Source organism: Aeromonas sp. 600886 (assembly GCF_049174935.1).
GTDB lineage: Bacteria > Pseudomonadota > Gammaproteobacteria > Enterobacterales > Aeromonadaceae > Aeromonas > Aeromonas veronii_A.
The window spans coordinates 1-56,400 of the sequence record NZ_JAAKUB010000007.1; the positions used below are offsets into that span (position 1 = coordinate 1).

Consider the following 56,400-nt stretch of genomic DNA (forward strand, 5'->3'; position numbering starts at 1 on the left):
GCGTAGTCTGTCCGGTCGGGTTGCGTTGCGTTAGGTCTCTGCACGTAGCAGTGGGAGGCGATCAGTGGAATATGGGGGTTACGTTGATCGTGGCGAGCCATGAGAACCAGCCTTTCGATAGCACGAGTCATCCCCAAACAGGGCGACGACATCAGTCGAGTTCATTAATAGCCATCTCCATCTGGCGTTGACCTATCATGGCGATAATAAGTGCCAACAGATCAGTGAGTTGGACGAATATTACCCGAAATGTTGAGCGGTGGCATCATTCAGAGCCCTCTGGCCGCGCTTCTTTTGGCTGGCATCCCGTTTTTGTAAATGCCTCTGCCCCCTTAATCGTTCATGTCTGTAAAGTGTCGTCCTTGTCATAGTCAACCCACTGATCTTGTGAGACTATTTCCCTTTATTTTCCGATTGGAACGCATTGTGTCCCTCGACTACTACCAGCGCCACGCCACCGAAATGGCGGCCCGTTACCAACAAGTATCTTCGCGCACTGTTCATTGCGACTGGCTCACTCTGCTGGAGCCTTGGCTCGTGGCGGCGCCGCGCCGGTTGCTCGATGTAGGGGCTGGCAGTGGTCGGGATGCCGCGTTTTTGGCCGGGCTCCATCAGGGCCACAGTGTGGTCGCTGTCGAACCCAGTCAGGCACTCGCTTCGCTGGGACAGTGCCGTACCCGGGATGTTGCAGTGGATTGGGTCAATGACGCTATGCCGGCTCTCTCTCGCGTGACCGGTACTTTTGATCTGATTTTGCTCAGTGCTGTCTGGATGCATCTACCCCCGGAGTCTCGTCCCTTGGCGCTGGCACGTCTTCATGAGCTGCTCTCACCAGATGGTTATCTGGTACTGAGTCTTCGTCTGGTTATCTCGGAGCAGGAGATGCGGGAGCGAGCCATGTATCCGGTAGCTGTCGATGAGGTGGAGCGGCTTGCATTGGCGGAGGGGATGACACTGCTCCATGTGTCAGAACCACAGGAGGATGCCTTGGCGCGTAGCGGCTTGAGTTGGCAGAGTCTGATCCTTGGGGGTGAACATGCACGCCTCCCCTGAGCAACAACTCGCTTTTATTGCCTATCTGCAACGCATCTTTACCGAAGGCGATTTTGTGGCCACTTACAAGTGCGCCTTGCTCCACGGGATTGCAGATATCGCGATTGAGCGCAGTACCGAGACCCATGATCTGACCGCGGCGCGCACTATTACGCTGGACGAACTGGCCACCAAGTTTGTGGAGCTTTATTGGCAGCACAGTCTGCCCTACTCGGCGACGGGAGAAACGGCTACCTTGCTCAAACAGAGCAGCGGTCGTCAGGCCATCATGCTAACGGAGTTGTCCCGGCTGCGTGCAGAGGGGGTCCGCTCGGTAACTGCACTGCGTCGGCACGACGCCTGGCGGCCTCTTCTTGCCCGAGTTCGGCGCATCCTTGTTGAGGGGCCCTTGTGGCGTCTGCAGATCCTGGGTGGGCGAGAGGAGTGCCACCTCTATCCTCATCAAAGGGGCGCGGATCATATCTGCCTGAACCCCGGAATTCTCTACTGTCTCCACCGCTTTTACGATCTGGTGGTCTCCCTCTCCCGACAGCATTGGTTGCAGCTTATCTGCGACATCAAGGGGAATCAGCCACTGATTGGCCCAAGTGTAGGGCTGGAGAATTTTCTATTTGGTTCAAGCCGTCAGGCGCTGGTACGGGTGGGGGAGGTTTTGAGGGACTTGCAGGGGGGAACCTGTTTTTACTGTAACAAGGCGATACACGGGAGTGGTGAGGTAGACCATTTCATCCCCTGGCGTCGTTATCCAATCGATTTGGGCCATAACTTCGTACTGGCACACGCCAACTGTAACCGGAGCAAACGGGATTTTCTCGCCGCTCCCGAGCACAGGGATGCCTGGTACGAGCAGAATATCCTGACCCATGGGGCGTACCTCACGGACGAGCTGTCCCCTCTGGTGAGCATCGACGCCGAGCGTTCTACCGCAATCGCCACTTGGGCCTATCAGCAAGCACTCCGTGAGCATGCTCGGTTGTGGCGTGGTATTGACCTGTTTGTGGACGTGACAGCCCCCAGTGTGAATATTCCCCTGCGCTTTCTGTGAGACGTTGAGGCTTTCACGCTAGATAAACTCGATAAAAAAGGGCCACCTCTTGCGAGAGGGCCCTTTCCAAACGTTTGGTGGAGCTGGGGGGATTTGAACCCCCGTCCAAAATTACTACATCCTCGGCACTACATGCTTAGTCACTCTTTACATTCGCCAACCCGCTGCGGAGAGACACGCCACGAATTGACTAGCTCGATTGGTTTTAATGCTTCCGCCCCGAGCAGGACTTCCACACGATCCTGTGAAGGATGACCTTCCGATTCCCTAGGACACAGGCAAGCTAGGGTAGAAGGGCTCTATGCAGGTTATTAAGCTGCTAGTGCGTAGTTTTCGTCGTTTGCGACTATTTTTTTGCGGTTTATTAACGAGGCCTACCGCACCTCGGCATGCACCTTGGGTTTCGTGAATCTTGTCGAATCCAGAATCAGCCCCAAGTTGTTAATTGCGATTGTACGCAAAAATGCTGTCATAGCAAGGCGTTGATACCCATTCCCTCTGGCAGCCAGTCTGTTTGCCGATTTATTGTACGCAGCTGAACCTGAAGAGCCAGCTGCGCTGGGGGAAGGTGAACTGACGTCCTGATCCTGCCAGTAGCAGGTTAGCCGCGATGCTTGTTCTTCATGATGCGGGCTTTTTCCCGATCCCACTCGCGGGCCTTGGTATCTTCGCGCTTGTCGTGCTCTTTCTTGCCCTTCACCAGGCCGATCTCGACCTTGACCCAGCACTGTTTCCAGTAGAGGGCGAGGGGAACTATGGTGTAGCCCTGACGGGCAATCAGGCTTTCGAGCTTGTCGAGTTCACGACGGCTCAGCAGCAGTTTGCGGGTGCGGGTCGGGTCACATACCACGTGGCTGGAGGCCGCTTGCAGTGGCAGGAAGCTGGAGCCGAACAGATAGGCCTCGCCATCGCGGAAGATGACATAGGCTTCGCTGATGTTGGCCTTGCCCGCCCGCAGGGATTTGACTTCCCACCCTTGCAGGGACAGACCCGCTTCGATCTTCTCTTCGATGAAGTATTCGTGGCGCGCGGTTCTGTTGAGTGCAATGGTGCTGGACCCGGCTTTGTTTTTACTGTTTTTTTTGCTCATGACGGGCGATTTCCGGCAATGACTAGGAGGCTCGTATTATACGTAGGCAGGGGCGGCTGTAAAACGCGCAGCAGGTCAAGTGGTGGCTTTCTGAGCGGTTTGGCTGAGGTTTTACCTCCACAACCCCAAACATGGTGATAAAATCGCGCCGATTGGATGAGGAAAAGCCATGCCCCGAATTACGCGCAGTGCCCTGGTGATGTTCAGTGCAGAACAGATGTTCAAGTTGGTTAACGATGTGGATGCCTATCCGCAGTTTTTGCCCGGCTGTGTTGGCAGCCGTGTCCACGAGGCTGGCGATGACTACATGATGGCGTCGGTCGATGTGGCCAAGGCGGGGATTGCCAAGACCTTTACCACCCGCAATCAGCTGGATGTGAACCGCCAGATCAGGATGGAGCTGGTGGATGGCCCGTTCCGCAAGCTGGCGGGCTGGTGGACCTTTACCCCGCTCGATGTCGACGCCTGCAAGGTGGAGTTTGATCTCGATTTCGAGTTTACCTCCAAGCTTATCGAGGTGGCATTTGGTCAAGTATTCCGCGATCTGGTGAGCTCCATGGTCTCCGCCTTCTCCAACCGGGCGAAGGAGGTCTACGGTGTCTGACCAGCTCAATATCGAGGTTGTCTATGCCTTGCCGCAGCAGCAGACGGTGATTGCCCTGCGGGTGGCGCCCGAGACTTGCGTGCTGGCGGCCATCGAGCAGTCCGGCATCGTGCAAAAGCACCCCGAGATTGACTTGTCGGTCAACAAGTTCGGTATCTACAGCCGCCCGGTGAAAGGGAGCGAGCCGCTGCACGACGGCGATCGCATCGAGATCTACCGTCCACTCATCGCCGATCCCCGCGAGATGCGCAAAAAGCGGGCCGAGAAGGCCAAAGAGGAGGGGCGAGCCGATAGCGTGACCGGTGGTCGCCCCGATGTGCATCGCAAACTCCGCGAGTAGCGCTCAGGTTTTTCTTGCAGAAAAAAGGCGCCGAGGCGCCTTTTTTTGATCCCGTTAGCCGGTGAGCTGGCCGAGGGGATATCAAGAGAGGGCTGCTTCTGCCACACCCAGCCGTGCGCGTGCCCAGGCGGCCAGCAGCTCGACCCCGCTTTGCATCACCCGCTCATCGAAATCGAATTCGTTGTGATGGTGCGGCGCCGCCAGATCGGCCCCCAGGATGAGGTAAGCCGCTTCGCCCCCCTGCTTTTGCACCCGCTCCATCAGAAAACCGGCATCTTCGCTGGCGCCAAAGCGGCGAGTCTGGATGGTGGCGAGCCCTTGCTTGCGGGCCAGCGCCGCCAGCTCGGCCTGCAGTGCCGGGCTGTTGTCGAGGGCAATAGCCTCGCCCTGTTTGATGATGCGGTAGGTGACGCCGTGGGCGAGGGCAGTCCCTTCGACGATGCGCTGTACCTGACTGAACATATAGTCGTTGAGCGTGCTGTCGGCGCCGCGGGTCTCACCGCGCAGCTCGGCGTGATCGGGGATGACGTTGCGGCCGCTGCCAGCGTGGAGCTGGCCGACGTTGATACGGGTCATGCCGTCGCGGTGGCGGGGAATGCCGAGCATGGCGGTGGTGGCCATGCAGGCGGCTGCCAGCGCATTGCTGCCAGCGTTGGGTTCGAGCCCTGCGTGGGCGGCGGAGCCCATAAAGTGGACGTCGAACTTGGTGGAGCAGAGGAACTCGGTGGGGTTGATCACCAGCTCGCCGCTGCCAGCGTGAATACCGATATGGAGCGAGAGCAGGGCATCCACGTCATCGAGTGCCCCCCCGGCGGCCAGCGCCTTGCCACCGCGACACCCCTCTTCGGCGGGCTGGAAGAAGAGCTTGATGCGGCCGCACAGCTGCTCCTTCATCGCCATCAGGCTGCTGGCCAGCCCCATGCCGATGGCGGTGTGGCCATCGTGGGCGCAGGCGTGCATCCACCCCTTGTTGTGGGAGGCAAAACCCTCCTGCTGCGGCTGGTGCTGTTCGGCATCGGACTCTTCCACCTCCACCGCGTCGATATCGAAGCGAAAGGCCAGGGTCGGGCCGGGACGACCGGTATCCAGCTCCCCCATCAGCCCGGTGACATCGCCGATCCGCTCCAGCCAGTCGGGATGGGCTCCCTGACGGCGGGCACGAGCCTTCTCGGCCGCCACATCCACATCACGCCCCATCATCAGATTGCTGGCCAGCAGTTTGTCGCCGAGCACAATGCGATAACCGAGCTCGCTCAGGTGGTGGGCAATCAGGCTGGTGGTGCGAAACTCTTTCCAGGCGGCTTCCGGCAGGCGGTGCAGGTCGCGGCGCCACAGGATCAGGTGCTCAAGGGTCATCTTGGCTTCCTTGGTGATTCGATTTGTCGGCTATTGTGCCTTTTTTCCCGGCTGACCACACGGGGGCTGCAGCTGGTCGGGGGAGCTGTGAGTGCAAGTGGTGGCTGTTCGGGCCGTGAATAGTGGTGAGCGCCCATAAAAAACGCCTCCACAAGGGAGGCGTTGTCGATAGCTGGTTATCAGGCCGCGTGATGGTAAGCGGAGGCTTCAAACAGCTTCTTGTTGGCCACCAGATCGATGGGGTCAAAATCATCGACGTTGATGGTGCGCAGGCGACTTACCTCGGCGCGGCGCAGCAGCTCGGCTTCGCTCTGGGTCAGTACGCCAGCGGCCAGACCCATGTCGGCCACCTTGTCCAGCGCCATGAAGGGACGCTTGATACCATCGCTCTTGCAGACTTTCTCGAACAGCGGCTCGGCGGCCAGCACGTCATCGAGCGCTTGCTCCAGCAGACCGAAGGGGTTGCCCTCTTCGCGAGTCAGGTATTGGCCCTTGGCCAGGCGGCTGCGGGTCTCGCTCGGGGTTTGCAGCAGACGGGCAACCTGTTGGTCCAGCTTGTCGCACGGACGGTTCAGGTCACGACCCAGCGGCAGCACCACGGCGCGCAGGGCAAGGCCAATCCAGCGGTTCGGGAAGTTGCGCAGCAGCTCGTCGATCGCCTCTTGTGCCTTGAACATGGCATCTTGCAGTGCCCAGTGTAGCAGCGGCAGGTCGGCCTGCTGGCGTCCCTCATCCTGATAGCGCTTGAGGGCGCTGGAGGCCAGATAGAGCTGGCTCAGCACGTCGCCAAGACGGGCGGAGACCCGCTCCTTGCGTTTGAGCTCGCCACCCAGGGTGCCCATCGCCATGTCTGACAGGAACGCCAGGTTGGCCGAGAGGCGGGAGAGCTGCTGGTAGTAGCCCTTGGTCTGATCCTTGTACGGTGCCGCGGCAAAGCGGGCGCCGGTGATACCGAGCCAGAAGCTGCGTACCAGGTTGCTGATGGCAAAGCCGACGTGGCTGAATACCGCCTTGTCAAAATCCTTCAGCGCCTGCTCCTTGTCGGGGTGGCTGGCGGCCAGCATCTCCGGCAGTACATACGGGTGGCAGCGGATAGCGCCCTGACCGTAGATGATCATGCTGCGGGTCAGGATGTTGGCCCCTTCCACCGTAACGGCGATGGGGGCACCCTGATAGCCACGGGCCAGATAGTTGTTGGGGCCCATGCAGATGGCCTTGCCGCCGTGGATGTCCATGGCATCGATGATGCACTTTTGGGCACGGTCGGTGAGGTGGTATTTGACGATGGCGGAGATGACCGAGGGCTTCTCGCCAAGGTCGATACCGGTCACCGTCAGGTTGGCTGCGGCGCCCATGATGTAGGCGTTGCCACCGATGCGGGCCAGCGGCTCTTCAATCCCTTCCATCTTGCCGATGGGCAGCTTGAACTGGCGACGGATGCGGCTATAGGCGCCGCTCGCCAGGGCCAGCATCTTGACGCCACCTGTGCTGTTGGAGGGCAATGTGATGCCGCGACCGACCGACAGGCACTCGACCAGCATGCGCCAGCCCTGACCGGCCATGGCCGGGCCACCGATGATGAAATCGAGCGGGACGAACACATCCTTGCCCTGGGTCGGACCGTTCTGGAACGGCACGTTGAGCGGAAAGTGGCGACGGCCAATGCCGACACCCTTGATGTGAGTGGGGATCAGCGCGCAGGTGATGCCGAGCTCTTCCTCTTCGCCCAGCAGGTGTTCCGGATCACGCAGTTTGAAGGCCAGACCCAAGACGGTGGCGATAGGGGCGAGCGTGATATAGCGCTTGTTCCAGGTGAGGCGCATACCGAGCACCTCTTTACCTTCCCACTCGCCCTTGCAGACGATACCGAAGTCGGGGATGGAACCGGCATCAGAACCCGCTTCCGGGCTGGTCAGGGCGAAGCAGGGGATCTCTTTACCTACCGCCAGGCGGGGCAGGTAGTAATCTTTCTGCTCGTCAGTGCCATAGTGTTGCAGCAGTTCGCCCGGGCCCAGCGAGTTGGGTACGCCAACGGTGGAGGCGAGCACGGCGCTGGCACCGCACAGCTTTTGCAGGACACAGGACTGGGCGTAGGCCGAGAACTCCAGACCGCCATATTTCTTCTTGATGATCATGGCGAAGAACTTGTTGTCCTTCAGGTATTGCCACACCTCGGGGGAGAGATCCGCGCGCTCGTGGGTCACTTCCCAGTCGCTCACCATGCGGCACACTTCCTCGACCGGACCATCCATAAAGGCCTGCTCTTCGGCAGAGAGGGTGCTGACCGGGATGGCGTGCAGCTTTTTCCAGTTCGGGTTGCCCGCGAACAGATCGGCTTCCCACCAGGTGGTGCCCGCTTCGATAGCCTCTTTCTCGGTGCGGGACATATCCGGCATGATCGATTTGTAGATCTTGAACAGCGGCTTGGTTATTTGATTGCGGCGAAATTCAACCAGATTGAGCGGGATGGCGATCACCGCGAACAGCGCCCATACCAGCAAGGGCACATGACCATAGATGGCTCCAAGCACCAGGGCGGCGCCGGTGACCAGGGTGGAGATGAACAGGGATGCCCGGCGATAGGCCAGGGCTCCGATAACCAGGATCACCCCGAGCAGAGTGAGGGTCGTCGTCATTGCTTGCTCCTTGCGTGGTTAGGTTGCCAACGTGGCGTAACTGATCCAGAGGTCTGACCTGTTGGATATGGCCCCTGTTGTAATTCATACGCACAAAGTTATCAAGCTGTTTACATCTTCATTACCTTCTCTCTGTGATCCCCATAACGCTCACGCGCCGCCAGCGCTGTGGCTCGCAGGGGGGCGACTGTGCGATTCGCTTGTGCGAGAATAGCCGGGATCTACACGCACACTAAAAACAGTGGAAGAGACATCATGTACCAAGAATTGATCCGCAATGAACTGACCGAAGCTGCCAGCGTGCTGCAGGCCTTCCTGGCTAATGAGCAGAACCTGAAAAACATCGAAGCGGCCGCCAAACTGCTGGCCGACTCTTTCAAAGAAGAGGGCAAGGTGCTCTCTTGTGGCAACGGTGGCTCCCACTGTGACGCCATGCACTTCGCCGAAGAGCTGACCGGTCGTTACCGCGAGAACCGCCCGGGTTATGCCGGTATCGCCATCTCCGATCCGAGCCACCTCTCCTGCGTCTCCAACGACTTTGGCTATGACTATGTCTTCTCCCGCTACGTAGAAGCGGTCGGCCGCCGTGGCGACGTGTTGCTTGGCATCTCTACCAGCGGCAACTCCGGCAATATCCTGAAAGCCATCGAGGCGGCCCGCGCCAAAGGGATGAAAGTGATCGCCTTGACCGGCAAGGATGGCGGCAAGATGGCAGGTCTGGCGGATGTCGAGATCCGCGTGCCGCACTTTGGCTATGCCGACCGTATTCAGGAAGTGCACATCAAGGTGATCCACATCCTGATCCAGCTGGTCGAAAAAGAGATGGCCAAGTAATCAGGCTGTCACTACCAGACAAGGGCAACGCCGGTAGCATGGTTCGCCATCGGCCGGTTGTTGCCAGTCACAGGGGAAGGGATTGCGCCTTCCCCTGCTGTCTGTCGAACCAGCGTGCTGGTCGAACATGACACAAGCCAAATCATGAAAGGAGTCTGCCGGATATGTGCGAACTGCTCGGCATGAGTGCCAATGTGCCGACCGATATCTGCTTCAGCTTTACCGGGTTGATGCTGCGCGGCGGCAAGACCGGGCCCCACAAGGATGGCTGGGGGATCACCTTCTACGAGGGGAAGGGCTTTCGCACCTTCAAGGATCCCGAGCCCAGCGCCCAATCTCCCATCGCCAGACTGGTACAGGCGCTGCCCATCAAGAGCTGCGCCGTGGTCAGCCACATCCGGCAGGCCAACCGTGGCTGCGTGTCGCTGGAAAATACCCACCCCTTTACCCGTGAGCTTTGGGGTCGTTACTGGACCTTCGCCCACAACGGTCAGCTCACCGGCTACAAGAAGCTGCCCACCGGCCGCCACCGTCCGGTAGGGGATACCGACAGCGAACACGCCTTCTGCTGGCTGCTCGACCGGTTGGAGCAGAAGTACCCCAAGCGTCCTGCAAACTTTCCCGCCATGTTTCGCTATATGGCCACCTTGTGTGATGAGCTCAGAGCATTCGGGGTGTTCAACATGCTGCTCTCGGACGGGGAGTATGTGATGAGCTACTGCAGCAACAACCTGCACTGGCTGACTCGCTGCGCGCCATTTGGCGAGGCGAGTTTGCTGGATGAGGAGGTGGTGATCGATTTCCAGAGCGAGACCACACCCAACGATGTGGTGACGCTGGTCACGACGCGGCCGCTGACCGGCAATGAGAACTGGATCAAGATGGCCCCCGGCGAATTCAATCTGTTTCGCATGGGGGAGCGGGTGGCGACCAATCAGGTCGTGCTTGAGCGAGATAAAAAAATACCAGGGTAGATACCTACCCTGGTTCTTCGCAGCAGCCATAAAAGGCAAAAGGGATGAGAGGTGTTGCTGAGCATCATCACTCTGACGGCATTGAGTGTTGATCAATTGTTAATTTGTGGCAATCAAGTTGTTGTCTTGACGGGCGTTTCAGCATCGCTATTTCGATACTGATCACATTTTTTGCCACTTTATTCCCTGAGCCATCCAATCTGGTGCTTCATCACTGCCTGGTCGTGAGCCACGACATCGAAAACTATCTATAGTATGGTCTGTTTGAATACCGTTCTGGAGGAGCCTCGCATGGAGTGGGTGGATCGCAAGGTGTTGCAGCAGCTGGCAGAGGATATCGGTCCGGATATGCTGCCCGTGGTCATCGCAGTCTTTATTGAAGAGGTGGGCGAGCAGCTGAGTCAGCTCAGACCCCTCTATGAACAGGGAGAGTGGGAGGCGCTGGCTCGGGTGGCGCACAGCATGAAATCATCCTGTGGCAGCTATGGCGCCATGCCGAGTTATCAGCAGGTGATGGCACTTGAGATGGCCAGCAAGCAGGCGGATGTGGCCGAGGCAGAGCGCCAGTTGCAACTGCTGGAGGCCTCCTTGCCTCAGGTGCTCGCGTTTCTTGCCGATTATCAGTAACGGCGCCATGCAGGGATGCCGGGGCACCGTGACCGTTGCCTAACGCTGGTTGAGCAGTTGCTGGATGATCCGGTCCAGCGCCAGTTTCAACTTCAACCGATCGTGCCGATGGGGCAGCTCAAGCTCGCCCAGCTCGGCTTCGATCACTCGCCCTTGCCAGTCCCCCGCATCACCCGCGCCCTGGGGAGCAAGGATTGCATCCAGCCGACCCTGACCGACCCGGGATTCCAGCCAGCGACACTGACTCATCAGATCCAGCTGACTGGCAGGGCCGTTTTCCGCCACCAGATTGCAGACGAAAACCAGCATGGCGCTGCTCTCGTTGATGGCCTGGGCGATCTCGGCCAGCAGCAGTGGTGGCATGATGGAGGTGAGAAAACTGCCCGGCCCCAGAATGATCATGTCCGCCTGCTGCAATGCCAGCACCGCTTCCCGGGTCGCCTGCACTTCCGGCATCAGGCCGAGGGAGAGGGGAGGGGTTGCCAGTTGATCGATGGATACCTCTCCCAGGATCTGGGTGCCACACTCCATATGGGCGCAGAGATCGGTGGGAAATTCAGACATGGGTAGCAATTGTGACTCGATTTTGAGCATGTCACTGATCAGCTTGATAGCATCAAGAGGACGGACACAGAGATTATCGAGCGCCAGCAGCATCAGGTTGCCAAGGTTGTGGCCCGCCAGCTCGCCTTTGCCGGCGAAGCGGTACTCGAACAACAGGCTGCCGATGCTGGGATCGGTCACCAGCTGGTTCAGGCAGTTGCGCAGATCGCCCCAGGCGATGCACTCCTGACTCTTGCGCAGGCGTCCGGTCGAGCCGCCATCATCTGTGGTGGTGACGATGCCGGTGAGCCGTTGACCGAGAAACGAGAGGGACGAAAGCACTCGTCCCATGCCATGGCCACCACCGATGGCAACGACCCGATCGAAGTCATTGATGTTTTTTTGCCACATATGGGCGTCCTGTTATTGGTCTCATTTGACCGCTATGTTAGCAAGCGAAGCGAGATAATTGTTTGATAAAGGTATGATTTTTGCTTGAGGCTGCCATTCGATAAAACAAGGAGATGGTGTTGAAATTTCTGACCGTTCACTCCCTCGCCCAGAATTCATCGCTGGCGGCCCAAGATATCTGCGCGCAGCTGCGCCACCATGCCGATCAGGCCCCCTCCCTGCTGTTACTCTATTTTACCCACGCCCATGACGGGGCGATACTGCGCGATGCGCTCAAACACCAGTTCCCGACGACCCGCCTGCTTGGGTGCAGCTCTTGCGGTGGCGTCATGACCGAGATGGGACACCACGCCCGAGACGGATATGGGCTGGCGGTTGCTGCCCTGTACGACGAGAAAGGAGCATTCGGGGTGGCCGGAGCCAGCGGTGACGGGGTGGATGTGCGACAGTTGCTGCGCCGAGCCATGAGCGACTGTGGTCGGCCAGGTGAACTGCCCCAGCTGATCCTGTTTCACGCCAGTCCCGGCAAGGAGGAGGGGCTGCTGGCCGGTATCGAGGCCGAACTTGGTGCCTCGGTGCCGGTGGTCGGTGGATCCGCGGCTGATAGTAGCGTCAGCGGTGACTGGCAGCTCTGCTGGGATGAGGCGGTGGCCCAGGATGGCATCGGTCTGGCGGTGCTCTATCCCGATTGCCAGCTCGCTTTTCAGTTTCACTCCGGTTATGTGCCTGCCGAATTCAGCGGCGAGATCACCGCCTGCAACGGGCGGGAGGTACTCACCATCGATCACCAGCCTGCTGCCGAGGTCTATGCCCGCTGGTGCGGTCGCGAGCAGCCCTGGCCGGTGGGGGCGATTTTGCGGGAGACCACGCTCACCCCGCTGGCCCGTCAGGTGGGAGCGCTGGATGGTATTCCTTACTACAAACTTTCCCATCCTGAAGCTGTGACCGAACAGGGCGGGCTGCGGCTCTTTACCGATGTGGTGCAAGGGGAGCGTCTGCTGCTGATGTACAGCAGTCAGGAAGGGTTGTTGCAGCGCAGCCTCAATGCCATGCGCGTCGAGCCAGGGTATGGGGTCGATGTGGAATTGCAGCCTATCGGCGCTCTCATCATCTTTTGTGCTGGTTGTCGTTTGGCGCTAGGTGATATGTTGTGCCAATTTGTCGAACAGAGCCAGGCTCGCCTCGGCAAGATCCCTTTTATCACCCCCTTTACCTTCGGCGAGCAGGGGCGGCTGCCCAATGGCGAGCTGGCCCACGGCAACCTGATGGTATCGAGTGTGATCTTTCTGACCGCTTGAGCAGAGCAGGATACAAGATGATTGGCAACAGTGAATTGGAAGCCCTTGGCGACAAACTGCAGGCGACCCTGGTCGATCTCATGCGCTGTCGCGAGCGCGAGGCCAAGTATCGTCATGAATCCCATACCCTGCTGAAAGGGGTGGCCACACTGGCTGATGCCAAAACGCTGGAGCAGGTGCTGGAGAGCCTCATTCAAGTGCTCAAGCCCTTTATTGGATTTGAACATGCGGATGTGGTGGCCTGGAGTGGGGAACAGGGCATCACCCACCTCAGTACCGAGCCGGAACAGTGCGGTCGCAGCTGGTTGATGACCCCGGCCTTTGCTCGTGCCATTGCCGGAGAGACGTTGGTGATCTATGACCCGTTCCAGTTGCCTGAGCTGGCACCGCTGGCGAGCGAGCCGGGCTGGGCCAGCCTGATGCTGACCGGGCTGCAGGCCCCCGGCTTTACCGCCGTTATCCTCTGTCGGCACTCGCTGGCCGGCTCCTTCGATCTGACCAGCAAGGCGGCCATGCAGCGCTGCCGTCCGTTGATTTCACAAGCGCTGGTCAACATTGCCTATCGGGCCCGCTTGCAGGAGCAGGTCGATTTAAAAACTCAGGCCCTGCAGGCCAGTGAACGCCGTTTTCGCAGTTTTGCCGCCATGGCCTCCGACTGGTTCTGGGAGACCGATGCCGAACACCGGCTCAGCTATGCTTCCGAGCCCGGTTACCTTGACGAGATGACCCCGCTGGCAACCCGGCCGACCCTCTATGACTATGTCTGCAACAAGCAGAGTACCGAGTCACAGGCATATCTCGACCTATTGGAGCAGCGTAAACCGGTTCGGGCTGTACGCATGCAGGTTGCGATGCTCGACGGCCCCCGCTGGATGGAGGTGAGTGCCGAACCCTGTTTTGATCATGGGGGGGCTTTTACGGGATATCGCGGTACCGCACGCGATATCAGCCACCAGATCCATCGTGAAGAGGAGCTGGCGCGGGCACGGGACGATGCGGAGGCGGCCAACCGTGCCAAATCCCAGTTTCTTGCCATGATGACCCACGAGATCCGCTCCCCCATGAATGCGGTGCTGGGGATGCTCGACCTGGTGCTACACGCCGAGCTGGCACCCGAGCAGAAGCAGTTGCTACGTCATGCCACCCACTCTGCCAGATTGCTGCAGACCATCATCGACGATGTGCTCGATTTCTCTAAAATCGAGTCCCAGACCCTGGTGTTCCATTGCGAGACCTTGCAACCGATCCAGTTGTGTCAATCCGTGATCGAACCGTTGCAGAACCGTGCCGACGGCAAGGGCATAACACTGAGCTATCGGGTAGATGAAGCTGTCCCTGCCGAGCTGCAGGGAGATCCGGTGCGTCTTACCCAGGTGATGGGCAATCTGCTGGACAACGCCCTCAAATTTACCGAACAGGGAGAGGTCACTCTCCATCTGGGTTGGCAGGATGAGAAGCTGCTGATCTCGGTCTCTGACACCGGGATCGGGATCGCTGATGCGGATCAGGCGCTGCTGTTTGAACCCTTCTCCCAGGTCGACAACTCGGCCACCCGGCGTTTTTCCGGTACCGGCCTCGGTCTTGCCATCAGCAAGCGTCTGGTGACGCTTATGGGGGGAGAGATCCACCTGAAGAGCGAGCCGGGCAAGGGAAGCTGTTTCTGGTTCGAACTGCCCGGCATGGCGCTACCCTGCCATAGCCAGCCGCAGCGGGAGGAGGGGGCTTCGGGACTGTTGCCACTGGATGTGCTGGTGGTGGAGGACAGCCCGGTGAATCAGCTGGTGGTGTCGCTGATGCTGCAAAAACTGGTGGGCAAGGTTCGGCTGGCTGCCAATGGTCTGGAAGCGCTGGCGCAGGTGGATGAGCAGCTCCCGGATCTGATCCTGATGGATATGCGGATGCCCCTGATGGATGGACTGGAAGCGACCCGACGCTTGCGTGAGTTGGGATGCACCATGCCTATCGTCGCCCTGACGGCCAATGCGATGGCGGAGGACAAGGCGTGCTGTCTGGCGCAGGGGATGGATGACTTTCTCGCCAAGCCTATCACCTTGTCACGGTTGAGAGAGTGTTTGCAGCGTCACTTTGGTCAGCGGTTGCCGACGCGCGGATAAAAAAAATGGTCAACTTTGTGGGTTGACCAGTTCTTCAGCAAATACTGAAGAGAGCACGGGATAAATCGGGTTGTATCAATCTATATGAAAAATCTGTGCCAACTTTTTCAGGACTCTTTTGTGTTCAATTTTGGCCGTTTAGCGCAGCGGCTCTCTCTTGTTATGGCGTTTTGCGTTCCTACTTACTCGCAAAATGCGAATTTCACATTTTCATTGTTGGAATAATTGCATTTTGCAACGCTGTTTTTGTCATTGTGAAATCAGGCGATGCAGAAATTTACGGGCCGCTTCGCTGTTTTGTTTGGCAATCAGCATCTGCTTTTCATAAATCGGCATCGGCAATATCTCGAGCCAGCGCTGGCAGAGCCAGGCGGCATCTTCAAAGCGCTTGTCCGGATAGAGCTCATCAAGCTCCGGATACTGCTCGAACACTTCCCGCAGGCGATTGACCAGCAGCTTGTCGTTGAAATCTGAGTGGGTGCTCGGCCAGTTGGGCAGCATCTCCACCTTGGCCCGGCGCAGGCCCATCTCGTCTGTTTCCATCTCGTGGATGCAGAAGCGCTCCAGTCCCAGCACCGTCACTCCCAGCAGGCCATCATTAAGGCTGTAGAAGTCAGTCACCTTGACCCGGGTGCCCACCGGCAGAATGCGGCCGGATTGTCCCGAGGTGGTCGACTCTTCCATCACGATGCCAAAGCCCTGATCGTTGATGAATGACTCCTTGAGCATCTGCAGGTGGCGTGGCTCGAACAGACGCAGAGGAAGCTTGCCGCCCGGCAGTATGTGGGAAGGCAAGGGGAACAGTGCCAAAGGTTGTAGTTTCATGTTCCATCCTCCATTGAGTAGTTGCTGAATATGACAATGCAGCGACTGTGCCAGAGAATGAAAAAAGCCACCGGAGGGTGGCTTTTCGGGCGGTTGAGGGCGCTTAGTTGCGCTGCTCCAGATACATGACAGCCGCTTCCACGCGGCTTTGCGCCTCGAGTTTCTTCAGCAGGCTCTTCACGTGAACCTTGACCGTTCCCTCGGAGATATGGAGTACCGAGGCGACCTGTTTGTTGGAGAGGCCTTTTGCAATTTCGCGCAGGATTTGCATTTCGCGACGCGTTAAGCTTTCCAGCTTCTGCTGCAGGTGATCCAGCTCGTAGATGTTTTCGAGATAGGGGCGCAGCGGTTCGCTCAGGATCTGCTTGCCGGTCATCACGTCGGCCAGCTGGGCCAGCAGCAGATCAGGCTCGGTATCCTTGAGCAGGTAGCCGTCGGCACCGGCCTTGAGCAAAGCCACCACATCCTGACGGGCATCGGAGACGGTGAGGATCACTACCCGGGAGGTGATCTCCTCGGCGCGCAGCGCCTTGAGGGTATCGAGGCCGGAGAGCCCCTTCATGTTGAGATCGAGCAGGATCAGATCCGGCTCTGACTCTTTGGCCAGCGCCACGGCATCTGTGCCGTTGGAGGCTTCACCGGTCACCTCCATGTTCTCTTCCAGAGCCAGCAGCTGCACAATCCCTTTGCGCATGAGGGGATGGTCATCTACGACCAGAACTGTGTATTTCATCTCGTCCATCAGGCGTCTCTCGTTAGACTGGTGGGAAAGGTCAGATGCACGCAGGTGCCTTGTGGTTGCTGCTCGTTGATGGTCAGCAGACCGTGCAGTTTGCTGGCGCGCTCGTTCATGATGCTCAACCCGTAATGGTTGATCGCCGAGCTGGCGAGTCCGATCCCGACACCGTCATCTGAAATCTGAACCTCAATGTTACCACTGGCGAGGGTCTCACAGCTAACATCAATCACTTGCGCGTTGGCATGTTTGATGGCATTGAGCACTGCCTCACGGATCAACTGCAAAATGTGGATATGCTGGCCCGCCTCCAAGTCGTTGTCGGCCAGTCCGTAATGGAACCGGATTTCGGCCTGGGTCTGAGGCTGCAGTTGATCAAGCATGACGCGGATCGCTTCCCCCAGATTGGCATCGCCAATGGTGAGACGGAAGGTACCGAGCAGTTCGCGCAACTGGGTATAGGCATTGCTAAGCCCCTCGTCGATCTGCTGCATCGCCTCCTGCGCCTTGTCATGCTGCCCCTTGGCGTAAGAGCGCTTGAGCAGGGTGGACTGGATCTTGAGATAGGAGAGGGCTTGCGCCAGCGAGTCGTGCAGCTCGCGGGCGATCACCGCCCGCTCCTCCATCAGCAGCAGTCGCTGCTGTTGCAGCAGGGTCTGGTCTTTGTGCAGCACCTGAGCCAGCAGCATGGTGAAGTTTTTAATCAACCGCTCATCGATGGGGTGCTGGCTGATGATGTCGAGGCGGCCGAACTCCTGCTCATCCATCTGCAGATAAAAGCTGGCGACCGCATCGAGATCGCCGGGCCAGCCGGTGCGTCCCGAGATGTAGACCGGCATGGCGTTGTGTTCGAAGCGGGTCAGCCGGATATGGTCGATATGCTGGTGGGCGGCGGCGCGGTCCAGCAGTTTGATGAGGGTACGGGTACTGAGCGGGGCGGCGTGCAGCTTCTGGGCGGTCGAGTAGAGAAACGAGAGGGTGTCGTTGGCCTGTTGCAGCTTGGCGGTTTTCTCTTCCACCTTGTTTTCCAGCTCCCGATAGAGTTTGCCCAGCTCATCGGCCATGGTGACGAAGGCGCGCGATAGCTCCCCCAGTTCGTTTTCGCCGTGGGCGGGCAGCTTAAGATCGAAATCCTGCCGCTGGATCTGGCGGGCACAGTAGACCAGCTGGTTGAGGGGGGCGACCACCTGCTGACGGGTGAAGCGCACCGTGAACCAGGCGATGGTGATGATGGCCAGCAGGCCGAGCCCCTCCGCAAGCGCCAGCATCCGCACCTTGAATTCCACGTGGTACTGCATCTGATTGACGAAATTGTCGATGGCCGCCACAAACTGCTCGGTGTTATCGGTGTACCGTCTGGGGGTACGATCCTCGATGTGCTGGCGCATCACCTGCCACTGGCCGAGCACCTCGCCATAGGTGCGACGCAGGGAGGCAGGAGTGATCCAGCGCTGGGTCTCCTGCAGCTCTTCGGCGTGCAGGGTCTCTTCAAACTGGGAGAGGCGCCCCAGCACGCTGTCGCCCCGCTCGATTTCGTAGGCCATCCGGTAGGCCTGCATCCGCAGCGAACCGGAGAGGTTGATCGCCTTGGCATCGGGTACCGAGTAGAAGAGGGTGACCATGGCGACCAGCGCGATCAGGCTGGCCATGAAGAGGATCAACACCATGGCGCGGCCAATGGCACTGCTGACCGAATGGACCCTGAACCGTTTTCCCATACTGATGCGCACCTCTGAATAGTGATAAGGACCCCGCAAGATGCGTGGGAGTGTACTCCAACTTGTGTTAGCATCGAAAAACTAGATGAACTCCGAGCGGTTTTGCCTAAGTCCTAGCGATAGGGGAAAACCAGCCGTCAGCCGACGTTCGAGCTGTAAGGGTCAGGAAAGAAATGCCCTGGCCTCCCGTATTTGGAAAGGTGTTTATGTTGCCACTTGAAGATGGTTTTTCCCGTCGTTTTTACTATTTGCGTCTGTCAGTGACCGATGTGTGCAATTTCCGTTGCACCTATTGCCTGCCTGACGGTTATCGTCCCCCCGAAGGTCACAAAGCGGGGCGTCAACCCTTTCTCTCGATTGACGAGATCCGCCGCGTGGTCAGCGGTTTTGCCGCCATGGGTACTCGCAAGGTGCGCATCACGGGGGGCGAGCCCTCCCTGCGCCGCGATTTCACCGAGATCGTCAAGGTGATTGCCACCACCCCGGGCATCGAGAAGGTCGCCATGACCACCAACGGCTATCGCCTCAAGGAGCGGGCTCAGGAGTGGTTTGATGCCGGACTCAACGCGCTGAATGTCAGTGTCGACAGTCTCGACCCGCGCCAGTTTCACCAGATCACCGGTGAGAACAAACTGGCCGAAGTGATGGAGGGGATCGAAGCAGCACTGGCCGCCGGTTTCAAATCGGTGAAGATCAATGCTGTGCTGCTCAAGGGGCTCAACGACTACCAGCTTGATGCCTTTCTGGGCTGGATCAGGTACAAGCCCATCGAGCTGCGCTTTATCGAGCTGATGCAGACCGGCGAGATGGATACCCTGTTTCGTGACCACCATGTCAGCGGCGAACAGATCAAACAGCGCTTGCTGGAGAGCGGTTGGGTGCAGCAGTTGCGGGGCACGGATGACGGTCCGGCGCAGGTCTTTATGCACCCCGATTCGCAAGGTGGGGTGGGGCTTATCATGCCCTACAGCAAGGATTTCTGTGCCGGTTGCAACCGGCTGCGGGTCTCCTCGCTGGGGAAGCTGCATCTGTGCCTGTTTGGCGACAACGGCATCGACTTGCGGGATCTGCTCGGCGCAGATGGGCAATCTGATGAGCTGCAACAGCGCATTCGCGCGGCACTGGCGGGCAAGAGTGCCACCCATCGTCTCCATGAGGGCAATGCCGGAATCACCCCTCATCTCGCCTCGATCGGCGGATAACCGCAAAAATCGCCAACGATTAAATAGCAATCCTCACATGGAGGTATTTTAACCGATACCTCCTTTTTTATTGCGCTGCAACGCTTTGATCTGGCGCAAGAATCCCCCCTGTTTATCTCCCTGGTGGTATATCCCTTACCTTGTCAGGGCCGCAATATACACCCACTCTTATAATTAGTATCAAGAATGCCAATCATGGACTCGCACTGTCCCCTTTTTCACCAGAACAGGAGTCAACATGCCGGATGAGATCGATCTTGCCCGCCGCGGCCTGTTCCGGGGGCGGCTGAGAACCGCCGAACCGCCGGTGCAGTTGCCCTGGTCAGTCAACTGGTCGGCATTTGTCGCCGACTGTACCCGCTGCGGGGACTGTCTGGCCGCCTGTCCGGAGCAGATCCTGGTGAATGGCGAGGGCGGTTTTCCGGTGGTCGATTTCCAGCGTGGCGAATGCACCTTCTGCACCGAGTGCGTCACGGTCTGCAAGGTGCCGCTGTTTCGCCCGACCAGCGAGTCTCCCTGGCACTACAAGGCCCATATCGAGGCCAACTGTCTGGCCAATGGTCAGGTGTTTTGCCAGCGCTGTCAGGACAGCTGCGAGCCCAATGCCATTCGTTTTATTCCGGTGCTGGGGCGTGTGCCCACCCCGACGGTCGAGCCGGATCGCTGTAATGGCTGCGGCGCCTGTGTGCAGGATTGTCCGGTTGGCAGCATCAAGGTCGACGGGCGAGCCGCCCCATCCGGTGGTACGAGCCAGCCCACCCTCAAGCAGGAGTCAGAATGAGTCAGAAGCCGTGTGACACAGAAGCCACAATGGATCAGGAGTTCCATGTATCGAGTCTGGTGGTGCTGACCCAGCCCCCTTTGCGCCATCAGCTCGCCGAACAGATTGGCGCCCTTGAAGGGGCCGAGATCCACGCCGTCAGTGACGAGGGCAAGCTGGTCGTGACTCTGGAAGGTCCTAGCCAGCGGCCGATCATGGCGGCCATTGATGCGATACAGGCGATGCCGGGTGTGCTCTCTGCCGCCCTGATTTACCACCAGTTCGATGAACTGGGCGGTCACTGAAAAGAGTGATGGGATGCCGGGCATGCTCTCTGCCGCTGATGGCTGGCTCCCGTTCGACAGATTCGACAACTATTACGCGATAAGCAATGTGAGGATATGCCATGAAGCTGAGTCGACGCGACTTTATGAAGGCCAACGCGGTGGCAGCTGCTGCTGCCGTGGCCGGTGTCAGTGCCCCCACGCTGGCAGCCAATCTCATCACCAGTACCGACAAGACGGCCATCCATTGGGATAAGGCTCCCTGCCGCTTCTGTGGTACCGGCTGCTCCGTGCTGGTGGGCTCTCAGGATGGTCGGGTCGTGGCGACTCAGGGCGACCCCGATGCACCGGTCAACCGTGGCCTCAACTGCATCAAGGGCTACTTCCTCTCCAAGATCATGTATGGCCAGGATCGCCTCACCCAGCCGATGCTGCGGATGAAGAACGGCCAGTTCGACAAGGATGGCGACTTTGCCCCCATCAGCTGGGATCAGGCGTTCGACATCATGGCCGAGAAGTTCAAGACGACCCTGAAAGAGAAGGGGCCGACCGCCGTCGGCATGTTCGGCTCCGGCCAGTGGACCGTCTGGGAAGGCTATGCTGCCGCCAAGCTGATGAAGGCCGGTTTCCGCTCCAACAACATCGACCCCAATGCTCGTCACTGTATGGCCTCTGCGGTCGTCGGCTTCATGCGTACCTTCGGCATGGACGAACCGATGGGCTGCTACGACGATATCGAGCAGGCCGATGCGTTCGTGCTGTGGGGCTCCAACATGGCCGAGATGCACCCCATCCTCTGGTCGCGGATGTCTGATCGTCGCCTCTCCAACCCGGATGTGCAGGTGCACGTGCTCTCGACCTTCGAGCACCGCAGCTTCGAGCTGGCGGACAACGGCATGGTGTTCACTCCGCAGACCGACCTGGCGATCCTCAACTATGTCGCCAACTACATCATCCAGAACGACAAGGTGAACTGGGACTTCGTCAACAAGCACACCGTGTTCAAGAAGGGGGCCACCGACATCGGTTACGGCCTGCGCCCGACCGATCCGCTGCAGCAGAAAGCGAAGAACCCGGACAGCGGCGATGCCACTCCGATGACCTTCGAGGAGTTTGCCAAGTTCGTGGCGGATTACGATGTGGAGTCGGTCTCCAAGCTCTCCGGCGTCTCCAAAGAGAAGCTGGAAAAGCTGGCCAAGCTCTATGCCGATCCGGGCAAGAAGGTGGTCTCTTACTGGACCATGGGCTTCAACCAGCATACCCGTGGCGTCTGGGCCAACAACCTCTGCTACAACATCCACCTGCTGACCGGCAAGATCTCCGAGCCGGGTAATGGTCCTTTCTCACTGACCGGCCAGCCCTCTGCCTGTGGCACCGCGCGTGAAGTGGGTACCTTTGCCCACCGTCTGCCTGCCGACATGGTGGTGACCGAGCCCAAACACCGCGCCATTGCCGAGCAGATCTGGAAACTGCCGGAAGGGACCATTCCCGACAAGGTGGGTTTCCACGCTGTGCTGCAGGATCGCATGCTCAAGGACGGCAAGCTCAACGCCTACTGGGTGATGTGTAACAACAACATGCAGGCCGGCCCCAACATGAATACCGATCGCCTGCCTGGCTATCGCGATCCGCGCAACTTTATCGTGGTCTCCGACCCGTACCCGACCGTCACTGCCCAGGCAGCGGACCTCATCCTGCCCACCGCCATGTGGGTGGAGAAAGAGGGGGCCTATGGCAACGCCGAGCGCCGCACCCAGTTCTGGCACCAGCAGGTAAAAGCGCCGGAAGGGGCCAAGTCCGACTTGTGGCAGTTGATGGAGTTCTCCAAGCGCTTCAAAGTCGAGGAAGTGTGGCCGGCTGAGCTGATTGCCAAGATGCCGGAAGTAAAGGGCAAAACCCTGTTTGACGTGCTCTATGCCAACGGTCAGGTCAACCAGTTCCCGAAAGAGCAGAGCAAGGGGATGCTGAACGACGAAGCCGAGCACTTCGGTTTCTACGTCCAGAAGGGCTTGTTCGAGGAGTACGCCACCTTCGGTCGTGGCCACGGTCACGATCTGGCACCGTTCGATCAGTACCACGAAGCGCGCGGTCTGCGCTGGCCTGTGGTAGATGGCAAAGAGACCCTGTGGCGCTACCGTGAAGGGTTCGACCCCTATGTGAAAGCGGGCGAGGGGGTGCGTTTTTATGGCAAGCCCGATGGCAAGGCGGTCATCTTCGCCCTGCCGTTCGAGCCCGCCGCCGAGTCGCCGGATAAAGAGTACGATCTGTGGCTCTCCACCGGCCGCGTGCTGGAGCACTGGCACACCGGCACCATGACCCGTCGGGTGCCCGAGCTTTATCGCGCCTTCCCGGATGCGGTGCTCTTCATGCACCCGGACGATGCCAAGGCTCGCGGCGTGCGCCGTGGTGAAGAGGTGATCGTCTCTTCCCGCCGTGGCGAGGTGAAGACCCGTGTCGAGACCCGTGGTCGCAACCGTCCGCCGAAAGGACTGGTCTTCATGCCCTTCTTTGATGCCAGCCAGCTGGTCAACAAGCTGACCCTGGACGCCACCGATCCGCTCTCGAAAGAGACCGATTACAAGAAGTGCGCCGTCAAGGTGATGAAGGCTTAAGGCGGGGGAGTACGAGATGAGTCGTAGTCGTCGCCAGTTTCTGGCCGACATGGCCAAGGGGGCCTGCGGTGTGGGCCTGCTTGGCGCGGGGCTCGGTGGCGTGGCCCGCCAGCAGGCGCAAGCTGTGCCTGCCCAGGCGCTGCGTCCGCCCGCCTCTCTCGATGAAGCAGAGTTCCTCAGCGCCTGCGTGCGCTGTGGGCTCTGCGTCGAGGCGTGCCCCTACGACACCCTCAAGCTCGCCCGGCTGTTTGACCCTGTGACCACCGGTACCCCTTATTTCAAGGCGCGTGCCGTGCCCTGCGAGATGTGTGATGACATCCCTTGTGTGGTGGCCTGTCCGAGCGGGGCGCTGGATCAGCAGATGACCGACATCGATCAGGCCCGGATGGGGGTGGCAGTGCTCATCGATCACGAGACCTGTCTCAACTATCTGGGTCTGCGCTGCGATGTCTGTTATCGGGTCTGCCCGCTGATTGACAAGGCGATCACTCTTGAGCTGCAGCATAACCAGCGCACCGGCAAGCATGCCATGTTCCTGCCCACGGTACACAGCGATGTCTGTACCGGCTGTGGCAAGTGCGAGCATGCCTGCGTGCTGGAGGAGGCCGCCATCAAGGTGGTGCCACGCCAGCTTGCCAAAGGTGAGCTGGGTCATCACTACCGGCTCGGCTGGGAAGAGAAGGCCAAGGCGGGGAACAAGTCGCTCATCGGCGACAGACTCACCCTGCCCACCCGCAAACCGGAGGGGTTATGAGTCGTTATCCGGGGGAAGAGGCTCGCATCAAGCTGGGGTGGTGGCGTTCCCACCGCTTCCTACTGTTGCGTCGGCTGAGTCAGTTCAGTGTGCTCGGGCTGTTTTTGCTGGGGCCGCTGGCGGGTGTCTGGATCCTCAAGGGCAACCTCTCCAGCTCGCTGTTGCTGGAAACAATGCCGCTGACCGATCCCCTTACGCTGTTGCAGTCGCTGGCGGCGGGCCACTGGCCCATCACCACCCTCTGGCTGGGGGCTGCCATTGTGCTGGCCGGTTACTGGCTGGTGGGGGGGCGGGTGTTCTGCTCCTGGGTCTGTCCGGTCAACCTTATCACTGACGCTGCGGCTTGGCTCAGGGGGCGACTTGGACTAAAAGGCAACGGCCAGTTCAGCCGTGCGACCCGCTACTGGCTGCTGGTCATGGTGCTGGTGGTGCCTGCTGTGGTCGGGGTGATGGCGTGGGAATTGGTCAATCCTGTGTCACTCGCCATGCGCGGCCTGCTGTTTGGCATGGGGGCTGGCTGGGCCCTGCTGGCAGCGCTATTCCTGTTCGATCTCTTCGTGGTTGAGCGGGGTTGGTGCGGTCATCTCTGTCCGGTGGGGGCCTTCTATGCCCTGGTTAACCGGGTCGGGTTTATCAAGATTTCTGCCAAGGGGCGCGAGCGGTGCAACAACTGCATGGATTGTTATGCGGTTTGCCCGGAGCGTCCCATCCTGCGCGGGCCTGTTCATGGTGCCAAGCGCGGTCACGGGCCCTTGATTGCGGCTCAGGAGTGTACCAACTGTGGCCGCTGCATCGATGTCTGCGCGGAACAAGTTTTTGAAATCACTGTAGGTTTTGCCGTCAAGGCAGAAAAAACGTCGGAGAACAAATAATGAAAAAGCTGATTGGAGCAATGCTGGCCTGCCTGATGGCGGGATCCTTGATGGCAGCGGCCCCCGAGATCACCAACAGTACCGGTGGCCTCAAGTCCGAGCGTGGCGCCACCGATCTGGTGACCGATGCCACTGCCGCGCCCCTGAAAAACTTCCGCAAGGATGGCGCGCCCTACGATCGCCAGTACATGCATCAGCCGCCGCTGATCCCCCACGACATTCGCAACTACGAGGTGGATACCAAGGTCAACAAGTGCCTGGCTTGCCACAGCTTCAAGAATGCCAGCGCCATGAAGGCCCCCAAGATCAGTCCGACTCACTTCGAGACCCGCGACGGCCTGACCCTGGGTGAAGTGTCGCCGCGTCGCTACTTCTGCCTGCAGTGCCATGTACCGCAAGCAGATGCCAAGCCGCTGGTGGAAAATACCTTTAAACCGGTTGAAGCGCTGAACTGAGGAATCCATAGATGAAATTACCCGGCTTTATCCAGCGTCTGTGGACCACCTTCAAGTCACCATCGAAGGCGGCTCTCTGGGTCATCCTGCTGATGGGCTTCTTCGGTGGCGTGATTTTCTGGGGTGGTTTCAACACCGCCATGGAAGCATCCAACACCGAGGCCTTCTGCACCAGCTGTCACGAGATGAAGGACAACGTGTTCGAGGAGTACCGTGACACCATCCACTACGCCAACCGCTCCGGCGTGCGGGCCAGCTGCCCGGATTGCCACGTACCGCACGAGTGGACCTACAAGATCATCCGCAAGGTGCAGGCTTCCAAGGAGCTGTGGGGCATGATCACCGGCAAGGTGGATACCCGCGAGAAGTTCGAGTTGCACCGGCGCGAGATGGCGGAGCGGGAGTGGCAGCGGATGAAAGAGACCGATTCGCGCGAGTGCCGCAACTGCCACAACTTCGAGTACATGGACTTCTCTCTGCAGGGGCAGCGTGCCGCCAAGATGCACTCTACCAATCTGGCCAGTGGTGAAAGTACCTGCATCGACTGTCACAAGGGGATAGCTCACCAGCTGCCCGACATGACCGGGGTGAAAGGGTTCTGATCCTGCGACGACAGGCCGGGTTTACCCGGCCTGCGTTTTGTTCATATATGGGACAAGCATCAGATTTGTGTGTCTTTTAAATCCCATATCTCGTGAAACCTTTGATAGAATCAGCCCGCCGTCACACGCTTGAGCAAGTTGGTCACCCCTGTCTGCGTCAGTTTTTGCGCCCTGACAGCTGGCCTCTCATACCCCTTCTCTTCCTGCCTCGTTGACGGCCCATAGCCACAAGGAGCTGCCCGATGGGACAGAAACACAACGCATTTATTCCCCTCAAGATCGCCGTGCTGACGGTTTCCGACAGCCGCACCGCCGCCGATGACAGCTCGGGCGACTATCTGGTCTCGGCCCTTACCGACGCGGGCCATCAGCTGGCCGATCGGGCACTCTGCCCCGACAACCTGTTTCGCATTCGAGCCCAGGTGAGCGAGTGGATCGCCGATGAAGGGGTGCAGGTGGTGCTGATTAACGGCGGTACCGGCTTCAATGAACAGAACCGGGTACCGGAAGCGGTCGGTGTGCTGTTCGAGCGCACCGTACAGGGTTTTGGCGAGATGTTCCGTCAACTCTCTTTTGCCGAGATTAAAGGCTCCGCCATGCAGAGCCGTGCGCTGGCGGGACTCGCCAATCGCACCCTGATCTGCTGTCTGCCGGGCTCCACCGGCGCCTGTCAGCTGGGTTGGGAGCAACTGATCCGCGATCAGCTCGATGCCCGCACCAAGCCGTGCAACTTTGTCTCCCACCTCTGAGAGCAAACGATGAACCAGACAGATACCAAGCAGACCCAGCCCAACCTGACGCATCTGAACCAGAGCGGCGAAGCCCATATGGTGGATGTGACCGACAAGCAGGTGACCGAGCGCGAAGCCCGCGCCGAGGCGTTTGTTGTCATGGCCCCCGAGACGCTGGCGCTGATCCTGAGCGGCCAGCACCACAAGGGTGACGTGTTCGCCACCGCCCGCATCGCCGGCATCATGGCCGCCAAGAAGACCTCCGATCTTATCCCACTCTGCCATCCGCTGGCCTTGACCAAAGTCGAGGTGGAGATAGTGCCGCTGCCCGAGCAGCAAAAGGTGCATATCCGCACCCTCTGCAAGCTCTCCGGCAAGACTGGTGTCGAGATGGAAGCGCTGACCGCCGCGTCGGTAGCGGCGCTGACCATCTACGACATGTGCAAGGCGGTGCAAAAGGACATGGTGATCGAACAGGTGCGGCTGGTAGAGAAAAAGGGCGGCAAGTCCGGCCATTTTCAGCTGGGGTCAAATAGCGGGGAGCAAGCATGATCAAGGTACTGTTTTTTGCGCAAGTAAGAGAGCTGGTGGCCTGCGATGAGCTGAGCCTGCCCTGCGACTATGCCACCGCCGAACAACTGCGTGCGGCGCTCTGTGAACGCGGCGACAAGTGGGCGCTGGCGCTGGAAGCAGGCAAGCTCTTGGTCGCGGTCAATCAGACCCTGGTGCCCCTCGATACCCCCATCAACGATGGCGATGAGGTGGCCTTCTTCCCGCCGGTGACCGGAGGTTAAGGATGAGCGAGATAATGACCGTGGATCGCACCACTGAGCTGTGCGGTGGTGACGAAGTGGCCTTCTTCACTTTATCTCCAGTAACGACCGGAGGCTGAGCCATGAACGACGTAGCCATTACAGACCGCATTCTGGTGCAGCGTGAGGATTTCTCGCTGGCGGACGAATATGCCCGCCTCGCCACCCGCGCCGACAGTGGCGCCATCGTCACTTTTGTTGGCAAGGTGCGCGACTTCAATCAGGGGGAGGAGGTGAAGGGGCTTGCCCTCGAGCACTACCCCGGCATGACCGAGAAGGCGCTGGCCGATATCGTGCAGGAGGCCCGCCGCCGCTGGCCGCTGCAGGAGTGTACCCTCATTCATCGTATCGGCGAGTTGTGGCTTGGCGATCAGATCGTGCTGGTGGCGGTGAGCAGTGCCCACCGCGACGCCGCCTTTGACGCCTGTCACTTCATCATGGATTTCTTGAAAACCCAGGCGCCGTTCTGGAAAAAAGAGCTGACTGCCGAGGGTGTGCAACGCTGGGTCGAGGCCAAGGAGAGCGACAACGCCGCCGCCGCCCGCTGGCAAGCCTGACCTGTTCATCACGAGGGGCGCAGGTTCAACGGGAACCACGGCCCCGCCAAGGGGCGCGGATGTGCGGGCCCCATCAGGAGAAAGGGAATGAAACCGCTGTTATCTGTTGTCATCGTAGGAGTCTGCGCCGCCACCTTGCATACCGGTGTCGTGCAGGCCGATGAAGTGAAAGTGGCCGTGGCGGCCAACTTCAAGGGCACCATAGATCGTATCGGCAAGGAGTTCACCGCCAAGACCGGCCACACCCTGGCCATCTCGTCTGCCGCCACCGGAGTGCTCTACACTCAGATCAGTCACGGCGCACCGTTCGATCTCTTCCTCTCCGCCGATGCGGCGACCCCCGAGAAGCTGGAAAAAGAGGGCAAGGGGAGTGAGCGCTTCACCTACGCCATCGGCCAGCTGGGGCTCTGGAAGAAGGGAGGGCCGGCCCCTGACGAGGCGACCCTGCGTAGCTGGAAAGGCAACCTCGCCATCGCCAATGCCCGTACCGCCCCCTATGGTGCTGCTGCCATGGCGACCCTCACCCATCTCAAGATCGATCCCAAGCAGTACCGGCTGCTGACCGGCGCCAACATCGGCCAGACCTGGCAATTTGTCGACACCGGCAATGCTGAACTGGGCTTTGTCGCCTGGGCCAATCTGGTTGAGGCGGGCAAGACTGGCGAAGCCTGGGCTGTGCCTGCGAGCTTCTATCCCCCCATCGAGCAGCAGGGGCTGGTATTGAAGAAAGGCGCCGCGGTCGAGGCGCTGGTGGCCTGGCTCAAGGGGCCGGGTCAGGCGCAGATCAAGGCAGCGGGTTATGCCTTGCCCCAATAAGGGGATGGGCCTGATGCGATACCCTGAGTGGTCGGCCTTCGGGTCGGCCACTCTTTGCAATAAGGATGGATACCATGCTGTTGGGGGCATTTATCAACCGGGAGGTCGGCAATGAGTGAAGGGGATCTGCTGGCGGTCTGGCTCACCCTGAAGCTTGCGGCCTGCACCACAGCGATTTTGCTGTTGCTGGCACCGCCGCTGGCCTGGTGGCTGTCGCGCAGTCAGAACCGGCTGCGGCCGCTGGTGGAGGCGCTGGTGGCACTGCCGTTGGTGCTGCCCCCCACAGTGCTGGGTTTTTATCTGCTGCTCGCCTTCTCCCCCGAATATGGCTTCGGCGCCTGGTGGCGCGACACCTTTGGTGCCCCGCTCGCCTTCAGCTTTCTCGGCCTGCTGTTTGCCTCCATCCTCTATTCGCTGCCGTTCGTAGTGCAGCCGCTCACCTCCGCCTTCGTCAACATGGGCAACAAGGAATTGGAGGCCGCCGCTACTTTGGGGCTCGGCCCGCTGGAACGCTTCTTCCACATCATCTTGCCGATGACCCTGCCGAGCTTTGTGATGGCGGCGGCGCTGGGCTTTGCCCATACCCTGGGGGAGTTTGGCGTGGTGTTGATGATTGGCGGCAATATCCCCGGCGAAACCCAGGTGCTCTCCATCGCCCTGTTTGATCATGTGGAGGCGATGGACTACCAGAACGCCCATATTCTGGCGGGCGGCCTGATGGCCTTCTCGCTGGTAATGCTGGTGCTGGTCTACGGGGTGTTGCAGCGTAGACAGCGGAGAGTGTTTGGATGAACCAGCCCGCCACTATGCCGTCAGTGAACGTGCCGCACCGCCATGTCCTGAACCTCCATGCCTGGCGCGAGTTTGGCCCTTTTACCCTCGACTGCGCACTGACCCTCGAGCTGGGGGGGATCCTCGGCCTGTTCGGCCCCTCGGGCTGTGGCAAGAGCACATTGCTGCGCATCATCGCCGGGCTCGATCGCCAAAACGGGGATCGCTTGCTGTGGCGCGATCGGGAGTATGCTCAACTGCTGCCCGAAGCGCGCCGGATCGGGCTGGTGTTTCAGGACTCACGCCTCTTCCCCCATCTGACGGTGCTTGGCAATCTGCAACTGGCGGCCCGCAAGGGGCGAGGGCGCTGGCAGCCCGAAGCGCTGGCGGCTCGGCTCGGTTTTGCCGATCTGCTGGGGCAGCCTGCCCATGCCCTCTCTGGCGGTCAACGCCAGCGGGTGGCATTGGGGCGGGCGCTGCTGGCCGAGCCTGATCTGCTGCTGCTCGATGAGCCTTTCTCGGCGCTGGATCGGCGCAGCCGCATCCATCAGGCCCATGTGCTCAAGGGGTTGCAGCAGGAGAGCGGCATCCAGATGATCTTCGTCAGTCACGCCATGGAGGAGGTGAGCCTGCTCTGCGATCAGCTGGTGCTGCTGGAAAGTGGCAGGGTCGAGGCACAAGGCAGGCCGAGCGAAATCTTCGCCCGCACCGATCTCTCGCTCGCCAGTCGCGACGATGCCGGGGTGATGCTGAATGCCACCTTGGCCCACTATGATGACGACGAGCAGATGGCGACCCTGCAACTCGGTGAGCAGCAGCTGCGGGTCACCATGACCCATGTGCCGGACGAGAGCGGTCCCTTGCAGATCAAGGTGGCGGGGCGCGATGTGGTGATCGCTACCACCCCCATCGAGCACTCCAGTCTTTCCAACTGTCTCGTCACCCGTCTGCTGGCGGTGCGCGAGGTGCGCCCCGGCCAGACCCTGTTGCAGTTGGCGCTGGGTCAGCAGATACTGCTGGCCCGGATCACCAGCCGCTCCGCCAGGCGGCTGGCGCTGGCGCCGGAGCAGCAGCTCTACGCTTATATCAAGGCGGTGAGTCTGGTCAGCGAAGGCTGATTGGGCGCCGTGCCGTGGCAGGATAACCACGGGTGACATAACAACAAGAGATGGTTCAGGTGATGAGTCGAGAGGCAATACACTGATGCGCCGCAATCAGGTGATGAAATTCAACGGTCTTGCCCTGCGCAGCGCGGGGGAGGGCCCCTTGCTGTTGCTACTGCATGGGCTGGGCTCCTCCAGCCTCGACTGGCAGGCGCAGATCGAACGGTTTTCCGAACACTACCGGGTGGTGGCGCTGGACTTGCGCGGCCACGGCCAGAGCATGCAGGAGGGGCCGTTCGATGTGGCGACTTTGGCAGCCGATGTGGTGAACTGGCTCGATGCACAGCCGGAACCCACCTGGGTCGTGGGATTGTCGCTGGGTGCCATGGTAGCGCTGGAGCTGGCGCTGCAACTGCCGCACAAGGTGCAGGGGCTGGTGCTGGTCAACGGTTTTAGCGAGTTTCTGCTGGAGAGCCCCAAAGAGCAGGAGCGTTATGCCCAGCGCCTCAAGTGGCTGCGCTGGTTTGGCATGCGTCCGCTCGCTTGGTGGCTGGGACGCGAGCTCTTCCCGGGCCCGGATCTGGCGCAGGTGCGCCACACCTTCCGGCTGCGTTTCGTGCGCAACAAAAAGAAGGTTTACAAGGCGCTGCTGGAGGCGCTACCCGGCTGGTCGGTACGCGCCCGGCTCGGCGCCATCTGGCAGCCGGTGGCCATCATCTCCACCAGTCATGACTACCTGCCGCTGGCCAAACGGGTAGAGCAGTTTGCCGCCTTGCCCAACGCCACCATCCACACCCCCAACGGCCACCACGCCTGGCCTGCGGAAGACCCCTCGGGCTTTAATCACCTGTTGCAACGGATCCTCACGACCCATTGAGGAAGGGGTTGTTAGGTGCAGGTACCAAAAAGCCGAACCACAGGGTTCGGCTTTTTTGATCCCGTTTGCGTCAAGGATGGGAGCAGACGGGGCAGTCGGGGCGCTTGGGCAGCTTCATCTCGCGGAAGGTGCCGCTCAGGCCGTCGATCATCAGCAGGCGGCCGCTGTAGCTTTTGCCCATGCCTGCCAAGAGCTTGATAGCTTCCAGTGCTTGCAGGCTGCCCACCAATCCCACCACGGGGGCGAGTACACCGGCTTCGACGCAGGTGAGGGCCTGCTCGCCAAACAGGGCGCTGAGGCAGGCGTAGCAGGGTTCATCTTCCTGCCAGGTGAAGCTGCAGAGCTGCCCCTCCAGCCGGATGGCGGCGCCGCTGACCAGCTGCACCTTGTGCTGGCGTGCCTTTTGGTTGAGCAGGTCGCGAATGGCCAGGTTGTCAGTGCAATCCAATACCAGCTGGTGTTGGGGCAACAGGGTATCGAGCAGCGCCTCGTCGGCCACGGCCGCGTGGGTCTCCACCTTGAGCCAGGGATTGAGCGCGCGCAGCGACTGGGCGGCAGAGTCTACTTTGTAGTGACCGATGCGCTCATCGTTGTGCAGCACCTGACGCTGCAGGTTGGAGAGCTCCACCTTGTCGAAATCGACCAAGGTGAGTTGGCCAACCCCGGCCACCGCCAGATACTGGCTGGCGGCGCAACCAAGGCCACCGGCGCCGATCACCAGCACCCTGGCCTGCTTGAGCGCCTCCTGCCCCTCGAAATCGAAGGACTTGAGGATGATCTGGCGGTTGTAGCGCAGCAGTTCGGCGTCGCTCAGGATCTCGCTCACAGCAGCAATCCCCCGAATGGCTCCACGGTGACCGTCTCGCCCACGGCGACGCGGCCCCGTTCCCGTTCAAGAACTATGTAGCAGTTGGCTTGCGACAGGGAGCTGAACACGGCGGAGTCCTGCGAGCCGGTGCTGCGCACCTCGATGCCGTTTGGCCCTTGGCTCATGATGCCGCGCTGGAAGTCGAGTCGGCCGGGGCTCTTTTTGAGTGGTTCGGCCGCAATGGCTTGCAGCTGAAGCGGGCGCTCGAAGCGTTGGCCCGCCAGCTTGGCCAGCGCCGGTTGCACCAGCTGATCGAAGGTGACCATGGCGGAGACGGGGTTGCCCGGCAGGCCGAAGAACCAGGCGCGGGGCAGACGGCCAAAAGCAAACGGCTTGCCCGGCTTGATGGCCAGCTTCCAGAAGCCAATCTCGCCGAGCTCGTCCAGCAGTTGTTTGGTGAAGTCCGCTTCCCCCACCGAGACGCCGCCGGTGGTGATGAGTACATCGGCCTCTTCGTCGGCGCGGATAAAGGCGGCGCGCAGCTGGGCGGGATCGTCCGGGATGATGCCAAGGTCGAGGCAGTCGCAGCCCATGCGCGCCAGCATGGCCCGTACGCCATAGCGGTTGGAGTCATAGATATCGCCGTGGGCGAGCGGGGTACCAACCGGTTTGAGCTCATCACCGGTGCTGAAGATGGCCACTTTCAGCGGGCGACGCACCGTGACGGTAGCCACGCCGAGGGAGGCCAGCAGTGGCATTTCGCGCGGGGTGAGGCGAGTACCGGCTGGCAGCACGCAGGCGTCCTTGCCGATATCGCTGCCGGCGCGGCGGATATTCTGGCCCGGTTCGGGTTGTGCCAGAAAAGTGATCCGATCGCCGTCGGCCTGCGTTTCTTCCTGCATCACCACTGCATCCGTACCAGCCGGTACCGGAGCACCTGTCATGATACGCACGCAGTGGCCAGCGGGCCATTCACCCTGATAGGGCTGACCGGCAAACGCTTTGCCCGCCATGATGAGCGGGGTGCCGCTGGCGAGATCCGCAAGGCGTACGGCATAACCGTCCATGGCAGAGTTGTCGAAGGGGGGCACGGCGAGTGGGGAGGCGATATCACAGGCCAGTACCCGGCCAAGGGCATCAGGCAGGGGCAACTGCTCGGTGTCGCAGCAGCAGGCAAGTTGTTCCAGCATCCCTTGCAGGGCATCGCTTAAGGGGAGTAGTCCGCTGGTATCAAATCCCATCGTCATGACCTCTTTCTATGATTGAAGGCGGGATTATCACAAAATTCCCCGGGGATGGGCAGGTTATCTCGAGGGAATCTCGGGGTAATCGGCGCAAAAACGGGGGTAGATGGCCATAAAGTATGAGGTGACGCACAAGTTGACTTGAATCTTGGCGGCAATGGCCGTTTACTATGCCGCCATAACAGATGGCCGTCACATCCTGTGTGGCTACCATTACAGCGATACCGTCGGCCCTGTGCGCCGCCATAACATAGGGGGATGCTCCTTGAGCAGCCCTCACAGTCCCTGAGCGTGGGAGAAAAGACAATGACAACCTTAAGTCCGGAAGCCTTGCTGGTCAGGGCTGCCCTCGAAGCCCAGGGACTGGAAACCCCCCTGGTTGCCAACGAGCTGAACAGTCAGCAGAAGCGGGAGAAGATCGAAGGCCATATGCGCTCCATCATGGAGACACTGGGGCTGGATTTGGCCGATGACAGTCTGGCCGAGACACCGCACCGCATCGCCAAGATGTACGTCAACGAGATCTTCTCCGGCCTCGATTATTCCACCTTCCCCAAGGTGACGGTGATCGAGAACAAGATGCAGGTGGACGAGATGATCATGGTGCGGGACATCAGCCTCACCAGCACCTGCGAACACCACTTCGTCACCATCGATGGCATGGCCCATGTGGCCTATATCCCTCGCGGCAAGGTGATTGGCCTGTCGAAAATCAACCGCATCGTGCAGTTCTTCGCCCGTCGTCCCCAGGTGCAGGAGCGGCTGACCCAGCAGATCCTGCTGGCGCTGCAGACCCTGCTAGGTACCAAGGACGTGGCTATCAGCATCAAGGCGACCCACTACTGCGTCAAGGCGCGGGGGGTGATGGACTCCACCTCCTACACCACCACCACCTCCCTCGGCGGTGTCTTCAAGACCCAGCCCGATACCCGGGCCGAATTTCTCGGTGGCCTGCGCGGATAAGATGGCGGTTGTTTTGTAACCGCCATGCTGAATAAACGAGACGCCAGCTGCCATTGCTGGCGTTTTTCATTGGTTCAGGATGAGAGTGGCGGTCTGCCACTGCTTGGCCCGCGTGGCTTGCCCTATGCAAACGTTATGCATTTTTTCGATTTATTCATCTGAGCGGTATATTTAATCGAACACGAAAAAAACCTCGTTTTCACCTTACAAAAAGTAACCGGTCAGACTCTTTCCGAACCGTCACAATCCGGTTACTCTAGCGCCCCCTCACGGCTCTCGCTGCCGCTCATGGAATTCAGAGATATTCATCAAGGTTGGATGGTGCGCCACTGAACAGGTGGCCAGATAGTTCATGTCAGGAGGGCGTGAACCGGACGAGTGCTACGAATTTAACGACCACCAGGATATCCCATGAATACCAGTACCATGACCATAGGTAAAAAACTCACCGCCGGCTTTGCCGTGCTCGGTTTGATGGTCGCCTTTATCGGCGGTTTTGCCCTTGTCCAGTTTGGCAACATGAATGATGTTGCCATCCGGTTTACCGACAGCATCTTGCCAGCGGTCAATCGCACCAGCGCGATCGGGGATTCTCTCGGTGAGTTGCGTCGTTATGAGCTGGGTTATTTCGTGGTGGCCGCCGAGCCGCTGAAAAGGGCTGAATATCGGAATATTGCCAGTCAACAGCTTAACTCGATCGCGCAGCAGCTGATTGCCCATGACAAGACGATCTGGCCTGAGGATGTGGCGGAGCGCCGTACCTTCGATACGGTGAAATCTGACTGGGATCGTTACGTCGCCCTGCACCAGCGAGTCACACAGCTGCAAGACAGCGATCAGCTTGCCGAAGCCCAACGCATCTTCCTTGAGGAGGGGGTTCCCCTTTACACCGCGCTGAGCAAGTCAGTGGCCTCCCTGATCCAGATTAACCATGGTTATGCGTCTGAATCCCGCAGTGACATTGTCGACTCTTATCAATCCGCCAATCTGAGTGTCACAATCGCGCTGGTGATTGGTCTGATCCTTGTGGTGGTGCTCTCCGTGGTACTGACCCGCCAGATCCGCGACCCGCTGATCATGCTGGCCCGTCAGGCCCAGCGTATTGCCAATGGCGATCTGGGTCAGGGCGAACTGCAGCAGTGGATCCGCGACAGCCGCTTCAACCGTGATGAACTGGGTCAGCTGGGTTCCGCCATCAACCGGATGCAGGGCTCCCTCTCCGATCTGGTGAGTGAGATCGCCGGCTCCGTGAGCCAACTCAGCAGTGCGGTGGAGGAGGTGAGCGCCATCTCCAGCCAGTCTGCCAGCGGCATGGCCATCCAGCAGAACGAAGTCTCCCAGGTGGCGACCGCCATGAACGAGATGCAGTCCACCGTCAACGAAGTGGCCCGCAACACTACGGATGCCATGAGCGCCGCCAAGGATGCCTCCCGCACCTCTGCTGCCGGCAGCGAAGTGGTACGCAGCTCGATTACCAGCATCGAAGAGGTGTCGGTCAAGATTGAACAGGCGGGCATAGTGGTGCAGCAGCTGGAGGCCGACAGCGCCAACATCAGCGTGGTGCTGGATGTGATCCGCGATATCGCCGGTCAGACCAACCTGCTGGCCCTTAACGCCGCCATCGAAGCGGCCCGTGCCGGTGAGCAGGGTCGTGGTTTTGCGGTCGTTGCGGATGAAGTGCGTTCATTGGCCCAGCGTACCCAGGACTCCACCGCCGAGATCAGCAAGATGATCGAGCTCTTGCAGAGTCGCGCCGCCGAGGCGGGCAACGCCATGCAGCTGAGCCGTCACCAGATGCAGGAGAGTGTCGGTCTGGCACGGGATGCCGGTACCAGTATCGAGACCATCAACGGTGCTGTGGTGCGCATCACTGACATGAACACCCTGATCGCCACCGCCACCGAAGAGCAGAACGCGGTGACCGAAGAGCTCAACCGCAGCATCGTCAATATTCACAATGCCGCTGACGAGAATGCCCAGGGCGCTCATCAGATCGCCCAGGCTTGCGTCGAACTGAGCAAGCTGGCCAACACCCTGCACCATATGACCCAGCGCTTCACCCTCTAAGGGTTGATGCATGGATAACAACAAGGCCCCGCCAATTGGCGGGGCCTTGTTGTTTCTGGCGTTGTGGAAGGGCTCAGCTCAGGCCGACTATCTCGCCGTTCTCATCGATATCGATATGGCGATAGGCAGGCAGACTGCCCAGCCCCGGCATGGTCATGATGGGGCCCGCCAGCGCATAGACGAACCCGGCACCGGCGCAGAGCTTCACCTCGTCGATGGGCACCTCGAAATCGGTCGGCACCCCTTTGAGGGCTGGGTCGTGGCTGATGGAGAGCGGCGTCTTGGCCACGCAGATGGGCAAGTGATCCCACCCTTCGGCGGAGAGCTGGGCCAGCTGCTGGCGGGCTTTGTCGGAGAGCTGCACTCCGCGGCCGCCGTAGCCGCACTCCACCAGGGTCGCCAGTTTGGCGTCGAGGCTCGCCTCGTCGGGGTAGAGCAGTTTCACCTTACCTGGTTGCTCGCAGGCGGTGACCACGGCGCGGGCCAGCTCGCTGGCGCCGGCACCACCCTGGGTGAAGGCGTTGGAGATGGCCGCGCCACAGGCACCGGCTTGCTGCGCTTCATGGGCCAGCAGCGCCAGTTCGGCCTCGCTGTCGGTGGGGAAGCGGTTGATGGCGACCACCACCGGCCCCCCGTAGCGCCGGGCGTTCCGGATATGCCAGGCGAGGTTGGCGCAGCCCTGCTTGAGGGTTGGCAGATCTTCCCCTTGCAGGCTGGCTGGCAGCGGCTGGCCCGGGCGGATATCGAGCAGGCCGCTGTTGGCCTTGAGGCCGCGCACCGTGGCCACCAGCACCACGCAGGCGGGGGTAATACCTGATTGGCGGCTCTTGATGTTGAAGAATTTCTCCAGCCCCATGTCGGAGCCAAAACCTGCCTCGGTCACCACATAGTCGGTCAGGCCAAGGGCGATACGATCGGCGATCACCGAGGAGTTGCCGTGGGCGATGTTGGCAAAGGGGCCGGCGTGCACCAGCACCGGCGTCTGCTCGGTGGTCTGCATCAGGGTCGGTTGCAGCGCATCTTTGAGCAGCACCGTCATGGCGCCCGCTACTTCCAGCTGTTCGGCGGTAATAGGCTTGCCGTGAATATCGCGGGCCAGCTGGATGCGGCCGATGCGCTGGCGCAGGTCTTTCAGATCGCTCGCCAGCGCCAGAATGGCCATCAGCTCGGAGGCGGCGGTGATGACGAAGCGATCGCTGCGCTCCACACCATCGGCAGCGCCCCCCTGTCCAATCGTGAGGTGGCGCAGTGCGCGGTCATTCATGTCGAGGGTGCGTGGCCAGAGGATGTTGTCAGCATCGATATCGAGCCGCGGCAGGCCGGTTTTGGCGGTGAACTCGGCACCCAGTTTCTGTTCGTGGAACAGGCGGGCATCGAGGGCTGCTGCCGCCAGATTGTGGGCCGCCGTCAGGGCGTGAAAATCGCCAGTGAGGTGGAGGTTCATCTCCTCCATCGGCACCACCTGGGCGTGGCCGCCACCGGCAGCGCCCCCCTTGACCCCGAATACCGGCCCGAGGCTCGGCTGGCGGATAGTGGCGATGCTGGGCTGGCCGATATGGTTGAGCCCCATGGAGAGGCCAAGGGTGGTCACCGTTTTCCCTTCACCGAGCGGGGTCGGGGTGATAGCGCTCACCAGTACCAGCTTGCCGCGCTGTGTGGGTTGAGACGTGAGCAGGTCGAGGCTGAGCTTGCCTTTGTAGTGGCCATGAGGGCTGAGCAGGTGCTGGGGGATGGCGAGGCGTTCGGCCAGCGCGTGGATTGAGAGACGGGGGGACTGGCGGGAGATCTCGATATCGCTTAGCATCAGCACCTCGTTGGCATATCGGGGTAAAATATGCGGCGCAGTCTAGTGGAATATAACGGGTAATCCAATGACGAAAACGATTTTATTTGGTGATGGTGAGGTTCGTCAGAATCCTGTTCTGCTGGATCTCAACGCACTCTATCATCCCCCCAAGCAGCCGATGACGGCGCTGGGGATTGTCAGCGCGCTGGTGCCGTTGTTCGGTTTCGGCTGGCAGGCGATGACCCAGGACCCCGAAACCCAGCTGCGCCACGAGATCCGCAAACGGGTCAACAAGCACAAGACCGACGAGGCAAACCTCATTTTGATCCTGCAGCTGGCCGCCATGTTTGACTGCCCCGAGATTGAAGTGGCGCTCCCCTATGCCTTCAGTGAGCAGCAGTTGTCGGTGATACGCACCCGTTTGCCACGCTGGCAGTTAAGCCTCGAGCAGGAGCGTCTGCTAGCCAAGCTCCCCCCTGTTGCTGCATCCACCACCGCATCCGGCCAGCGTTAGGTTTCAAGCCGGACCAGCAGGCCGGACAGTCAGGCCGTACCCTCTGCTCTGGCAATCAGGTCGGCGCATCCCACTGTTGCGGAGCGAGATAGCGCTCCTGCACGAACTCGATAAAGCAGCGCACCTTGGCCGAGACGAAGCGGCGGTGCGGATAGACCGCATAAAGTCCCACCTCTCCCTTGTCCCACTCCGGCAGCAGGCTGACCAGCTGTCCTGACCGCAGGGCCTCCCCCACGATAAAGGTGGGCTGCAATATGATGCCCTGATCATCACAAGCGGCGCGGGTCAGCGCCACCCCGTTGTTGGCCCGCAGCGGCCCCTGTGGCCGGATGCTCTGCTGCTCGTTTCCCCGTTTGAAGTGCCACTCCGGCTGGGTCAGGGTGTAGATCAGACAGTCGTGCTGCTTGAGATCCTCGGGTTTTTCCGGTCTGCCCTTGCGTGCCAGATAGGCGGGGCTGGCGCAAAGCTCGACCCGAATGGTGGCAAGCTGGCGCGCCACCAGCGAGGAGTCGCTGAGGTGGCCGATCCGCAGCGCCAGATCGAACCCCTCTTCCACCAGCGCGACCCGCCGGTCGCTGTACTCGATATCGAGCTTGAGATCGGGGAAGCGCTGGCGAAACAGCGGCAGGGCGGGGGAGAGGTGCAGATAGCCAAAATCCATCGGCACCGAGAGCTTGAGGGTGCCGTTCGGCTGCTGGTTGTGGTGGGTCAGCTGGCTGTGGGTCTCTTCCAGCTCCGCCAGCAGGGCGAGGGAGCGCTGGTAGTAGAACTGGCCCGCTTCGGTGGGATTGACCTGACGGGTGGTGCGCGACAGCAGCCGGGTGGCGAGGGACTCCTCCAGCTGCTGCATTAGCTTGGAGGCCATGGCGACCGAGATGCCGAGCTGGTTGGCAGCCCTGGTAAAGCTCTGGCACTCCACCACCTTGATAAAGGTACGCATGGCGGCGATCTGGTCCATTTTCCATCCTCAGTAAATAATGAATTTAATAAATCACTGATTATTCATCTTCAGAACGAGGTTAGCATTTTAACCACTGATGTGAACCCCAAGATGAAGGAACGAACGGATGAAAATGACCAAGGCTCTGCTGGCCTCCTGCCTGTTTATGGCTACCCCTCTGATGGCGGCGGATTACGATGTGGATGCGGCGCACACCACGGTGCAGTTCAAGGTGGGTCACCTGGGCTTCTCCGAGCTGGTGGGTCGCTTCAACACCTTCAGCGGCACCTTCAGCATGGATGACGCCAACCCGGCGGCCGCCAAGGCGAGCTTTGAAGTGGATGCCGCCAGCGTCGACTCCAATCACGAGGCCCGCGACAAGCACCTGCGCAGTCCGGACTTCCTCGACGTGAAGCAGTATCCCAAGATGACCTTCGTCAGCTCCGCTTACGAGGGCACCAAGGATAAAGGCGTGCTGAAAGGGACCCTGACTCTGCACGGTGTCTCCAAGGAAGTGGCCTTCGATCTGGTCAAGATCGGCGAAGGCAAGGATCCCTGGGGCGGCTACCGCAGCGGCTTCAACGCCTCCACCACCATCAAGCGCAGTGACTTTGGCGTGAGCTACATGCTGCCCGGCATTCCGGACGAGATGAACATCAACCTGTTTGTCGAAGGCGTGCGCAAGTAATGGGCGCGGAACTTCTGCTGCAAACCCTGGCGGCTCCTCTGGGAGCCGCTTTGCTATCGTGGCGCTGGCCGCGACTGGGTTATCTGTGGGGCGCGCTGGCGCTCTGGCTGGTGGGCTCATTGCTCGGCGGTCTCTATGGTATTCCGGCCAAGGCGTGGCAGTGGCTGCCGCTGACCCTGCTGGTGCCCGCCATTGCGGCTCAGGTGAACGATCTGCGCGGTTCACTGCTGCTCTTTGCGGTGTTCAGTGCGCTGGTGTGGTGGCAGGGATTGGCCTCGGTACTGGCGAGCGAACCCGGGATCTGGCTGGCGCTACTGCCCGCCATCCTCTGGTTTGGCTGGAGCACCTTGCGCTGTGACAGCCGCGAAGGGCTCGGGTTTGCCCTCGGCTTTATCTGGTTGGCACTGGTGATCGGCATCGATGGCAGTCTGCTGATTGCCCAGCTGGCCGGTGCGCTGGCCGCTTTCGTCGGTTTTCGCGCCCTGCTTGCCACCTTTGTTGACATCAAGGTAGCACCCGCCGGTCTGGCGCTGGCCCTCGCCTTCGTCCAGATGCTGGCCTGGCAATATGTGGAGGTGCCGCTGCTGGTATTGCTGCCGGTCTGGTTGCTGCCGCTGCTGGAGTGGGCGTTACGTGACAAACCCTGGCCAGTGCGTTGGAGTGGGCTGATCCTGCTCGCTGCCGCGGGAACCGGGCTCAGCCTATGGTGGGTCTGGCCTGCTGCTTCTTTGTACTGATACTTGTGTGGAAAATGGTCAAATGGCGCCATTTTTGCATACCTGCTCATACTCTTGGCAGATAATGATTGAGCCCCCTATGTGTTTCAGATAAAAAGGATTTTCATTTTATTTGGACACACACAGAACCCGGCCGCGCCGGGTTCTGTTTGCCTGCTTTGCGGCACATAAGGAGGCCACAGTTGCGCAGTCAAGGATCTGAGCATCTGTTTTTTCGCCATTTCACCGGACAGGGACGTATCGATGGTCTCTGCATTCTGCTGGTCACTCACCTGCTTCCCGATCGCCCCCGTTTTATCGACGCTCTCGGTCAGATTGGACGGATTGGTGCCATTTTGCCCAAACCGAAATCGGTACACTGCCCGACCCTGGAGTGGGTATCCCAGCACTATCCGGTGCTGCCCCTCAACCGACGCTGGACCAATGAACCCGACAGCCTCATCCAGCAGATTGCGCCGCTGGTGGCCCCCCACGAGCGGTTGCTGATCCTCGATATTGGCGGTTACTTTGCCAAAACCCAGGTGATCTTGAGTGAATACTTCGGCCCCCGTTTCCTCGGGGTGGTGGAGATGACCGAGAACGGCCATCAACGCTATGAGCAGGAGGTGCTGGCGACCCCGGTGGTGTCGGTGGCACGCAGTCCCCTCAAGCAGGCCGAGGATATCCAGATTGGTTTGAGCGTGGTCTACTCCGCGGAGTCGCTGGCTCGTAATCTCAACCGTACTTTCAACGTCTGCGAAGCCGTGCTGTTTGGCTATGGCAAGGTGGGGCGCAGCATCGCCCGCGACCTGCGCTGTCGCAATCTTCATCTCGGGCTGGTGGAAACAGATGTGCTGCGACAGGTCGAAGCGCTCTCTCACGGTTTTCGCTTGATCACCAAGGCTGAAGCCTTGAGCCGCGCCGAGCTGGTGATCTGCTCTACCGGCAACGGCTCGCTGGATTTGGCGGATCTGCAGGCGCTGCGCCCCGGCACCATGGTCGCCTCGGTCACCTCGGCCGATGACGAGTTTGCCTTCTCGCTGGCCCAGTTGCCGTGGCCGAGCGAAGAGGTGTGCCCCCATGTGCTGGCCCTCAACCGGCCGGATGGTACCCAGATCTACCTGCTCAACCGGGGCGAGGCGGTCAACTTCGTCCATGGCGCCGTGATTGGCGAATATGTCTATCTGGTGCTGGCGGAGATCATGGAAGGGATCCGGATGCTGGCGGCAGGCCCTCTTGCTCCCGGCCTGTTCGAGCTGCCAGAATCGGCGATGCGTACCATTGCCCGCCATTGGCTGGCCGATTTTCATGGGGTTGATCAGCGCTGATTTGACCGAACCGGGATTGGCCATTGGGTGGCGGTACGCCATTTCCCGCCATTGGCCGCTTTTTTTATGGAGTCACTCATGACCGAGTCTGAAACCCTGATCAGCAAACCCCGCATCGAAATCCGCTACTGCACCCTCTGTCGCTGGATGCTGCGCGCCGCCTGGCTGGCGCAGGAGCTGCTTTCCACCTTTGACAGCGATCTGGGGGAGGTGGCGCTGGTGCCGGCCAGCAAGGGGGAGTTCCGCATTCTGGTGAACGGGGTGCAGGTGTGGGATCGGGTGGTCGATGACGGCTTCCCCGAGGCCAAGGAGATCAAGCAGCGGGTGCGCGATGTTATCGCCCCTGAGCGGGATCTCGGCCACTCGGATCGCAAGGCGGCCGAGTAACGCCAGATGGGCCGAGCGCCTCGAAAAGGTGCTGAGCATGAGAGCTAAAGGAGAGGGAGGCGATGGCCTCTCTCTCCTTTTTTGCCTTTGGCTGTTTGCCTGGCGCCTGCAGGGCTATGAGCGCGGCTCGGCCAGATGACTGCCGATATAGCGGGCCCGCTTGTGGGGCTTGATGCGGCTCACATCGACCCACACCAGCCCGTCGATGCAGTGGTTGAAGTCGGGGTCGATACCAAAGTCCATAAACTGCACCCCGCCCGGCTCGCACAGCTCGGAGTACTGCTTGTAGAGGGTGGGGATGGCGCAGCCCAGATTGTCGAGACGGGCCTTGAGTGCTTTGAGATCGGCGCCGTAATCCACCCCTTCGAACAGAGGCTGCGTCTCGGGGTAGGGACGGCGGGAGGGGGCCAGCGCCAGCTCGGGGGCAAAGTGCTGGCGGTAGAAGCTCACCAGCAGATCCTTGGCCGCCGGCGGCAGGCTGCCGGAGAGCGACACCGGGCCAAACAGGTAGCGGTAGCGGGGATAGCGGGCCAGATAGGCACCGATGCCGAACCAGAGATAATCGAGCCCCCGCTTGCCCCAGTAGGCGGGCTGGATAAAGCTGCGGCCAAGCTCGATGGCCTGCTCCAGCCGGGGCAGCAACTTATCCTCAAAGCCGAACAGGGTGTGGCTGTAGAGGCCATCCTTCCCCTTGCTGGCCAGCAGCTCCGCCACCGGGGCAAAGCGGTAGGCGCCGATAATGTCGAGTCGGGCCGGATCCCAGAGGATCAGGTGGTGATAGTCGTTGTCAAAACCATCGAGATCCCGCCGCTTGCCAGACCCTTCCCCCACTGCGCGAAAGGCGATCTCCCGCAGTCGCCCCAGCTCGCGCAGGATCACCGAGTGGCTCAGTTCGTGGCGGCGGTAGAGGTAGATCCCCTGACCATCCGGGGTGGTGCCGAGCTGTTCGCAGCTTTCGATGGCCTGTTTGAGCTGGCGGCGATCCCCCGGCAGGGCGATGGGGGCCTCGGTCTGCAGCCGTCCCGCCTTGCCACGGCCAATCCGGTAGAGGTGGTTGCGCACCAGCCGCGCCGCCGTCTTGGCGGGCAGCTCCTGAAAACTGCCGAGCGGAATGCGCGCTCCTATGGTCACCGGCAGGGTCTGCCCCTGCTGGCGAAACAGCTGGCGCACCAGCAATAGGGCGGAGGCGGGCTTGTTGAGCCAGGAGGCGAGATAGAACCAGAGGCTGTTGCGCCCTCCCAGATGGATGGGCACCAGCGGGGTGCGGGTGCGCTGGGCCAGCTTGATAAAGCCTGCCTGCCAGGGGCCATCTTTCACCCCCTTGAGGCCAAGCCGCGAGACTTCGCCTGCGGGGAAGATCACCAGTGCCCCTTCATGGGCGAGGTGTTCGTTCATGGCGAGGATGGCCTGTCGATCGGTCTTGCCCTCCATATTGTCCACCGGCAATAGCAAAGGGCGCAGCGGCGCGAGCTGGGCCAGCAGCTGGTTGGCGACGATCTTCACATCGGGGCGGATGCGGCCGAGCAGTTGCAGCAGCGCTAGTCCGTCCAGCGAGCCGATGGGGTGGTTGGCGACTAGAATGACCCGGCCGCTGGCGGGAATATGCTCCAGCTGCGCCTCGCTGACCCGATAGTCGAAATCGAGCTGGGTCAGCGCCTGCTCGACAAAGTCGAGGCCGCGCAGGTGCGGGTAGCGGGCGGCAAAGTCGGCAAAGGCACGTTCGTTGAGCAGCCAGCCCAGCAGCCGCTTTAACAGCGGGGTAAGCAGGGGGTAGCCAAGCAGGCGGGGGAAGTGCTGGGTCAGCAGGGTATCGATAGTGAACATCTGGGGGGCTCCGGCGATCCGTTGCTCCCAGCATGATGTGACACTGTTCCCGCGACATGTCAGCGGGATGACAATTTGATGGCAGCGGCGGCCAGTTGCTCCTGAGCGACCCTCCCCGGTTTCCCTTTCTTGATGGGTGATGGCCAGATAGCAAGGGGGGAGCCGGTTAACCGGCTCCCCCCCTCGGTGGTCGTGGTAAGGATAGCGACTCGATTAGCCGCGCCAAGCCGCGGTGAGGCGCACCAGCTCCACCAGGGTGGCGACCGATTTCTCCATGGATTGCAGCGGGATGAACTCGTGCTTGCCGTGGAAGTTGTGGCCTCCGGTGAAGAGGTTGGGGCAGGGCAGACCCATAAAGGAGAGACGGGCGCCATCGGTACCGCCGCGAATGGGCTTGATCTTCGGCACCACGTCGGCGGCCTCCATGGCGGCCTTGGCGAGCTCGACGATATGCATGTGCGGCTCGATCTGGCTGCGCATGTTACGGTAGCTGTCGGTCAGGGTCAGCTCGATGCGGGCCTTCGGATACTCGGCCTGCAGGGCGGCCACCCGGTTCTGCATCTCGGCTTTGCGCGCGGCGAAGTGCTCGTCGTCGAAGTCACGGATGATGTAGTGCAGGGTGCTCTCCTCCACGGTGCCGCTCATCTGGGCCAGATGGAAGAAGCCCTCATACCCGTCGGTGCACTCCGGGGTCTCGTCGGCTGGCATGGCGGCGTGGAAGCGGGCGGCCAGGGTTTGGCTGTTGATCATGCTCCCCTTGGCGGTGCCGGGGTGGACGTTATTGCCGATAAAACGAACCCTGGCGCTGGCGGCGTTGAAATTTTCATACTCCAGCTCGCCCAGTTCGCCGCCATCCACGGTATAGGCCCACTTGACCGGGAATCTCTCCAGCGGGAACAGGTTGGCGCCACGGCCAATCTCCTCATCCGGAGTAAAGCCGACCCAAATATCGCCGCGGGGGATCTCGGGGTGGGCCTGCAGGTGGTCGATGGTAGTGAGGATCTCGGCGATGCCCGCCTTGTCGTCGGCACCAAGCAGGGTGGTGCCGTCGGTGGTGATGAGATCCTGACCCAGGTAGTTTTTCAGGAAGCGGTAGTCACGAATGGCGAGCACCTCGTCACCCTTGCCAAGGCAGATGTCGCCGCCCTGATAGTTTTCGATGATTTGCGGTACTACGTGCTCCGCCTCGTAGTCGGCGGTGTCCATGTGGGCAATCAGGCCGATAGCGGGGGCGTCCGGCTGGTTGCCCGGCAGGCAGCCGGTGAGGTAGCCGTGCTCATCCAGGGTGACCCGGGTTAGCCCCAGCGCCTTCATCTCTTCTTGCAGGGCACGGGCAAAGATCAGTTGGCCTTCGCTGCTGGGGCAGGCTGGATTGGTCTCATCGGAGCGGGTATGAAAAGTTACGTAACGCAGAAAACGCTCAAGCAGGGTATCCATTAGTCAGCCTCTAACCGATTGTGAGCGGTCATTGTGGCCAATCCGTGCGGGGCACTCATTGCGTCAGCGCAGGTTTTTCCCATTTTTTGACGCAAGGGAAGAGCGGCGAATGTGCGGCGCGCGGGGCAACGTCCGGGAGGGAGATCGCATAAATGTGACATTTATTGCGATATTTAGGCGCTGGCGGTGGTGGCCAAATTCCCCTCAGCGACCGTACAGCAAGGCGTCAGCCCAATCATGACGTTTTCACACACTTTTCAAGGGGAAACCGGGCTGTCGCATAACCTGCGCCATCCCAGAGCCCGCCTGCCCGCCAGCAAGATTTGATCGACTTATTAAAAGGGGATTTTGAACACTATTTTTTATTGTCACTGCCCGCGGTAAGTGTGTACACTCCGCGCCGATCCAAGGGCAACCCTGAAGCAGGCAGAGCCGCCAGAAACCCGACCGATCATACGCCTATAGGGCGAGGCACGCAGAAACGACAGACACTGCTGGGGAATGGTTTCTTTAATACCGGTTAGGCTCCGGTATCAGGGAGAACAACAGACTCTCATCCTTCATTTGACCGAGTGGGCCACCGGCTCATCATCTTCCCTTGTCATGGGCGGTCACTGACGGTGAGGTGGGCTGTGGTTGTTGTCGTCTATCAACACGCATGCGTGCTGGCGCCTTCGCTTCTCTTCCTTGGAACCCTCTCCTTCTGTCGGGATCGCTGCCGAATGATGAACTGACGGCGTGGCTGATGTCGTCTGTCATCAAAGTACCGCGGCGCTACGGCATAGTGGCACCGCATACCGTTGAGCTTGATGTAAAGCCACCAGCCCCACATCAAGACTCGTTACTTCCCCAAGATCCACCAGGCAGCCTCTGGCTTGCCGCGATGTGCAAAGGGTTGGTTTGGGTGGCTGCGTCTCGTGATGGCAGCGCTCGCCGTACTCTGCACTAGATGGTCTGGATGTGATTGAGGGTAACGAAGGCGACTTTGGGTCGCTCATTTGCGAGGCATAGCCCATGACTAACTGGTCCAGCAAGGACTCCTTGAAGGTCTACAACGTTCCCTACTGGGGTGCGGGTTTTTTCAATATCAATGACGCCGGTCATGTGACCGTCGCCCCCGACAAATCACGCCCTGACGCGCATATCGTGCTCTCTGACGCCATCGAACAGTTGCGTCAGTCCGGGCTGACCACCCCCGTGTTGCTGCGCTTCCCTGACATCCTCAAGAGTCGGGTCGATGCGCTGTTCAACGCCTTTGGTCAGGCCATCGAGAAGTCAGGCTATGAAGGGGACTACCTCTGCGTTTACCCGATCAAGGTAAACCAGCAGCGTCGTGTCATCGAGACCATCAGCCAGTCCTACAGCGACAAGCCCCGGCTTGGCCTGGAAGCTGGTTCCAAACCGGAACTGCTGGCCGTGCTGTCCCATCACCATGAGCAAGGCTCGGTGATCGTCTGCAACGGTTACAAAGACCGCGAATATATCCGCCACGCCCTCTTGGGCAACCTGATGGGCCACAAGGTCTACATCGTGGTGGAGAAGCCCTCCGAACTGGAAATGGTGCTGGACGAGTCAGCTCGTCTCAACATCAAGCCCAACATCGGGGTGCGTGCCAAGCTCGCTTCCACCGGCTCCGGCATGTGGGAATCGAGCGGTGGCTCCATGTCCAAATTTGGTCTCTCCGCCTCCCAGATCCTGGCGCTGATCGAACGTCTGCGCGGGCTGGGCAAGCTGGATTGCCTGCAACTGCTGCACTTCCATCTGGGCTCCCAGATCGCTAATATCCGCGACATTCAGGGCGGCATACGCGAGTGCGGCCGTTTCTACGCTGAACTGCGTCGCCTCGGTGCCAACATCGAAGTTGTGGACGTCGGTGGCGGCCTGGGGGTGGACTACGAGGGAACCCGTTCCCAGAGCCACTGCTCCGCCAACTACAGCCTCTCCGAGTACGCCAACAACGTGGTATGGGGCATCGGCGATGTCTGCCGCGAGTTCGATCTGCCGCACCCGACCATCATCAGCGAGTCTGGCCGTGCCCTGACCGCCCACCACGCCGTGCTGGTCACCAATATCATTGGTGCCGAAGGGGTGGAGATGAACGACATCAGCGCGCCGGACGAAGATGCACCGACCATTCTGCAGAACATGTGGAAAGGCTGGCTGGATCTGCGCAGCGAAGATCCCTCCCTGCTGGAGATCTTCCATGACTCGGTGGCAGATTTGGGTGACGTGAATACCCAGTACACCATGGGCCTCTTGAACCTTGAACAGCGTGCCTGGGCCGAGATGCTGCACCAGAACACCTGTCTGGCACTCAAAGAGATGCTCAACCCGGTCAACCGCAACCACCGTGCGCTGGCTGACGAGCTGAGTGAAAAGCTGGCGGACAAGTGCTTTGCCAACTTCTCACTGTTCCAGTCCCTGCCGGATGCCTGGGGTATCGGTCAGGTATTCCCGGTGATGCCGCTGGCCGGTCTCGATCGTCCGCTTAGCCGTCGCGGTATCCTGATGGATATCACCTGTGACTCCGACGGTCAGGTCGAGCACTATGTCGACGGTCTGGGGGTCGAGAGCACCCTGCCAATGCCGGTCTACGGCGAGAACGAAGAGTGCCACGTTGGCTTCTTCCTGGTCGGTGCCTATCAGGAGATCCTGGGCGACCTGCACAACCTGTTCGGTGACACCCACTGCGCGGAAGTGTGGCTGGACGAAGAGGGCAAGATGGACATTCGCAACGTGGTGCGTGGCGACACCGTCGACCAGCTGCTGCGTTACGTCAACATCGACCCGTCCGTGATCCGCGAGAACTACCAGCGGATCGCCGCTCACCCGGCGCTGGACGATGCCACTCGCAAAGCCCTGCTCGACGAGCTGGAGCTGGGCTTGCAAGGCTACGCCTATCTGGAAGACGAATAAGCCTTCTGTTTGCCCCTCGCTTTTGAGGGAAAATGAAAAACGGCGCCTGCGGGCGCCGTTTTTGTTACCGGGGGCCATCCGGCGATTTGACGGGGCACTCGGCCCGTCTTCATTCGGATAACCTATGGTGGCTCGGGGCATCCGCAGGCCACAGATCTGGCAGATATCAGTCCCTTTCAGCTGCTTCCCTTGATCTGCATCAAGCTTGAACCTCGGTGGTTATTTTACGGTCAGGAGTGATGTTGATGGGATGTAACAAAAGGATGTGCATATGGAACTGAAAAGGGACCCGAGATGCTATACCGACGTCTGTATCGACGGTAAGTGGTATCACTACGACCACTGCAGCACCAACGTCTATATGCTGATGGGGGGCGCTGCGCCGAGCCTTCAGCTGGCCTATGAGCCGAGCAGCGAAGAGGAGCTGATCGAGATGCTCCAGCAGCTGGGGCGCTTCTGACTTACCGAATTGATGTCTTGCCATATGGCCATCGGGCGCGTTGCCACGATGGCCACCACTCTTCACCGCGGTGCCTTATCTCAGCGGGTTTTATTGCCCAATAACCCCTTGCCAATCTCCAGCATGGCGACGGCCGCGGCGTAGCTGCTATCGGACTTGCCTATCTCATCCGCTACATAGAGAAAATTGGATTGGTACTTCTCGACGGCCTCCCGTGGAGTGGTCGCGTCAATAAAGTCCTCCTCCACCTCGAATCCTTGGGTCAGCAGGGCCGCCTTTTCATTCAGAAAAGTCGGAGATGCCATGTCGATAAAGGTGTATTGCTGCCGATTGGACGCCGGAATGGTAAAAAACTGGTATCTGGCCATAGGTAAATCCTCGCTTGAAGCGGGTGATAGATGACGTGACGCTGGGTTTAATCTGTGGCTCGCAGGCGGCTTGCTTGCCTCGACGTCGCAGACCGTGCGTGTCGGGAACGCCGCACTTTGTTTTCGTTCGAGACTACTTTGTTGGCATCTGCCCGGCAAGTGGGTCGCAGAGATTTTCTGGATGATCCGAGCAACCGAGATGTTGTGGGCAGGGGCGAGACCGGGATAATGCCGGGCTCACGTTGAGCCCGGCTTGTCAGCGCTCTGTTACAGCACGAAGCTCTGTACCATGGCGCGCAGCTGTTCGGTGAGCTGGTGGATCTGGCGGGCGGCATCGCGGGCGGCGCTGGCCACTTGCAGCGCCTCGTCACTGCCATCGGAGATGCGCACCACGTTGCGTTCGATCTCGTTGACCACTGCGCCCTGCTGCTCGATGGCGCTGGCGATGATGGCGTTGGTATCGACCATCCGATCCACCTTCTCGGTGATGGCGCCGAAAGCCTGTTTTGCCTCCTGCGCCAGCCCGACCCCCTCCTGCGCTTCATGGCTGGCCGCCGACATGGCGGTGACCGAGGCGCGGGCGCCGGATTGCAGCTGTTCAATCATCTGCTGGATCTCGACGGTAGCCCCCTGGGTGCGGTTGGCAAGAGACCGCACCTCGTCGGCCACCACCGCAAAGCCGCGACCCTGCTCACCAGCCCGGGCCGCTTCGATGGCAGCGTTGAGGGCCAGCAGGTTGGTCTGTTCGGCGATGCTGCGGATCACGCTGATGACGCCGCCAATCTGGCTGCACTGCTGTTCCAGCTGGCCTATGGTGTCGGCGGTACGCAGCACCTCGCGGTTGATATGGTCGATTGCCTTGATGGTTCGTTCCACCACATCCTCGCCCTGACCGACCACGTTCTGCGCCTCCTGGGTCATGCGGGCGGCTTGCAGGGCGTTGCCCGCCATGTCTTGTGAGGTGGCGGCCAGCTCCTTGATGGCGGTGGCGACCTGATGGGTCTCCCCTTGCTGATCGGCAATGACCTCCTGTGAGCGGCAGGTACGCGCTTCGATCTCGGTGGCGCTCTCCACTACTGTGACGCCATTTTCACGCACTCGCAGCATCAGGGTGCGCAGGGTCTCCAGGGTCACGTTGTAATCCCGGCTGATGGCGGCCAGCTCGTCCTGACCGACGATCTCGATATGCTGGCTGAGATCCTGGGCGTTGACCCGAGCGGCAATATCACGCACCCGCCCTACGGTGTCGCGCAGGGAGAGATAGGCGCCGATCATCAGGTAGAGGTAGAGCAGCAAGCTGATGGTCAGCGGCGCGGTGACCCACCAGAAGTGGCGCTGGTTGGCGGTCAGCCGCTGATGCAGGTCGGCCTCCAGCCGCTGGCGTACCTGGCCTGCCAGCGCGGTGATGGCCTCGTCCATTTTATCCCCCAGCGCTTGCACCTCCTTGGTGGAGAGCTGCACCAGCTGATCCTTCATCATCTTGTTTTCCATGGTCTCGACCCCCTGACGCACCAGCTGTATCAGAGCATCGGTCTGCTGACCCAGCTCGGCGCGGTATGCCGGTTCCATCTGGTATAGCAGGGTCAGATCGGCCTCCAGCTCTTGCAGAGTGGCGCTGATCAGGTCAAGACGAAAACGCAGGCCGCTGTAGCCCTCGGCCTGAAACAGGCCGAAATCGGCGATGGTGGCGGCACGATCCCGCACCTGAGCCAGCAGGTCGCGCAGCTGCGGCAACCGCTCGCTGGCGAGGATCACCATGTAGTAGGTACCGAGCGCCGGATCCTGAATAAGGCTGCTGGCAGCGGTAATGTGCTTGTAGAGGTGGCGCACCTCGGTCAACAGCTTGTCGTGGCGCAGGTTGCTCTGCTCCACTTCCAGCTTGCCCGCTTCACTCTGCAGGGCGGCCCAGCCCTGCTGGATCACCTCAAAGGAGGGGTTGTTCTGGCGGGTGTCGGCAAAGGCTTGCAGGCTCTGATCAACGGCTTGTGCGGCTGCCTTGACCTGATCATCTCCGACCGGATCCACTTCATAGGCATGACGGGTTACCAGATTGCGATGGGTGAGCAGGGCTTGCTCGATAGCGGGCACGGGGGCGAGATTGACCACTCCCGCCAGCTCGCGGTTGGCCTGGACGTTGTCATCCTGCAGCCGCCCCAGCAGATTGGTCATGCTGTAGGTCAGTGGCAGCAGCATCAGGCAGGACCAGAGCAGGAATTTGTATTTGAAGGAGAGCTGATTGCCCAGCCGGATGGCGGGGTTGAAAATCCATTTCATGTTAAGCCTCGATACCTGAGTGCGGGCGTGAGTCGTGTTGCCTGAATAGTACTCCGAGCGGCCTCTCTTGGGTGATGGCCGGTTGCAAGTTGTGATCCCCTTGGCTTTTTACTTCCGGGCGGGGCGCCGTCAGCCGCACCAATAGAAAACGGGCCACCCGAAGGTGACCCGTGGTCGATAAGGGGATATCCGCCTGCAACCGTCAGTTGAACGCCAGGAAGGGCGAGACGCAGAGCAGCAGGCCGGTGACGATGATGATGTAAAGAGAAGTGCCCTTGTACTTGTGCAGCGCCGGTACCTGATAGACCAGATAGGCCGGTATGAGGCAACCCACCATGCCGAAGATGGGGCTGCAAATGGAGGTGAAGCTCAGCACCGGGGCGTTGAGCACGATGGCACCCCAGGAGAGCATGACGGTAAACACCATGATCCCTTTGCCTACCAATCCTTTGTTGATGCGGTTTTCCGGCATGACGCGACGCAGCAGGTTCATCGCCAGACCCTGACAGGCTTCACGAAAGCCCAGATAGACGCCGAAGTAGGCGGTCATTACCGCAAAGATGTTGAGGGTGAGGCTCAGGAGCTTGAGGGTCTGGCCGGGCATCCCCTGGGCTACCATCGCCAGCGCGGAGATGTTCTCTTGAGAGGCTTTGACCGCCTGATCATGGCCCATGGCCAGAGTGAAGGAGACCGCGTAGAAGAACACCACCACAAACAGGATGCCGAAGGCGATATTCATGGCGCGCATCGCCTTGAAGCGGGCCACTTCCAGCGACTTTTCCCGCGAGCGGTAGGAGATCACCATGGGGCTCAGGCTCTGGATAAAGAGGATAGAGGTGAGGGTAAAGGGCAGCATGATGATGGCATCCTTCATCCAGTCACCGGCGGCGGGCATGGCGGTGATGTTGGCCGTATCCCACTTGTCCACCATCATCAGGCCGAGCACGGCCACCACGCTGATCTTGGTCAGCACCATAAAGGTGGAGATCTTGAACAGCAGGTTTTCGCCGCGCGAGGCCAGTGCCACCAGACCGCAGATCAGCACCAGACCGTAGAGCGGGTTTTCGGAGAGCAGGCCATCGGTGACACCGAAGCTCTGCAGGAAGGAGGCGCTGTCATTGGTGATGGCGGTGGAGTAGACGAAGACCCAGATCACCAGCATCACGAAGTAGAGGGCGCCGAGCAGCACACCCCAGTTCTTGCCAAGGTAGCCGGTGATGACGCTGGGGTAATCCTTGCACTCCGGCGAGGTGGCCAGGGTGTTGATAAAGAGGCGCTGGAACATGTACATGGCGGGGTAGCCGATCACTGCCGAGAGCAGAAAGACCCACAAACCCATCAGACCCACCTGTACCGGCAGGAAGACGATCCCCGCGCCGATGGCCATGCCGATGCTCATGATGATCCAGCCCCAGTCGGTGCTGTCGAAGCGAACCGCTTCTTTCCATTCCAGCGTGCCCATCACGGGGCTGGCGAGTGTAGTGCTATGCGCGTCCATTAAAACCTTCTTTTTTGTAGGGATGTGGGAAAGCGGCGCAAATATAGTTGAATGAAACTGTCATAAACAATGCCCATAAGAGCACTTTTGTTCAAATCAGGATGGTGATCACGGTTTATATTGAGGCCGAAAGGTGCCTTTAAACGCCATTTTTGTATCTTTTTGTTGAATGGATGAAATAAAAAGCAAATAATGTTGAACGAAATGAGATTCATGATTGCAAAAAAAATTGCACAAACAGGAGTGGCTATATGAAACGCATCATCACAGCAGCAGCGGCACCTGACGCTATCGGTCCCTACAGCCACGGCACTGCCTATGGCGACCTCATCTTTACTTCCGGTCAGTTGCCGGTTTGCAAGCAACAGGGTGGTGTGGTGGAAGGGGGAATTGCCGCCCAGACCCGCCAGTCACTGGAAAACCTGAAATCCGTGCTGGAAGCTGCTGGCGGCTCGCTGGATACCGTGCTCAAAACCACCTGCTACCTCGCCGAGATCAGCGATTTTGCCGCGTTCAACGAGGTCTATAAAGCCTATTTCCAGAAAGATTGTCCGGCACGCAGCTGCTTCGCAGTGAAGGATCTGCCGATGGGCGTCAAGGTTGAAGTGGAAGCGATCGCCCATATCGCTCGTTAATGCTGATAAAAAGGTTCAAGTGATGAAACAAGCGTGGCAGCAGTATCTGCAGATTATTCAACAGGTTGTCAAACCAGCGCTGGGTTGTACCGAGCCAATCGCCGCCGCCTATGCCGCAGCGGTCGCCACCCGGCAACTGGGCTGTGAGCCCGGTCGCCTCGAGGTTGCGGTGTCGGACAATCTCTATAAAAACTCGATGGGTGTCTATGTGCCGGGCACCGGCAAGATCGGTCTGGCTATTGCGGCTGCGGCCGGAGCCATCGGTGGCAACGCCGATGCCGGGCTGGAGGTGCTGGCCGCGATCCAGCCAGAACAGGTGGATCGTGCCCAGCAGCTGATCGATGCTGGCAAGGTGCAGGTGAGCCGCACCGCCGCCCCCGAGTTTATCTTCTGCCGCGTGACCGTTTATGGCACGGATGAACATGGTGAAGAGCACAGCGCCGAAGTGACCCTGTGTGGCGGTCATACCCGCATCGTCGAGCAGCGCCGCGATGGCGAGGTGACCTTCACCGCCGATCAGAGCCAGAGCGGTGCCACCGGTTCCATCTGCGACGGGGTCGATATCAGCATCGCTGCCATCTACGAGTTCGCCACCCGGGTGGAGTTCGAGCAGATCAAGTTCATCCTCAAAGCTTCCGAGCTTAACGGCAAGCTCTCCGCCGAGGGGATGAACAACCCCTATGGCCTGGAGATTGGCCGCACCATGCAGCAGAACATCAATGCCGGTCTTATCGGCGAGGATGTGATGAACCGCATCGTGATGATGACGGCGGCGGCCTCCGATGCCCGCATGGGGGGGGCGACCCTGCCAGCCATGAGCAACTTCGGCAGCGGCAACCAGGGCATTGCCGCCACCATTCCGGTGATGGTAATTGCCGAGCGCTTTGCGGCCAGCGAAGAGCAGCTGGCTCGCGCCCTCATCATGAGCCATCTGGGCGCCATCTATATCAAGTCCCACTATCCGCCGCTGTCGGCCTTCTGTGGCAATACCGTGACCAGCGCGGCCGCCTCCATGGCCATGGTCTATCTGGCGGGCGGCAGCTTCGAGCAATCCTGCTTCGCCATCCAGAACGTGCTGAGCGACAGTGCCGGTATGGTATGTGACGGGGCGAAAGCCTCCTGCGCCATGAAGGTGAGTACCTCCTCCGGCGCGGCGGTGCGCGGCTTCCTGATGGCCCTCAACAGTCACTCGGTGTCGGGGCAGGGGATCGTTGCCGGCGACGTGGATCAGACCATCCGCAACGTCGGCCAGATGGTGAAGGAGGGCATGTCTGCCACAGACAGCACCATTATTGATATCATGTCCGCCTGATGTCCCTGTCGGTTGCTGCCCGGCGCCTATTGTCCGGCAGCAACCCTTGCAAGAAGGTCCCATTGTGAAGCTGCAAGAGTTGAGTCCGAGCGATTTTGAGATCCTCAAGTCGATGGAGAACATTGTGGACGGCATCGCCGCCATGTATGGCCAGCACACCGAGGTGCTGCTCCACAGTCTGGATGCGCGCAATCCCTCGATCGTCAAGATTGCCAACGGCCATATCACCGGCCGCAGTGTCGGCGCCCCCATCACCAACCTGGCGATGATGAAGCTCAAGAGCGGGCAGGATATCTCCAGCCCCTACATGACCAAGTGCGCCACCGGCAAGACCCTGCGCTCCATCACCACCGTGATCCGCAACGGGGAGCACAGGGCCATCGGGTTGCTCTGCATCAACAGCGACATGGATGCCCCGTTGCAATCCGTGCTACGGACCATGATGCCGGAGTGCATGCACCCCCATGAGAGCCATGCCACCCCGGAGGTGTTCGCCCGCAACATCGACGAAGCGCTCAACAGCACTATCGACACCGTCAGTGCCGAGGTGCGTGGCAACGAGGCGGTGCCTCCGTCCCAGAAGACTCGGGTTATAGTCAACCAGCTGCACGACATGGGGATCTTCGAGTTAAAAGACAGTGCCCAGATTGCGGCGCGCCAGCTCGGGATCTCGGTCCACTCCATCTACCGCTATCTGCGGGAGATCAAGAAGGGCTGAGCCGATACACTCTGGCCAAATTGGCAGCAAACGGGTCAGCCTTGACCCGTTTTTTACGCCCGCTTTAGCCTCTCTATTTGGACCATCCTTCGGGCTCATCTGCTA

Annotated in this window: 53 protein-coding genes, 1 other RNA gene and 1 riboswitch; of the genes, 37 read left to right on the top strand and 17 right to left on the bottom strand. The window is 60.1% G+C overall.

The window, feature by feature from the left end:
* Positions 1-426: 426 nt before the first annotated feature.
* Both G5179_RS07315 and G5179_RS07320 read left to right on the top strand, forming a co-directional pair.
* Complete coding sequence (locus G5179_RS07315) at positions 427-1,053, top strand: class I SAM-dependent methyltransferase (protein ID WP_421258122.1); 627 nt, start codon at positions 427-429, stop codon at positions 1,051-1,053.
* Entirely contained in the window at positions 1,037-2,098 is a 1,062-nt protein-coding gene (locus tag G5179_RS07320) for an HNH endonuclease (protein ID WP_421258123.1), read from the top strand. Before G5179_RS07315 ends, G5179_RS07320 begins: the two co-directional genes overlap by 17 nt.
* Positions 2,099-2,173: 75 nt before the next feature.
* Here the strand turns inward: G5179_RS07320 and ssrA are convergent.
* Together ssrA and smpB are read right to left on the bottom strand one after the other, a co-directional pair.
* Positions 2,174-2,533: a transfer-messenger RNA gene (gene ssrA, locus G5179_RS07325) on the bottom strand.
* 166 nt (positions 2,534-2,699) lie between these two features.
* On the bottom strand, positions 2,700-3,188 hold the full coding sequence (smpB, locus tag G5179_RS07330; protein WP_005334498.1) for an SsrA-binding protein SmpB: 489 nt from the start codon (positions 3,186-3,188) through the stop codon (positions 2,700-2,702).
* 169 nt (positions 3,189-3,357) lie between these two features.
* On the opposite strand from smpB, the gene G5179_RS07335 reads away from it, so the two are divergent.
* Together G5179_RS07335 and G5179_RS07340 are read left to right on the top strand one after the other, a co-directional pair.
* Positions 3,358-3,792, top strand: a complete 435-nt coding sequence (locus tag G5179_RS07335; RefSeq protein WP_005334496.1) for an SRPBCC family protein — start codon at positions 3,358-3,360, stop codon at positions 3,790-3,792.
* A complete protein-coding gene (locus G5179_RS07340) occupies positions 3,785-4,132 on the top strand; it encodes an RnfH family protein (protein WP_058059898.1) in 348 nt (115 codons plus the stop codon). Before G5179_RS07335 ends, G5179_RS07340 begins: the two co-directional genes overlap by 8 nt.
* An 81-nt stretch (positions 4,133-4,213) precedes the next feature.
* Here the strand turns inward: G5179_RS07340 and G5179_RS07345 are convergent, their stop codons facing one another.
* Both G5179_RS07345 and fadE read right to left on the bottom strand, forming a co-directional pair.
* Positions 4,214-5,488, bottom strand: coding sequence for an amidohydrolase (locus G5179_RS07345; protein WP_245095414.1), 1,275 nt, complete (start codon positions 5,486-5,488; stop codon positions 4,214-4,216).
* A gap of 179 nt (positions 5,489-5,667) precedes the next feature.
* Positions 5,668-8,124 (bottom strand): acyl-CoA dehydrogenase FadE, encoded by a 2,457-nt coding sequence (fadE, locus tag G5179_RS07350; RefSeq protein WP_421258124.1) that lies wholly within the window; start codon positions 8,122-8,124, stop codon positions 5,668-5,670.
* Positions 8,125-8,379: 255 nt separating this feature from the next.
* Here fadE and lpcA point away from each other — a divergent pair, with 255 nt between their 5' ends.
* From lpcA to G5179_RS07365, 3 genes are all read left to right on the top strand, one after another.
* Positions 8,380-8,958, top strand: coding sequence for a D-sedoheptulose 7-phosphate isomerase (gene lpcA / locus G5179_RS07355; RefSeq protein WP_421172032.1), 579 nt, complete (start codon positions 8,380-8,382; stop codon positions 8,956-8,958).
* 164 nt (positions 8,959-9,122) lie between these two features.
* A complete protein-coding gene (locus G5179_RS07360) occupies positions 9,123-9,932 on the top strand; it encodes a class II glutamine amidotransferase (protein WP_421258125.1) in 810 nt (269 codons plus the stop codon).
* A gap of 291 nt (positions 9,933-10,223) precedes the next feature.
* A complete protein-coding gene (locus G5179_RS07365) occupies positions 10,224-10,559 on the top strand; it encodes an Hpt domain-containing protein (RefSeq protein WP_005353511.1) in 336 nt (111 codons plus the stop codon).
* A gap of 39 nt (positions 10,560-10,598) precedes the next feature.
* Here the strand turns inward: G5179_RS07365 and G5179_RS07370 are convergent, their stop codons facing one another.
* A complete protein-coding gene (locus G5179_RS07370) occupies positions 10,599-11,513 on the bottom strand; it encodes a gluconeogenesis factor YvcK family protein (protein WP_005334480.1) in 915 nt (304 codons plus the stop codon).
* Positions 11,514-11,626: 113 nt separating this feature from the next.
* Between G5179_RS07370 and G5179_RS07375 the strand changes: the two genes are divergently transcribed.
* Both G5179_RS07375 and G5179_RS07380 read left to right on the top strand, forming a co-directional pair.
* The gene (locus tag G5179_RS07375; protein WP_421258126.1) at positions 11,627-12,811 is read left to right on the top strand and encodes an FIST signal transduction protein; all 1,185 of its coding nucleotides are present in this window, start codon (positions 11,627-11,629) and stop codon (positions 12,809-12,811) included.
* Between the two features lie 17 nt (positions 12,812-12,828).
* Positions 12,829-14,925: an ATP-binding protein gene (locus G5179_RS07380; protein ID WP_421258127.1), complete on the top strand. Its 2,097-nt coding sequence runs from the start codon at positions 12,829-12,831 to the stop codon at positions 14,923-14,925.
* A 249-nt stretch (positions 14,926-15,174) separates the two neighbouring features.
* Here G5179_RS07380 and G5179_RS07385 read toward each other — a convergent pair whose 3' ends face one another.
* The 3 genes from G5179_RS07385 to narQ form a co-directional block, all read right to left on the bottom strand.
* On the bottom strand, positions 15,175-15,750 hold the full coding sequence (locus G5179_RS07385) for an LON peptidase substrate-binding domain-containing protein (RefSeq protein WP_201937094.1): 576 nt from the start codon (positions 15,748-15,750) through the stop codon (positions 15,175-15,177).
* A 103-nt stretch (positions 15,751-15,853) separates the two neighbouring features.
* A complete protein-coding gene (narL, locus tag G5179_RS07390) occupies positions 15,854-16,492 on the bottom strand; it encodes a two-component system response regulator NarL (protein ID WP_005334471.1) in 639 nt (212 codons plus the stop codon).
* On the bottom strand, positions 16,492-18,204 hold the full coding sequence (gene narQ, locus G5179_RS07395; protein ID WP_201937096.1) for a nitrate/nitrite two-component system sensor histidine kinase NarQ: 1,713 nt from the start codon (positions 18,202-18,204) through the stop codon (positions 16,492-16,494). Before narQ ends, narL begins: the two co-directional genes overlap by 1 nt.
* 78 nt (positions 18,205-18,282) lie before the next feature.
* Positions 18,283-18,423: riboswitch (molybdenum cofactor riboswitch) on the top strand.
* Between narQ and moaA the strand changes: the two genes are divergently transcribed.
* From moaA to G5179_RS07475, 16 genes are all read left to right on the top strand, one after another.
* Positions 18,411-19,406, top strand: a complete 996-nt coding sequence (moaA, locus tag G5179_RS07400) for a GTP 3',8-cyclase MoaA (RefSeq protein WP_040065406.1) — start codon at positions 18,411-18,413, stop codon at positions 19,404-19,406. (Overlaps the previous riboswitch by 13 nt.)
* Positions 19,407-19,644: 238 nt before the next feature.
* Positions 19,645-20,187: a ferredoxin-type protein NapF gene (gene napF / locus G5179_RS07405; protein WP_421258128.1), complete on the top strand. Its 543-nt coding sequence runs from the start codon at positions 19,645-19,647 to the stop codon at positions 20,185-20,187.
* 29 nt (positions 20,188-20,216) lie between these two features.
* Entirely contained in the window at positions 20,217-20,471 is a 255-nt protein-coding gene (locus tag G5179_RS07410) for a chaperone NapD (RefSeq protein WP_031227438.1), read from the top strand.
* Between the two features lie 101 nt (positions 20,472-20,572).
* Positions 20,573-23,062: a nitrate reductase catalytic subunit NapA gene (napA, locus tag G5179_RS07415; protein WP_421258129.1), complete on the top strand. Its 2,490-nt coding sequence runs from the start codon at positions 20,573-20,575 to the stop codon at positions 23,060-23,062.
* 16 nt (positions 23,063-23,078) lie between these two features.
* Positions 23,079-23,816 carry a ferredoxin-type protein NapG gene (gene napG / locus G5179_RS07420; protein ID WP_201937100.1) on the top strand — a complete coding sequence of 246 codons (738 nt, stop codon included), beginning with the start codon at positions 23,079-23,081 and terminating at the stop codon, positions 23,814-23,816.
* Positions 23,813-24,688: a quinol dehydrogenase ferredoxin subunit NapH gene (napH, locus tag G5179_RS07425; protein WP_181223754.1), complete on the top strand. Its 876-nt coding sequence runs from the start codon at positions 23,813-23,815 to the stop codon at positions 24,686-24,688. The genes napG and napH overlap by 4 nt, the downstream gene beginning before the upstream one ends.
* Positions 24,688-25,143 (top strand): nitrate reductase cytochrome c-type subunit, encoded by a 456-nt coding sequence (locus G5179_RS07430; protein WP_005334452.1) that lies wholly within the window; start codon positions 24,688-24,690, stop codon positions 25,141-25,143. Before napH ends, G5179_RS07430 begins: the two co-directional genes overlap by 1 nt.
* A gap of 11 nt (positions 25,144-25,154) precedes the next feature.
* Positions 25,155-25,745, top strand: a complete 591-nt coding sequence (locus G5179_RS07435; protein WP_421258130.1) for a cytochrome c3 family protein — start codon at positions 25,155-25,157, stop codon at positions 25,743-25,745.
* Positions 25,746-25,987: 242 nt separating this feature from the next.
* Entirely contained in the window at positions 25,988-26,494 is a 507-nt protein-coding gene (gene moaB / locus G5179_RS07440; protein WP_064340970.1) for a molybdenum cofactor biosynthesis protein B, read from the top strand.
* 9 nt (positions 26,495-26,503) lie between these two features.
* A complete protein-coding gene (moaC, locus tag G5179_RS07445; RefSeq protein WP_421258131.1) occupies positions 26,504-27,028 on the top strand; it encodes a cyclic pyranopterin monophosphate synthase MoaC in 525 nt (174 codons plus the stop codon).
* A complete protein-coding gene (gene moaD, locus G5179_RS07450; RefSeq protein ID WP_005353453.1) occupies positions 27,025-27,270 on the top strand; it encodes a molybdopterin synthase sulfur carrier subunit in 246 nt (81 codons plus the stop codon). The genes moaC and moaD overlap by 4 nt, the downstream gene beginning before the upstream one ends.
* A gap of 101 nt (positions 27,271-27,371) precedes the next feature.
* Complete coding sequence (gene moaE / locus G5179_RS07455; RefSeq protein ID WP_202003233.1) at positions 27,372-27,845, top strand: molybdopterin synthase catalytic subunit MoaE; 474 nt, start codon at positions 27,372-27,374, stop codon at positions 27,843-27,845.
* An 87-nt stretch (positions 27,846-27,932) separates the two neighbouring features.
* Positions 27,933-28,661: a molybdate ABC transporter substrate-binding protein gene (gene modA, locus G5179_RS07460; RefSeq protein ID WP_202003236.1), complete on the top strand. Its 729-nt coding sequence runs from the start codon at positions 27,933-27,935 to the stop codon at positions 28,659-28,661.
* A gap of 111 nt (positions 28,662-28,772) precedes the next feature.
* Positions 28,773-29,453, top strand: coding sequence for a molybdate ABC transporter permease subunit (gene modB / locus G5179_RS07465; protein WP_005361814.1), 681 nt, complete (start codon positions 28,773-28,775; stop codon positions 29,451-29,453).
* Positions 29,450-30,550 carry a molybdenum ABC transporter ATP-binding protein gene (gene modC, locus G5179_RS07470; protein WP_335838102.1) on the top strand — a complete coding sequence of 367 codons (1,101 nt, stop codon included), beginning with the start codon at positions 29,450-29,452 and terminating at the stop codon, positions 30,548-30,550. The genes modB and modC overlap by 4 nt, the downstream gene beginning before the upstream one ends.
* A gap of 85 nt (positions 30,551-30,635) precedes the next feature.
* The gene (locus tag G5179_RS07475) at positions 30,636-31,412 is read left to right on the top strand and encodes an alpha/beta fold hydrolase (RefSeq protein WP_421258132.1); all 777 of its coding nucleotides are present in this window, start codon (positions 30,636-30,638) and stop codon (positions 31,410-31,412) included.
* Positions 31,413-31,482: 70 nt separating this feature from the next.
* On the opposite strand, the gene moeB is transcribed toward G5179_RS07475, so the two are convergent.
* Together moeB and moeA are read right to left on the bottom strand one after the other, a co-directional pair.
* Positions 31,483-32,238 (bottom strand): molybdopterin-synthase adenylyltransferase MoeB, encoded by a 756-nt coding sequence (gene moeB / locus G5179_RS07480; RefSeq protein WP_274160338.1) that lies wholly within the window; start codon positions 32,236-32,238, stop codon positions 31,483-31,485.
* Positions 32,235-33,461, bottom strand: a complete 1,227-nt coding sequence (gene moeA / locus G5179_RS07485) for a molybdopterin molybdotransferase MoeA (protein ID WP_421258133.1) — start codon at positions 33,459-33,461, stop codon at positions 32,235-32,237. Before moeA ends, moeB begins: the two co-directional genes overlap by 4 nt.
* Positions 33,462-33,770: 309 nt before the next feature.
* Here moeA and folE point away from each other — a divergent pair, with 309 nt between their 5' ends.
* Positions 33,771-34,427, top strand: coding sequence for a GTP cyclohydrolase I FolE (gene folE, locus G5179_RS07490; protein WP_005344140.1), 657 nt, complete (start codon positions 33,771-33,773; stop codon positions 34,425-34,427).
* Positions 34,428-34,838: 411 nt separating this feature from the next.
* Positions 34,839-36,494, top strand: a complete 1,656-nt coding sequence (locus G5179_RS07495) for a methyl-accepting chemotaxis protein (protein ID WP_421258134.1) — start codon at positions 34,839-34,841, stop codon at positions 36,492-36,494.
* Positions 36,495-36,567: 73 nt separating this feature from the next.
* On the opposite strand, the gene G5179_RS07500 is transcribed toward G5179_RS07495, so the two are convergent.
* Positions 36,568-38,298: a formate--tetrahydrofolate ligase gene (locus tag G5179_RS07500; protein WP_421258135.1), complete on the bottom strand. Its 1,731-nt coding sequence runs from the start codon at positions 38,296-38,298 to the stop codon at positions 36,568-36,570.
* A 67-nt stretch (positions 38,299-38,365) separates the two neighbouring features.
* On the opposite strand from G5179_RS07500, the gene G5179_RS07505 reads away from it, so the two are divergent.
* Positions 38,366-38,794, top strand: coding sequence for a hypothetical protein (locus tag G5179_RS07505; protein ID WP_421258136.1), 429 nt, complete (start codon positions 38,366-38,368; stop codon positions 38,792-38,794).
* 55 nt (positions 38,795-38,849) lie between these two features.
* On the opposite strand, the gene G5179_RS07510 is transcribed toward G5179_RS07505, so the two are convergent.
* On the bottom strand, positions 38,850-39,752 hold the full coding sequence (locus G5179_RS07510; protein WP_421258137.1) for a LysR family transcriptional regulator: 903 nt from the start codon (positions 39,750-39,752) through the stop codon (positions 38,850-38,852).
* Positions 39,753-39,861: 109 nt separating this feature from the next.
* Here G5179_RS07510 and G5179_RS07515 point away from each other — a divergent pair, with 109 nt between their 5' ends.
* The 4 genes from G5179_RS07515 (at position 39,862) to G5179_RS07530 (ending at position 42,853) form a co-directional block, all read left to right on the top strand.
* Positions 39,862-40,422: a YceI family protein gene (locus G5179_RS07515; protein WP_005334411.1), complete on the top strand. Its 561-nt coding sequence runs from the start codon at positions 39,862-39,864 to the stop codon at positions 40,420-40,422.
* Positions 40,422-41,159, top strand: coding sequence for a hypothetical protein (locus G5179_RS07520; RefSeq protein ID WP_421258138.1), 738 nt, complete (start codon positions 40,422-40,424; stop codon positions 41,157-41,159). Before G5179_RS07515 ends, G5179_RS07520 begins: the two co-directional genes overlap by 1 nt.
* A gap of 182 nt (positions 41,160-41,341) precedes the next feature.
* A complete protein-coding gene (locus G5179_RS07525; RefSeq protein WP_421252472.1) occupies positions 41,342-42,466 on the top strand; it encodes an adenosylhomocysteinase in 1,125 nt (374 codons plus the stop codon).
* Between the two features lie 78 nt (positions 42,467-42,544).
* Complete coding sequence (locus G5179_RS07530; RefSeq protein ID WP_005344153.1) at positions 42,545-42,853, top strand: SelT/SelW/SelH family protein; 309 nt, start codon at positions 42,545-42,547, stop codon at positions 42,851-42,853.
* Positions 42,854-42,967: 114 nt separating this feature from the next.
* Here the strand turns inward: G5179_RS07530 and G5179_RS07535 are convergent, their stop codons facing one another.
* Complete coding sequence (locus G5179_RS07535; protein WP_216951722.1) at positions 42,968-44,677, bottom strand: lysophospholipid acyltransferase family protein; 1,710 nt, start codon at positions 44,675-44,677, stop codon at positions 42,968-42,970.
* Between the two features lie 213 nt (positions 44,678-44,890).
* Positions 44,891-46,114 carry a peptidase T gene (gene pepT, locus G5179_RS07540; RefSeq protein ID WP_421258139.1) on the bottom strand — a complete coding sequence of 408 codons (1,224 nt, stop codon included), beginning with the start codon at positions 46,112-46,114 and terminating at the stop codon, positions 44,891-44,893.
* A gap of 1,014 nt (positions 46,115-47,128) precedes the next feature.
* On the opposite strand from pepT, the gene speA reads away from it, so the two are divergent.
* Together speA and G5179_RS07550 are read left to right on the top strand one after the other, a co-directional pair.
* Positions 47,129-49,030, top strand: coding sequence for a biosynthetic arginine decarboxylase (speA, locus tag G5179_RS07545; protein ID WP_005344160.1), 1,902 nt, complete (start codon positions 47,129-47,131; stop codon positions 49,028-49,030).
* Between the two features lie 271 nt (positions 49,031-49,301).
* On the top strand, positions 49,302-49,490 hold the full coding sequence (locus tag G5179_RS07550) for a hypothetical protein (protein WP_005334402.1): 189 nt from the start codon (positions 49,302-49,304) through the stop codon (positions 49,488-49,490).
* 80 nt (positions 49,491-49,570) lie between these two features.
* Here the strand turns inward: G5179_RS07550 and G5179_RS07555 are convergent, their stop codons facing one another.
* The 3 genes from G5179_RS07555 to G5179_RS07565 form a co-directional block, all read right to left on the bottom strand.
* A complete protein-coding gene (locus G5179_RS07555; RefSeq protein ID WP_421258140.1) occupies positions 49,571-49,858 on the bottom strand; it encodes a hypothetical protein in 288 nt (95 codons plus the stop codon).
* A 267-nt stretch (positions 49,859-50,125) separates the two neighbouring features.
* Positions 50,126-52,132, bottom strand: a complete 2,007-nt coding sequence (locus G5179_RS07560) for a methyl-accepting chemotaxis protein (protein WP_421258141.1) — start codon at positions 52,130-52,132, stop codon at positions 50,126-50,128.
* A gap of 202 nt (positions 52,133-52,334) precedes the next feature.
* The gene (locus tag G5179_RS07565) at positions 52,335-53,630 is read right to left on the bottom strand and encodes a hypothetical protein (RefSeq protein ID WP_421258142.1); all 1,296 of its coding nucleotides are present in this window, start codon (positions 53,628-53,630) and stop codon (positions 52,335-52,337) included.
* 251 nt (positions 53,631-53,881) lie between these two features.
* Between G5179_RS07565 and G5179_RS07570 the strand changes: the two genes are divergently transcribed.
* From G5179_RS07570 to G5179_RS07580, 3 genes are all read left to right on the top strand, one after another.
* Positions 53,882-54,265 carry a Rid family detoxifying hydrolase gene (locus G5179_RS07570; protein ID WP_005344164.1) on the top strand — a complete coding sequence of 128 codons (384 nt, stop codon included), beginning with the start codon at positions 53,882-53,884 and terminating at the stop codon, positions 54,263-54,265.
* 22 nt (positions 54,266-54,287) lie between these two features.
* Positions 54,288-55,577, top strand: a complete 1,290-nt coding sequence (locus G5179_RS07575; RefSeq protein ID WP_421207979.1) for a serine dehydratase subunit alpha family protein — start codon at positions 54,288-54,290, stop codon at positions 55,575-55,577.
* A 64-nt stretch (positions 55,578-55,641) separates the two neighbouring features.
* On the top strand, positions 55,642-56,295 hold the full coding sequence (locus G5179_RS07580; RefSeq protein ID WP_005334376.1) for a helix-turn-helix transcriptional regulator: 654 nt from the start codon (positions 55,642-55,644) through the stop codon (positions 56,293-56,295).
* Positions 56,296-56,400: the final 105 nt, after the last annotated feature.

Excerpts from the sequence above, each read along its gene's own strand:
- G5179_RS07520 (WP_421258138.1), top strand. The coding sequence starts at position 40,422 with ATGGGCGCGGAACTTCTGCTGCAAACCCTGGCGGCTCCTCTGGGAGCC.
- moaC (WP_421258131.1), top strand. The coding sequence starts at position 26,504 with ATGAACCAGACAGATACCAAGCAGACCCAGCCCAACCTGACGCATCTG.
- G5179_RS07380 (WP_421258127.1), top strand. The coding sequence starts at position 12,829 with ATGATTGGCAACAGTGAATTGGAAGCCCTTGGCGACAAACTGCAGGCG.
- G5179_RS07370 (WP_005334480.1), bottom strand. The coding sequence starts at position 11,513 with ATGTGGCAAAAAAACATCAATGACTTCGATCGGGTCGTTGCCATCGGT.
- napF (WP_421258128.1), top strand. The coding sequence starts at position 19,645 with ATGCCGGATGAGATCGATCTTGCCCGCCGCGGCCTGTTCCGGGGGCGG.
- G5179_RS07335 (WP_005334496.1), top strand. The coding sequence starts at position 3,358 with ATGCCCCGAATTACGCGCAGTGCCCTGGTGATGTTCAGTGCAGAACAG.
- G5179_RS07320 (WP_421258123.1), top strand. The coding sequence starts at position 1,037 with ATGCACGCCTCCCCTGAGCAACAACTCGCTTTTATTGCCTATCTGCAA.
- napG (WP_201937100.1), top strand. The coding sequence starts at position 23,079 with ATGAGTCGTAGTCGTCGCCAGTTTCTGGCCGACATGGCCAAGGGGGCC.
- G5179_RS07435 (WP_421258130.1), top strand. The coding sequence starts at position 25,155 with ATGAAATTACCCGGCTTTATCCAGCGTCTGTGGACCACCTTCAAGTCA.
- G5179_RS07555 (WP_421258140.1), bottom strand. The coding sequence starts at position 49,858 with ATGGCCAGATACCAGTTTTTTACCATTCCGGCGTCCAATCGGCAGCAA.
- moaA (WP_040065406.1), top strand. The coding sequence starts at position 18,411 with ATGTTGCCACTTGAAGATGGTTTTTCCCGTCGTTTTTACTATTTGCGT.
- G5179_RS07430 (WP_005334452.1), top strand. The coding sequence starts at position 24,688 with ATGAAAAAGCTGATTGGAGCAATGCTGGCCTGCCTGATGGCGGGATCC.
- narQ (WP_201937096.1), bottom strand. The coding sequence starts at position 18,204 with ATGGGAAAACGGTTCAGGGTCCATTCGGTCAGCAGTGCCATTGGCCGC.
- folE (WP_005344140.1), top strand. The coding sequence starts at position 33,771 with ATGACAACCTTAAGTCCGGAAGCCTTGCTGGTCAGGGCTGCCCTCGAA.
- moaD (WP_005353453.1), top strand. The coding sequence starts at position 27,025 with ATGATCAAGGTACTGTTTTTTGCGCAAGTAAGAGAGCTGGTGGCCTGC.
- moaB (WP_064340970.1), top strand. The coding sequence starts at position 25,988 with ATGGGACAGAAACACAACGCATTTATTCCCCTCAAGATCGCCGTGCTG.
- G5179_RS07565 (WP_421258142.1), bottom strand. The coding sequence starts at position 53,630 with ATGGACGCGCATAGCACTACACTCGCCAGCCCCGTGATGGGCACGCTG.
- narL (WP_005334471.1), bottom strand. The coding sequence starts at position 16,492 with ATGGACGAGATGAAATACACAGTTCTGGTCGTAGATGACCATCCCCTC.
- G5179_RS07530 (WP_005344153.1), top strand. The coding sequence starts at position 42,545 with ATGACCGAGTCTGAAACCCTGATCAGCAAACCCCGCATCGAAATCCGC.
- smpB (WP_005334498.1), bottom strand. The coding sequence starts at position 3,188 with ATGAGCAAAAAAAACAGTAAAAACAAAGCCGGGTCCAGCACCATTGCA.
- G5179_RS07575 (WP_421207979.1), top strand. The coding sequence starts at position 54,288 with ATGAAACAAGCGTGGCAGCAGTATCTGCAGATTATTCAACAGGTTGTC.
- moeA (WP_421258133.1), bottom strand. The coding sequence starts at position 33,461 with ATGGGATTTGATACCAGCGGACTACTCCCCTTAAGCGATGCCCTGCAA.
- G5179_RS07360 (WP_421258125.1), top strand. The coding sequence starts at position 9,123 with ATGTGCGAACTGCTCGGCATGAGTGCCAATGTGCCGACCGATATCTGC.
- G5179_RS07515 (WP_005334411.1), top strand. The coding sequence starts at position 39,862 with ATGAAAATGACCAAGGCTCTGCTGGCCTCCTGCCTGTTTATGGCTACC.
- napH (WP_181223754.1), top strand. The coding sequence starts at position 23,813 with ATGAGTCGTTATCCGGGGGAAGAGGCTCGCATCAAGCTGGGGTGGTGG.
- G5179_RS07560 (WP_421258141.1), bottom strand. The coding sequence starts at position 52,132 with ATGAAATGGATTTTCAACCCCGCCATCCGGCTGGGCAATCAGCTCTCC.
- napA (WP_421258129.1), top strand. The coding sequence starts at position 20,573 with ATGAAGCTGAGTCGACGCGACTTTATGAAGGCCAACGCGGTGGCAGCT.
- G5179_RS07500 (WP_421258135.1), bottom strand. The coding sequence starts at position 38,298 with ATGCTAAGCGATATCGAGATCTCCCGCCAGTCCCCCCGTCTCTCAATC.
- modB (WP_005361814.1), top strand. The coding sequence starts at position 28,773 with ATGAGTGAAGGGGATCTGCTGGCGGTCTGGCTCACCCTGAAGCTTGCG.
- fadE (WP_421258124.1), bottom strand. The coding sequence starts at position 8,124 with ATGACGACGACCCTCACTCTGCTCGGGGTGATCCTGGTTATCGGAGCC.
- G5179_RS07535 (WP_216951722.1), bottom strand. The coding sequence starts at position 44,677 with ATGTTCACTATCGATACCCTGCTGACCCAGCACTTCCCCCGCCTGCTT.
- G5179_RS07475 (WP_421258132.1), top strand. The coding sequence starts at position 30,636 with ATGCGCCGCAATCAGGTGATGAAATTCAACGGTCTTGCCCTGCGCAGC.
- G5179_RS07385 (WP_201937094.1), bottom strand. The coding sequence starts at position 15,750 with ATGAAACTACAACCTTTGGCACTGTTCCCCTTGCCTTCCCACATACTG.
- G5179_RS07570 (WP_005344164.1), top strand. The coding sequence starts at position 53,882 with ATGAAACGCATCATCACAGCAGCAGCGGCACCTGACGCTATCGGTCCC.
- pepT (WP_421258139.1), bottom strand. The coding sequence starts at position 46,114 with ATGGATACCCTGCTTGAGCGTTTTCTGCGTTACGTAACTTTTCATACC.
- moaE (WP_202003233.1), top strand. The coding sequence starts at position 27,372 with ATGAACGACGTAGCCATTACAGACCGCATTCTGGTGCAGCGTGAGGAT.
- G5179_RS07375 (WP_421258126.1), top strand. The coding sequence starts at position 11,627 with ATGGTGTTGAAATTTCTGACCGTTCACTCCCTCGCCCAGAATTCATCG.
- G5179_RS07550 (WP_005334402.1), top strand. The coding sequence starts at position 49,302 with ATGGAACTGAAAAGGGACCCGAGATGCTATACCGACGTCTGTATCGAC.
- G5179_RS07510 (WP_421258137.1), bottom strand. The coding sequence starts at position 39,752 with ATGGACCAGATCGCCGCCATGCGTACCTTTATCAAGGTGGTGGAGTGC.
- lpcA (WP_421172032.1), top strand. The coding sequence starts at position 8,380 with ATGTACCAAGAATTGATCCGCAATGAACTGACCGAAGCTGCCAGCGTG.
- modC (WP_335838102.1), top strand. The coding sequence starts at position 29,450 with ATGAACCAGCCCGCCACTATGCCGTCAGTGAACGTGCCGCACCGCCAT.
- G5179_RS07495 (WP_421258134.1), top strand. The coding sequence starts at position 34,839 with ATGAATACCAGTACCATGACCATAGGTAAAAAACTCACCGCCGGCTTT.
- modA (WP_202003236.1), top strand. The coding sequence starts at position 27,933 with ATGAAACCGCTGTTATCTGTTGTCATCGTAGGAGTCTGCGCCGCCACC.
- G5179_RS07410 (WP_031227438.1), top strand. The coding sequence starts at position 20,217 with ATGGATCAGGAGTTCCATGTATCGAGTCTGGTGGTGCTGACCCAGCCC.
- G5179_RS07365 (WP_005353511.1), top strand. The coding sequence starts at position 10,224 with ATGGAGTGGGTGGATCGCAAGGTGTTGCAGCAGCTGGCAGAGGATATC.
- speA (WP_005344160.1), top strand. The coding sequence starts at position 47,129 with ATGACTAACTGGTCCAGCAAGGACTCCTTGAAGGTCTACAACGTTCCC.
- G5179_RS07505 (WP_421258136.1), top strand. The coding sequence starts at position 38,366 with ATGACGAAAACGATTTTATTTGGTGATGGTGAGGTTCGTCAGAATCCT.
- G5179_RS07345 (WP_245095414.1), bottom strand. The coding sequence starts at position 5,488 with ATGACCCTTGAGCACCTGATCCTGTGGCGCCGCGACCTGCACCGCCTG.